Origin of the sequence: Paracoccus sp. Ld10, from assembly GCF_045064235.1 — a bacterium.
In the GTDB taxonomy this organism is placed as follows: domain Bacteria; phylum Pseudomonadota; class Alphaproteobacteria; order Rhodobacterales; family Rhodobacteraceae; genus Paracoccus.
Map to the genome: position 1 here is coordinate 110,815 of NZ_JBISHD010000003.1, position 47,958 is coordinate 158,772.

General features: G+C 65.6%; 40 protein-coding genes, 1 tRNA gene and 2 pseudogenes (1 of these 43 only partly in view). 24 read left to right on the forward strand and 19 right to left on the reverse strand.

Features of this window, described 5'->3' with window-relative positions:
- From ACJJVR_RS01135 to ACJJVR_RS01160, 6 genes are all read left to right on the forward strand, one after another.
- A protein-coding gene (locus ACJJVR_RS01135; protein ID WP_405401554.1) for a 3-hydroxyacyl-CoA dehydrogenase NAD-binding domain-containing protein crosses the window boundary here: on the forward strand, positions 1 to 1,419 show its 3' portion. Its footprint begins 753 nt before the window's first position; the window shows 1,419 of its 2,172 coding nt (coding positions 754-2,172); its start codon lies off the left edge, out of view; it ends in the stop codon at positions 1,417 to 1,419.
- Positions 1,420 to 1,587: 168 nt separating this feature from the next.
- Complete coding sequence (locus ACJJVR_RS01140; protein ID WP_405401556.1) at positions 1,588 to 2,772, forward strand: toxic anion resistance protein; 1,185 nt, start codon at positions 1,588 to 1,590, stop codon at positions 2,770 to 2,772.
- Entirely contained in the window at positions 2,772 to 3,788 is a 1,017-nt protein-coding gene (locus ACJJVR_RS01145; RefSeq protein WP_405401557.1) for a DUF2927 domain-containing protein, read from the forward strand. The genes ACJJVR_RS01140 and ACJJVR_RS01145 overlap by 1 nt, the downstream gene beginning before the upstream one ends.
- 51 nt (positions 3,789 to 3,839) lie before the next feature.
- Positions 3,840 to 4,940: an SPFH domain-containing protein gene (locus tag ACJJVR_RS01150; RefSeq protein WP_405401559.1), complete on the forward strand. Its 1,101-nt coding sequence runs from the start codon at positions 3,840 to 3,842 to the stop codon at positions 4,938 to 4,940.
- A 2-nt stretch (positions 4,941 to 4,942) separates the two neighbouring features.
- Complete coding sequence (locus tag ACJJVR_RS01155) at positions 4,943 to 6,094, forward strand: zinc ribbon domain-containing protein (RefSeq protein ID WP_405401561.1); 1,152 nt, start codon at positions 4,943 to 4,945, stop codon at positions 6,092 to 6,094.
- A gap of 23 nt (positions 6,095 to 6,117) precedes the next feature.
- Positions 6,118 to 7,029, forward strand: a complete 912-nt coding sequence (locus ACJJVR_RS01160) for a carbohydrate kinase (protein ID WP_405401562.1) — start codon at positions 6,118 to 6,120, stop codon at positions 7,027 to 7,029.
- Between the two features lie 89 nt (positions 7,030 to 7,118).
- Here ACJJVR_RS01160 and hflX read toward each other — a convergent pair whose 3' ends face one another.
- The 9 genes from hflX to dusB form a co-directional block, all read right to left on the reverse strand.
- Positions 7,119 to 8,510 (reverse strand): GTPase HflX, encoded by a 1,392-nt coding sequence (gene hflX, locus ACJJVR_RS01165; protein WP_405401564.1) that lies wholly within the window; start codon positions 8,508 to 8,510, stop codon positions 7,119 to 7,121.
- Positions 8,511 to 8,744: an RNA chaperone Hfq gene (gene hfq, locus ACJJVR_RS01170; RefSeq protein WP_042250201.1), complete on the reverse strand. Its 234-nt coding sequence runs from the start codon at positions 8,742 to 8,744 to the stop codon at positions 8,511 to 8,513. It lies immediately after the preceding gene.
- 114 nt (positions 8,745 to 8,858) lie between these two features.
- Positions 8,859 to 10,490: a TrkH family potassium uptake protein gene (locus ACJJVR_RS01175; RefSeq protein ID WP_405401566.1), complete on the reverse strand. Its 1,632-nt coding sequence runs from the start codon at positions 10,488 to 10,490 to the stop codon at positions 8,859 to 8,861.
- A gap of 10 nt (positions 10,491 to 10,500) precedes the next feature.
- Positions 10,501 to 11,877 (reverse strand): Trk system potassium transporter TrkA, encoded by a 1,377-nt coding sequence (gene trkA, locus ACJJVR_RS01180; RefSeq protein WP_405401568.1) that lies wholly within the window; start codon positions 11,875 to 11,877, stop codon positions 10,501 to 10,503.
- A 65-nt stretch (positions 11,878 to 11,942) separates the two neighbouring features.
- Positions 11,943 to 13,334 (reverse strand): sigma-54-dependent transcriptional regulator, encoded by a 1,392-nt coding sequence (locus ACJJVR_RS01185; protein WP_405401570.1) that lies wholly within the window; start codon positions 13,332 to 13,334, stop codon positions 11,943 to 11,945.
- Complete coding sequence (locus ACJJVR_RS01190) at positions 13,331 to 15,592, reverse strand: ATP-binding protein (protein WP_405401572.1); 2,262 nt, start codon at positions 15,590 to 15,592, stop codon at positions 13,331 to 13,333. Before ACJJVR_RS01190 ends, ACJJVR_RS01185 begins: the two co-directional genes overlap by 4 nt.
- Positions 15,593 to 15,665: 73 nt before the next feature.
- On the reverse strand, positions 15,666 to 17,111 hold the full coding sequence (locus ACJJVR_RS01195) for a response regulator (RefSeq protein ID WP_405401574.1): 1,446 nt from the start codon (positions 17,109 to 17,111) through the stop codon (positions 15,666 to 15,668).
- A 12-nt stretch (positions 17,112 to 17,123) separates the two neighbouring features.
- Positions 17,124 to 18,236 carry a nitrogen regulation protein NR(II) gene (locus tag ACJJVR_RS01200; RefSeq protein ID WP_405401576.1) on the reverse strand — a complete coding sequence of 371 codons (1,113 nt, stop codon included), beginning with the start codon at positions 18,234 to 18,236 and terminating at the stop codon, positions 17,124 to 17,126.
- Positions 18,233 to 19,234: a tRNA dihydrouridine synthase DusB gene (gene dusB, locus ACJJVR_RS01205; RefSeq protein ID WP_405401620.1), complete on the reverse strand. Its 1,002-nt coding sequence runs from the start codon at positions 19,232 to 19,234 to the stop codon at positions 18,233 to 18,235. Before dusB ends, ACJJVR_RS01200 begins: the two co-directional genes overlap by 4 nt.
- A 241-nt stretch (positions 19,235 to 19,475) precedes the next feature.
- Here dusB and ACJJVR_RS01210 point away from each other — a divergent pair, with 241 nt between their 5' ends.
- On the forward strand, positions 19,476 to 20,858 hold the full coding sequence (locus ACJJVR_RS01210; RefSeq protein ID WP_405401578.1) for an L-serine ammonia-lyase: 1,383 nt from the start codon (positions 19,476 to 19,478) through the stop codon (positions 20,856 to 20,858).
- Here ACJJVR_RS01210 and ACJJVR_RS01215 read toward each other — a convergent pair.
- Positions 20,855 to 21,946 (reverse strand): sensor histidine kinase, encoded by a 1,092-nt coding sequence (locus ACJJVR_RS01215; protein ID WP_405401580.1) that lies wholly within the window; start codon positions 21,944 to 21,946, stop codon positions 20,855 to 20,857. The genes ACJJVR_RS01210 and ACJJVR_RS01215 overlap by 4 nt on opposite strands.
- Positions 21,947 to 22,205: 259 nt before the next feature.
- Between ACJJVR_RS01215 and ACJJVR_RS01220 the strand changes: the two genes are divergently transcribed.
- The 3 genes from ACJJVR_RS01220 (at position 22,206) to ACJJVR_RS01230 (ending at position 25,728) form a co-directional block, all read left to right on the forward strand.
- Positions 22,206 to 22,775, forward strand: a complete 570-nt coding sequence (locus ACJJVR_RS01220) for a COG3650 family protein (RefSeq protein WP_405401581.1) — start codon at positions 22,206 to 22,208, stop codon at positions 22,773 to 22,775.
- Between the two features lie 107 nt (positions 22,776 to 22,882).
- The gene (locus ACJJVR_RS01225; RefSeq protein WP_405401583.1) at positions 22,883 to 25,069 is read left to right on the forward strand and encodes a YjbH domain-containing protein; all 2,187 of its coding nucleotides are present in this window, start codon (positions 22,883 to 22,885) and stop codon (positions 25,067 to 25,069) included.
- Positions 25,066 to 25,728 (forward strand): YjbF family lipoprotein, encoded by a 663-nt coding sequence (locus ACJJVR_RS01230; RefSeq protein WP_405401585.1) that lies wholly within the window; start codon positions 25,066 to 25,068, stop codon positions 25,726 to 25,728. The genes ACJJVR_RS01225 and ACJJVR_RS01230 overlap by 4 nt, the downstream gene beginning before the upstream one ends.
- 151 nt (positions 25,729 to 25,879) lie before the next feature.
- Here the strand turns inward: ACJJVR_RS01230 and ACJJVR_RS01235 are convergent, their stop codons facing one another.
- From ACJJVR_RS01235 to ACJJVR_RS01250, 4 genes are all read right to left on the reverse strand, one after another.
- Positions 25,880 to 26,083 carry a hypothetical protein gene (locus ACJJVR_RS01235; RefSeq protein ID WP_370453559.1) on the reverse strand — a complete coding sequence of 68 codons (204 nt, stop codon included), beginning with the start codon at positions 26,081 to 26,083 and terminating at the stop codon, positions 25,880 to 25,882.
- A 198-nt stretch (positions 26,084 to 26,281) separates the two neighbouring features.
- On the reverse strand, positions 26,282 to 27,064 hold the full coding sequence (locus tag ACJJVR_RS01240; RefSeq protein WP_405401586.1) for a metal ABC transporter permease: 783 nt from the start codon (positions 27,062 to 27,064) through the stop codon (positions 26,282 to 26,284).
- Between the two features lie 6 nt (positions 27,065 to 27,070).
- On the reverse strand, positions 27,071 to 27,805 hold the full coding sequence (locus ACJJVR_RS01245; protein ID WP_405401588.1) for a metal ABC transporter ATP-binding protein: 735 nt from the start codon (positions 27,803 to 27,805) through the stop codon (positions 27,071 to 27,073).
- Positions 27,802 to 28,308: a Fur family transcriptional regulator gene (locus ACJJVR_RS01250; RefSeq protein WP_405401590.1), complete on the reverse strand. Its 507-nt coding sequence runs from the start codon at positions 28,306 to 28,308 to the stop codon at positions 27,802 to 27,804. Before ACJJVR_RS01250 ends, ACJJVR_RS01245 begins: the two co-directional genes overlap by 4 nt.
- Positions 28,309 to 28,419: 111 nt before the next feature.
- On the opposite strand from ACJJVR_RS01250, the gene ACJJVR_RS01255 reads away from it, so the two are divergent.
- The gene (locus ACJJVR_RS01255; RefSeq protein ID WP_405401591.1) at positions 28,420 to 29,367 is read left to right on the forward strand and encodes a zinc ABC transporter substrate-binding protein; all 948 of its coding nucleotides are present in this window, start codon (positions 28,420 to 28,422) and stop codon (positions 29,365 to 29,367) included.
- A gap of 147 nt (positions 29,368 to 29,514) precedes the next feature.
- On the forward strand, positions 29,515 to 29,691 hold the full coding sequence (hemP, locus tag ACJJVR_RS01260) for a hemin uptake protein HemP (protein WP_405401593.1): 177 nt from the start codon (positions 29,515 to 29,517) through the stop codon (positions 29,689 to 29,691).
- Between the two features lie 71 nt (positions 29,692 to 29,762).
- Here the strand turns inward: hemP and ACJJVR_RS01265 are convergent, their stop codons facing one another.
- Entirely contained in the window at positions 29,763 to 31,601 is a 1,839-nt protein-coding gene (locus tag ACJJVR_RS01265) for a pseudouridine synthase (RefSeq protein WP_405401594.1), read from the reverse strand.
- Positions 31,602 to 31,719: 118 nt separating this feature from the next.
- Here ACJJVR_RS01265 and ACJJVR_RS01270 point away from each other — a divergent pair, with 118 nt between their 5' ends.
- The 9 genes from ACJJVR_RS01270 (at position 31,720) to ACJJVR_RS01310 (ending at position 38,941) form a co-directional block, all read left to right on the forward strand.
- Positions 31,720 to 32,172 (forward strand): nucleoside deaminase, encoded by a 453-nt coding sequence (locus ACJJVR_RS01270; RefSeq protein ID WP_405401597.1) that lies wholly within the window; start codon positions 31,720 to 31,722, stop codon positions 32,170 to 32,172.
- 47 nt (positions 32,173 to 32,219) lie between these two features.
- Positions 32,220 to 32,293: transfer RNA gene (locus ACJJVR_RS01275), tRNA-Gly, on the forward strand.
- A gap of 127 nt (positions 32,294 to 32,420) precedes the next feature.
- Positions 32,421 to 33,587 (forward strand): DUF6538 domain-containing protein, encoded by a 1,167-nt coding sequence (locus tag ACJJVR_RS01280; protein ID WP_405401599.1) that lies wholly within the window; start codon positions 32,421 to 32,423, stop codon positions 33,585 to 33,587.
- Positions 33,588 to 34,293: 706 nt separating this feature from the next.
- Positions 34,294 to 34,539 (forward strand): helix-turn-helix domain-containing protein, encoded by a 246-nt coding sequence (locus ACJJVR_RS01285; RefSeq protein WP_405401621.1) that lies wholly within the window; start codon positions 34,294 to 34,296, stop codon positions 34,537 to 34,539.
- Positions 34,433 to 34,810: a hypothetical protein gene (locus ACJJVR_RS01290; RefSeq protein WP_405401624.1), complete on the forward strand. Its 378-nt coding sequence runs from the start codon at positions 34,433 to 34,435 to the stop codon at positions 34,808 to 34,810. The genes ACJJVR_RS01285 and ACJJVR_RS01290 overlap by 107 nt, the downstream gene beginning before the upstream one ends.
- Positions 34,811 to 35,213: 403 nt before the next feature.
- Positions 35,214 to 36,293 carry an MlaE family ABC transporter permease gene (locus ACJJVR_RS01295; RefSeq protein WP_405401601.1) on the forward strand — a complete coding sequence of 360 codons (1,080 nt, stop codon included), beginning with the start codon at positions 35,214 to 35,216 and terminating at the stop codon, positions 36,291 to 36,293.
- Positions 36,290 to 37,054, forward strand: a complete 765-nt coding sequence (locus ACJJVR_RS01300; protein ID WP_405401603.1) for an ABC transporter ATP-binding protein — start codon at positions 36,290 to 36,292, stop codon at positions 37,052 to 37,054. The genes ACJJVR_RS01295 and ACJJVR_RS01300 overlap by 4 nt, the downstream gene beginning before the upstream one ends.
- Before the next feature lie 4 nt (positions 37,055 to 37,058).
- Positions 37,059 to 38,282, forward strand: a complete 1,224-nt coding sequence (locus tag ACJJVR_RS01305; RefSeq protein WP_405401604.1) for an MlaD family protein — start codon at positions 37,059 to 37,061, stop codon at positions 38,280 to 38,282.
- Positions 38,279 to 38,941, forward strand: coding sequence for an ABC-type transport auxiliary lipoprotein family protein (locus tag ACJJVR_RS01310; protein ID WP_405401605.1), 663 nt, complete (start codon positions 38,279 to 38,281; stop codon positions 38,939 to 38,941). Before ACJJVR_RS01305 ends, ACJJVR_RS01310 begins: the two co-directional genes overlap by 4 nt.
- Positions 38,942 to 39,122: 181 nt before the next feature.
- Here ACJJVR_RS01310 and ACJJVR_RS01315 read toward each other — a convergent pair whose 3' ends face one another.
- Positions 39,123 to 40,838 carry a BCCT family transporter gene (locus ACJJVR_RS01315; RefSeq protein WP_405401606.1) on the reverse strand — a complete coding sequence of 572 codons (1,716 nt, stop codon included), beginning with the start codon at positions 40,836 to 40,838 and terminating at the stop codon, positions 39,123 to 39,125.
- A gap of 374 nt (positions 40,839 to 41,212) precedes the next feature.
- Between ACJJVR_RS01315 and ACJJVR_RS01320 the strand changes: the two genes are divergently transcribed.
- From ACJJVR_RS01320 to ACJJVR_RS01330, 3 genes and pseudogenes are all read left to right on the forward strand, one after another.
- Entirely contained in the window at positions 41,213 to 41,398 is a 186-nt protein-coding gene (locus ACJJVR_RS01320; protein ID WP_405401609.1) for an aldehyde dehydrogenase, read from the forward strand.
- A 10-nt stretch (positions 41,399 to 41,408) separates the two neighbouring features.
- On the forward strand, positions 41,409 to 42,440 hold the full coding sequence (locus ACJJVR_RS01325; RefSeq protein WP_405401611.1) for a tartrate dehydrogenase: 1,032 nt from the start codon (positions 41,409 to 41,411) through the stop codon (positions 42,438 to 42,440).
- Between the two features lie 233 nt (positions 42,441 to 42,673).
- Positions 42,674 to 43,750: pseudogene (locus ACJJVR_RS01330) on the forward strand (IS5 family transposase).
- A 385-nt stretch (positions 43,751 to 44,135) separates the two neighbouring features.
- On the opposite strand, the pseudogene ACJJVR_RS01335 reads toward ACJJVR_RS01330, so the two are convergent.
- From ACJJVR_RS01335 to ACJJVR_RS01345, 3 genes and pseudogenes are all read right to left on the reverse strand, one after another.
- Positions 44,136 to 44,366 (reverse strand): annotated as a pseudogene (locus ACJJVR_RS01335) (transposase); the annotation flags it as partial.
- Between the two features lie 133 nt (positions 44,367 to 44,499).
- A complete protein-coding gene (locus tag ACJJVR_RS01340) occupies positions 44,500 to 47,301 on the reverse strand; it encodes a putative Ig domain-containing protein (RefSeq protein ID WP_405401612.1) in 2,802 nt (933 codons plus the stop codon).
- Positions 47,302 to 47,704: 403 nt separating this feature from the next.
- A partial coding sequence (locus tag ACJJVR_RS01345) for a transposase (RefSeq protein WP_405401613.1) occupies positions 47,705 to 47,958 on the reverse strand: 254 nt, incomplete at its 5' end.

The window sequence follows — 47,958 nt, forward strand, 5'->3', positions numbered from 1 at the left end:
ACCATGGGCGTCTATCCGGCGGCCAAGGCGCTGCTGTCGGCGGTCTATGAGGGGTCGATGGTGCCGTTCGATCAGGCGCTGAAGATCGAGGCGCGCTGGTTCACCAACGTGCTGATGAACCCGTCCAGCACCGCGATGATCCGCAGCCTGTTCATCAACAAGGAAGCCCTGGAAAAGGGTGCGAACCGCCCCAATGCGCCGGACCAGACCGTGCGCAAGGTCGGCATCCTGGGCGCGGGCATGATGGGCGCGGGTATCGCCTATGTCAGCGCGATGGCGGGGATCGAGGTCGTGCTGATCGACGCCGCACAGGACAGCGCCGACCGTGGCAAGGCCTATTCCACGGGTCTGCTCGACAAGGCCATCAGCCGCAAGAAATCGACCGAGGAGAAAAAGGCCGAGGTGCTGGCCCGCATCACCGCCACGACGGATTACGCGGCCCTTGAGGGCTGCGACCTGATCGTCGAGGCGGTGTTCGAGGACCCGTCCATCAAGGCCGAGGTCACCAAGAAGGCCGAAGCCGTGATCCCCACGGACGCGATCTTTGCCACCAACACCTCGACCCTGCCGATCAGCGATCTCGCCCGGGCCAGCGCGCGCCCCGAGCAGTTCATCGGCATCCACTTCTTCAGCCCCGTCGACAAGATGCTGCTGGTCGAGATCATCAAGGGCAAACAGACCGGCCCCGTCGCGGTCGCCAAGGCGCTGGATTTCGTGCGCCAGATCCGCAAGACCCCGATCGTCGTCAACGACGAGCGGTTCTTCTACGCCAACCGCTGCATCATCCCCTATATCAACGAAGGCATCCGCATGGTGGCCGAGGGCGTGAACCCCACGCTGGTGGAAAATGCCGCCAAGATGATGGGCATGCCTCTGGGTCCGCTGCAGCTGGTCGATGAGACCAGCATCGATCTGGGCGTCAAAATCGCCAAAGCCACCAAGGCTGCGATGGGCGATGCCTATCCCGACGGCGCGGTCGACGACGTGTTGTTCTGGATGGCCGATCAGGACCGGATGGGCCGCAAGGGCGGCGCGGGCTTTTACGCCTATGAGGACGGCAAGCGGCAAGGCCTGTGGGAGGGTCTGGACACGCAATATCCGCGTGCGGCGGACCAGCTGCAATTGCAGGACATCCAGCACCGCCTGATGTTCGCGCAGACGCTTGAGGCCGTGCGCGCGCTGGAGGACGGCGTGCTGGAGGACATCCGCGAGGGTGATGTGGGCGCCATTCTGGGCTGGGGCTTTGCGCCGTGGTCGGGCGGTCCGTTCGGCTGGCTGGACATTCTGGGCGCCGAACGCGCAGTGCAGATCTGCGACCGTCTGGAGGCCAATCACGGCCCCCGTTTCGCGGCGCCGCAGATGCTGCGCGACATGGCGGCCAAGGGCGACAGCTTTTACGGGATCAAGGCCGCGGCCTGACGCCCCCCGGATGGGCCGCTCCTGTGGCCCATCCGCATCAACCGCTGTGTCCCCCCTGCCATGTCGCGAAACTTTCCGGTATGGCTGTCGTTGATGCGACTGGATTTCGCCATATGCTGAGACACCGGAGCCACCCGATGGGTGGATGGCCGACAAGGGGACATGCCGATGAGTGACGAGACGAAACGCCGCGCCGCAGCCGCTCAGGCGCAGATCGAGGCGCTGACCTCTGCACCGCTGCCCGAGCCTGCGCCCGCGGCCAGCTCCCTGTCCGATGCCGACCCCGCCGTCCAGGCACAGATCCGCGCCCGCATGGCCGAGATCGACCTGAAGGACAGCAATTCGATCCTGCGCTTTGGCACCCGCGCGCAGGCCGACCTGCAGCAGATCAGTCAGTCCATGCTGGCCGATGTCAAGACCAAGGAGGTCGGTCCCGCAGGTGATACCCTGCGCGAGGTCGTGACCACGATCCGCGGGTTTTCGACATCCGAGCTGGACATGCGGCGTAGTCGCAGCTGGTGGGAAAAGCTGCTGGGGCGGTCCGCGCCCTTTGCCAAGTTCGTGGCGAATTACGAACAGGTCCAGACCCAGATCGACCGCATCACGGCCGAACTGGAAGGGCACGAACAGAAGCTGCTCAAGGACGTCAAGTCGCTGGACATCCTGTATGACCGCACGCTGACATTTTATGACGAACTGGCGCTGTATATTGCTGCAGGCACCGAAAAGCTGGCCGAACTGGACAGCGTGACGATTCCCGCCAAGGAGGCCGAACTGGCCACCAAGGCGCAGCCCGACCAGGTGATCGAGGCACAGGAGTTGCGCGACCTGCGCACCCTGCGCGACGATCTGGAACGCCGCGTCCACGACCTGAAGCTGACGCGGCAGGTGACGATGCAGTCGCTGCCCTCGATCCGGTTGGTGCAGGAAAACGACAAGTCGCTGGTGACCAAGATCAACTCGACCCTGGTCAACACGGTGCCCCTTTGGGAGACCCAACTGGCACAGGCGGTCACCATCCAGCGCAGCGCCGAGGCCGCCCGCGCGGTCAAGGAGGCCAGTGACCTGACCAACGAACTGCTGACCCGCAACGCCGACAACCTGCGTCAGGCCAATGCCCAGATCCGCACGGAAACCGAACGCGGCGTCTTTGACATCAAGGCGGTGCAGACCGCCAACGCCCAGCTGATCGCCACGATCGAGGACAGCCTGCGCATCGCCGACGAGGGCCGTTCGCGTCGGGCTTCGGCCGAAACGGAACTGGTGCGGATGGAGGCAGAGCTGCGTGACGCGCTGGCCGCGGCATCATCGCGCCAACCCACGGCTGTTGCCGGACCCGGCGGGCGGCGCTGATGATCCGCGCGGCCGTCCCCGCCGTCGGGTTGGCACTGCTGCTGGCAGGCTGCGCACCCGATCCGTTCACGGAGACCCCCGGATCTCCGCGTCCGCAGGCACGCCCCGAAGCCGCCGCCACCGCACAGAGCCAGGCCGACCTGCGCCGCGCGCGAGCCGAACGCAACCGCGCGGCGAACGCGATCGCCCAGCAGGCATCGGCCGCACCCAGCCCGGCCAGCCAGTCGCAGCGCGATTTCTATGGCGCCGCCGAACGACGGCTGGTGGCACAGGGACGTCTGCGCCGCGACCGTGCGCCGCTGGACGCCCCGATCGACGCCGAGATCCTGACCCGCAATTTCATCGACATCGCGCTGCGCGACGAATACAGCCAGACCGCCGGGGGGCTGGTGTCGCAAGCGCGCGCCGCGCCCGTGCGCCGCTGGCAGGGTCCGGTCCAGATGCAACTGGAATTCGGCGCGTCGACCGACATGGCCGCCCGCCCCGCATGGCGATCCGAGGTTGCCGATTTTGCCGCCCGCCTGTCGGACGCCGCGCGCCATCCCGTATCGCTGACCGCGGATAATGGCAATTTCACCGTCCTGGTCCTGACCGAGGACGAACGGCGCGCCATCGGTCCACGCCTGTCCCAGTTGGTGCCCGGCATCCCGTCGCAGGACGTGTCCATCGTGACCGACCTGCCCGCATCGATCAGCTGCGCGGTGTTTGCCTATTCGCAGGGGGCGGCGCCCGATTACGCCCGTGCGGTGGCGGTGATCCGCGCCGAACTGCCGCCCCTGATGCGGACGTCGTGCATCCACGAGGAACTGGCACAGGGGATGGGGCTGGCCAATGACAGCCCAGGCGCGCGCCCGTCGATCTTCAACGACGATGAGGAATTCGCCCTGCTGACGCGCCATGACGAGTTGCTGCTGCGGATCCTGTACGATCCGCGCCTGCGCCCCGGCATGTCCGAGGCCGAGGCCGCACCCATCGTCCGCCGCATCGCCACCGAACTGTTGGGCGAGAACGCTTGATCCTGCCCCCGGCCCGCCCCTAGAAAGGGGCGAGGTCAGCAGGAGGTACCCATGTCCATCTTCGACATCCTTGGCGGCGAGTTCATCGAGGTCATCGAGTGGACGGCAGACAGCCGTGACACGATGGTCTGGCGGTTCGACACCGTCGGCCGCGCGATCAAGTACGGCGCCAAGCTGACCGTCCGCGAGGGGCAGGCCGCCGTCTTTGTCCACGAGGGACAGTTGGCCGACGTGTTCGGCCCCGGCCTGTACCTGCTGGAGACGAACAACCTGCCGGTGATGACCCGTCTGCAGCATTGGGACCACGGCTTTCGCAGCCCGTTCAAGTCAGAGGTCTATTTCGTCGACAAGACCCGCTTCAACGATCTGAAATGGGGCACCAAGAACCCGATCATCGCGCGCGACCCTGAATTCGGCCCCGTGCGCCTGCGCGCGTTCGGGACCTATGCGATGCGGGTCAGCGACCCGGCACGCTTCATGTCCGAAATCGTCGGCACCGACGGCGATTTCACCCGCGACGAGATCACCTTCCAGATCCGCAACGTGATCGTGCAGGAGTTTTCCCGCGCCATCGCCGCGTCGAACATCCCGGTTCTGGACATGGCCGCCAACACAGATCAGCTGGGCGCACTGGTCGCCAAGGCGATCGCGCCGGTGATCGAGGCCTATGGCCTGGTCCTGCCCGAATTCTATGTCGAGAACATCAGCCTGCCCGCCGAGGTCGAGGCGATGCTAGACAAGCGTACCAGCATGGGGATCATCGGCGATCTGGACCGTTTCGGCCAATACGCCGCGTCCGAGGCGATGCTGGCGGCGGCCCGGAACGAAGGCGGTGCCGGTGCCGGCATGGGCGCCGCGATGGGGGCCGCCATGGGGGCCACGATGCGCGGGCCGTGGGGCGCGGCTCCCGCAGCCGCCGCGCCTGCACCCCCGCCGCTGCCCCGCACGGTCGAGACGGTGTGGCACGTGGCCCGGGACGGCGCACCGCAAGGCCCGTTCGGGCGCGGCCATCTGGGCCGCATGGTCGCGGACGGCACGCTGGCCCGCGACACGCTGGTCTGGACGCCGGGTCAGGACGGCTGGCTGGCCGCGCAGGATGTGCCGGAACTGGCCCAGCTGTTCACCACTCAACCCCCGCCGCTGCCGGGTTAGGGATGGCGGCCCAGGAACACCGTTTTCCCTGCACGCAATGCGGCGCCAGCCTGCGGTTCCAACCGGGCCAGCGCAGCCTTGTCTGCGATTGGTGCGGGCATGAACAGCAGATCGGCCCCGGTCCTGCCCGCGCGCCGGGGCTGAACCGCGACGGCACGCCACCACCCCTGCAATGGGACGCAGCCCACAAGGCCCCCGACCTGGCCGAAATCCCGCTGGACCAGGGCCTGCACCTGGACGCGGGGTCGATGATCGCGGAAACCGTGCGCACCCTGTCCTGTCCGCAATGCGGGGCGCAGGTGCAACTGGACGATACCCACCACGCCAGTGCCTGCCCGTTCTGCGCATCGCCCGTCGTCACCGACACCGGTGCCACCCGACGCATCAAACCCCAGGGCGTCCTGCCCTTCGCGCTGAGCGAAACCCAGGCCCGCGACGCCATGAAGACCTGGCTGGGCAGCCTGTGGTTCGCGCCATCCGGTCTGGTGGCCTATGCCCGCAAGGACCGGCGGCTGACGGGCATCTATTCGCCGTTCTGGACGTTCGATGCGGCCAGCCGCACCCGGTTTCGCGGCCAGCGCGGCGATACGTATTTCGAGACGCGATGGGTCACCCAGACCGTCAACGGCCGCAGCCGGCGCGTGGCACAACAGGTGCCCCGCATCCGCTGGCGGCCCGCATCGGGGACAGTCGCGCGCGATTTCAACGACGTGCTGGTGCTGGCCTCCACCGCCCTGCCCGCGCGGATCACCGATACGCTGGTGCCGTGGGACCTGTCCCACCTGGCGACCTATGACCCGGCCTTTTTGTCCGGCTTCGAGGCCGAGGGCTATACCGTGCCGCTGGCCGACGGCCACCACGCGGCCCGGGCCCAGATGGCGCAGGTCATCAGCGCCGACATCCGCCGCGCCATCGGCGGCGACCACCAACGCATCGATGCACAGGACAGCACCTTTGCCGCCGAGACGTTCAAGCATATCCTGCTGCCGGTCTGGACCGCGGCCTATCGATACAACGGCAAAAGCTTTCGTTTCGTGGTGAACGGTCAGTCGGGCCGGGTCATGGGCGAACGCCCGTATTCCGCGTGGAAAATCGCCGGGGCGGTGACCGTGGCACTGGTAGCGTTAGCAGCCATCCTGTATCTGACGCAATAACACCGAACCAAGGGGGACCGACCATGATCCTGTGCGCAGGCGAATCGCTGATCGACATGGTGCCAGCCGACGGCACCTTTCGTCCGCTGGCCGGGGGTGCGGTCTACAACACCGCCATCGCGCTTGGCCGGTTGGGCCGGGATACCGGCTATCTGTGGCCGATCAGCCGTGACCCCTTCGGGCCCCAGATCCTGCAGCCGCTGACCGAGGCCGGGGTGAACACCGACCTGTGTCCGCGCACCGACCGCCTGACCACGCTGGCGCTGGTCACCCTGACGAACGGAGAGGCGCAGTATTCGTTCTATGACGAAGGCTCGGCCGGTCGGATGCTGCTGCCGGACGACATCGGGCCGCTGCCGGACACCGTGACCGCGCTGTTCGCCGGCGGCATCAGCCTGGTCCCCGACCCCTGCGGCGGCACCATAGAGGCGCTGATCGCACAGCATCACAACCGCCTGCCGGTGATGATCGACCCGAACATCCGCCCGTTCTTCATCGCCGATGCGGGTGCCTATCGCGCGCGCCTGGCGCGGCTGCTGCCCATGGCGGACATCGTGAAACTGTCGGCGGACGACCTGGAATGGCTGTATCCCGACCTGTCGCCGGAAGACGCGGCGCGTGCGGTGCTGGAGACCGGCCCCAAGCTGGTCCTGCAGACCGGAGGAGAGGCCGGAGCCAAGGCGATCTGGGCGGGCGAAACCATCCACGCTCCTGCCGTCCGTACCACGGTCGCCGACACGATCGGCGCGGGCGACACGTTCAACGCGGGCGTGCTGGCCTCGCTGGACCGTCAGGGCCTGCTGTCAAAAGACGCCATCGCCGCGATCACCCCCGACCAGATCCACGCGGCCCTGACCCTCGGCGCGCAGGCCGCCGCCATTACCGTATCACGCCCCGGCGCGAACCCGCCTTGGTCACACGAAATGCCTGCCTGATTCAGGGGAGGGTCCGGGAGGGGCGCAGCCCTGCCCGGCGGGGGGTGCGGGGGGCTGGCCCCCCGCACCCCCCGCGGGACGCAAAAGGCTCAGTCGGCCGGATGCCACCCGCCGCTGCGCGGCTCTTCGGGTTCGTCATCCTCATCCACCTCGGTCGCCGTCCCGGTGAACGCCTCGAATGCCCCCTTCTGCCGCGCCGTCCAGCGCAGATCCAGATGCAGGCCGTCCTCGCCCGCGTCCTCCCGCTCGACCACGCCCGCTTCGTGCAACCAGGCACGGCTGCGGCCGTCGGCGAAATCCAGAACCACCTGCCCCTCCAGACGCGGCTCGTCCAGCACATCGCCCAGCTGACGGTCGATCGCGCCGATCAGGTCGTCCAGCCCCTCGCCCGACAGAGCGCTGACGGCCTGCACGCCCTCGGTGCGTGCATCGGTGCGACGCAACGCGGCGCGGGTATCGTCGCCCAAGGCGTCGATCTTGTTCCAGACCTCGATCGCGGCCACGTCCTCATCGACGCCCAGACTGTCCAGAATCGCGGCCACATCATGGGCCTGCTCTTCGGTCTCGGGGTGGCTGATGTCGCGCACGTGCAGGATCAGATCGGCCTCCAGAACCTCTTCCAGCGTGGCGCGAAAGGCCGCGACCAACTCGGTCGGCAACTCGCTGATGAAACCCACCGTGTCCGACAGGATCACCTTGCGCCCCGAACTCGCACCCTGTGCATCCGGCAGGCGAATGGCGCGCATGGTGGGGTCGAGCGTGGCGAACAGCATGTCCTTGACGAACACGTCCGCGCCGGTCAGCCGGTTGAACAGCGTCGATTTTCCGGCATTGGTGTACCCCACCAGCGCCACGATCGGATAGGGCACCTTGGCCCGCGACGCGCGATGCAGGCTGCGGGTCTTGACCACCCGCTCCAGCTGGCGGCGCAGTCGGGTCATCTGGTCGTCGATCGCGCGGCGGTCGGCCTCAATCTGCGTCTCGCCGGGACCACCGACAAAGCCCAGGCCACCGCGCTGACGCTCAAGGTGGGTCCAGGCGCGCACCAGACGCGTGCGCTGATAGGACAGCGCCGCCAGTTCGACCTGCAGCACGCCCTCACGGGTGCGGGCGCGGTCGGCGAAAATCTCCAGGATCAGCCCGGTCCGGTCCAGCAGCTTGACGCCCCAGTCCTTTTCCAGGTTACGCTGCTGCACCGGGGTCACGGGCCCGTCGACCAGCACCAGCTCGACCTCCAGCGCCTCCAGGCGCTCCTTGATCTCGGCCAGCTTGCCCTTGCCGAACAGCTTGCCGGCATTGGGTTCGCGCAGGTTCGCGACCTCGGATCCGACCATCGCGATGCCCGGCAGCGCCAGCGCCAATGCCACGGCCTCGGCCAGCGAATGCTCAGGCTCGCGCCGCTGCGTACGGGCGCGGCCCAGATCGGGGTGGATCACATAGGCGCGTGTCGGCTTGGCTGCGGTTTCCGTCAGTTCGGCCAATCAATCCTCGCCTTCGTACAGTGTGATGGGCTGGCCCGGCATGATCGTGCTGATCGCATGCTTGTAGACCAACTGCGACTGCCCGTCACGGCGCAGCAGGACGCAGAAATTGTCGAACCAGGTGATGACACCCTGCAGCTTGACGCCATTGATCAGAAAGATGGTGACCGGAACCTTTGCCTTGCGGACATGGTTCAGGAACGCATCCTGCAGGTTCTGCTTGTCGCCAGCCATTTGTTTATCGTCCGTTTTTCTCTATCCCTGTTGCTTCAACATCTAAGCCGATGCCCCCCCCCATGCAAGCATGGGGGATTTCGCGGAAACCAGAAGGCAACATTTGGGCCACACCTAGCGGCGCCAGAACTCCGGCGAAAACAGTGCCAACACCGCCAGCATCTCGATCCGGCCCAGGACCATCGCGCCGGCCAGCACCGCCTTGGTGAAATCGGGCAGGCCGGACCACCCCTCCCACGGGGCGGACGCGATGCCCGCCGTTCCCTCAAAAGCTGGGGTCAGGGGAATGGCACTGGCCAACGGGCCCGCATTGGTCAGCGCCGCGATGGACAGAATGGTTGCGGTCTCGAATTCGATGGCGTGGACAGAAACCAGACTGACGACCAGCGCGATGGAAATTGCGAACAGCATGAAAAAGATGAATGCCAGATAGGCACCTTCGCGGCGCAACCTTCGGGCGATTCGCCCGCCACCGGACACGGAATGGGGGTGGATGATCCGCTCCATCTCTCGTTGCCCATGGCGGGCCAGGGCATAGACGCGCAGCAGCTTTACGCCTCCTGCGGTGGTGGCGATCCCGCCGCCCATCAGCGCCAACCCCGCCAGCACCAGCCCCGGCGCGTCCAGCCCCGACCATGACCGCGCGCCCGCCCATGCGACCGACGTCCAACCCGTCGTGGTCAGATAGCTGAGCGCGCTGAACAAGCTGCCCCACAGGGCCGACAACGCGCGCCCTATTTCGGCCAGGCCGGTCGGATCGGGGGCCGGCGGGCGCACGATCTCGATCGCGCCCAGGAAATGGCGCAGGAACAGCATCGCCCCGACCCCAAGCACCAGTCCCAGCGCCATGCGCAATTCGGGATCCTGAACCAGCCGCTCGGTGGCGCGCAATTCCGCGCCACCGGGCCAGAACCGCCGCGACAATGCCGGGATCAGAAAGACAAAGACCAGCATCTCTCCGGGGATCCCCGACGCCTCTCCCGAGGGTCCGATCACCGGAGAGATGCCCGATGTCGACAGCGTCCCCATGGCCCGCGTCAGCGCCACGAATGACGGGTCGCCCAACATCAGCAATCCGACCCACAGAACCAGGGTGAATGTCGCATACAGCGGCCCGACCTGCAGCGCGGCGCGGCCAAGGCGGCTGGCGGGATCGGCCAGTTGCGTGTCAAAGCTGGGATCCGACAGGTGAAGGACGGGGCGACGGGGCTGGTCCGACCGGGGCAGATGCTCGCGGTATTCCTCGCGGCCGTATGGGTTCGACATGATCTCGAACCCGCCGACGCGCAGGGGCGCCAGGATCGCCACTGCCGCGACCAGCACGAAAAAGCCCCCCATCCATCCCACAATCGATCGCCAGAGATGCAGTGGCGGCGGCAGCAGGTCGGCCGAATAAAGCGACGCCCCCGTGGTTGTCAGCGATGACACCATTTCCCACCAGGCGTTGAAAAAACCGGTGTCCGACTGGCTTTCCGCGAACGGCACGGCCAACAGCAACGGCATCAGCCCATAGACGCCCAGCATCAGCAGCAACACCTCGCGCGCGGTCTGCCCGGCGGGATTGGCCTGCGCCGCAAGGCCGATCAGCCCGCAAAAGGTGAATGTCAGCAATGCCGCATAAAAGAAATTTCGCGCGATGGCGTCGTAACCGGTGACTGACGCGAAGGCCGCGGGTGCCAGCATCAGCACCGCGGCCAGTCCCGCCAGCAGCACCAGTACCGGCATACGCAGAAGAAAGCCTGTCATCGCCGGTCCCTCAGAAGAAGTCGATCGAGACCTGCAACAGGCGCTCGACTTCGGGGACGTCCTTGGTCAGGGCAAAGATCAGCACGATGTCGCCTTCGTCGATCCGGGTGTCCGCCGCCAGCTTGATTACCCGGTCGCCCTTGCGCACCGCGCCCAACAGCGCGCCTTCGGGGAAATCGATGTCGCGGATCGCGCGTCCCGCCATGGGGCTGGTCGACAGGACCTGCGCCTCCATCACCTCGGCCTCGGCATCGCCGATGGAATAGATGTCGCGCACCCGCCCGTGGCGGATGTGGCGCAGGATCGTCGACACCGTGGTGGCGCGCGGGTTGATGTAGGCGTCGATGTCCAGCGCCCCCATCAGTGGCACCAGCGTGGGATCGTTGATCAGCGCGATGGCCATCTTGGCCCCCGCCTGCTTGGCGCGAACGGATGCCAGGATGTTCGTCTTGTCGTCGTCGGTAACCGCCAGGACGGCATCGGCCTGAGGCACGGCGGCCTCGTCCAGGATCTCGGCCGACAGGCCGTCGCCGTTCAGCACGATGGTGCGTTCCAGCCGGTCGGCGGCGAATTCCGCGCGGGCACGGTCACGTTCGATCAGCTTTGCGCGGACGCGGTCGGGACGCGCCTCCAGCGCCAGCGCCACGGACAGGCCCACATTGCCCGCCCCGATGATGGTCACGCGCTCCTGCTTGCGCGCGGGCTTGCCAAAAATGTCCAGCGTGCGCGCCACGTCGTCGATATGGCTGAAGACATAGATCTGGTCCCCCGCGAACAGCTGATCGCCGGGTTCGGGGGCGAACAGCCGCCCCTTGCGGCGCACCCCCGCGACGATCGCCCGCAGGCTGGAAAACAGTTCTGTCAGCTGCCGCAGCGGCGTGTTCAGCGCCGGACAGTCGGGTTCCAGATCGATCCCCAGTAGCTGGATCTTGCCGTCCATGAACGTCTCGACGTCAAAGGTCGACGGCGCCGACAACCGCTGCAGCGCGGCCAGCGCGACCTCGCGTTCGGGACTGATGACCACGTCGATGGGCAGGTGTTCGGTGCGGTACAGGTCGGAATAGATCGCGTCCAGATAGGCGCCCGACCGCAGGCGCGCGATCTTGCGCGGCACCTGAAAGATCGAATGCGCGACCTGGCAGGTGACCATGTTCACCTCGTCCGAATGGGTTGCGGCGATGATCAGGTCGGCGTCGCGCGCGCCTGCACTGTCCAGAATGTCGGGATGGCTGGCAAAGCCCGTCACCCCCTGCACGTCCAGCGATTCCGTCGCGCGACGCACAAGGTCGGGGTTGTTGTCGATGACGGTGACATCGTTGCGTTCGCCCGACAGATGGCGCGCGATCTGCCAGCCGACCTGCCCTGCCCCGCAGATGATGATCTTCATGCGTCACCCTTCTTGTCCCGCGCCCCCTTGCCTAAGCCGGGCGCGCGGTCCGCGCAAGCGGCAGGCTATTTGCCCATCACCAACTCGTCCTCACCACGCATGCCGCCGACGACGCCCAGGGATTTCAGCTTGCGGTGCAGCGCGCTGCGTTCCATGCCGACGAACTGGGCCGTGCGGCTGATATTGCCGCCGAAGCGGTTGATCTGGGCGACCAGGTATTCGCGCTCGAACAACTCGCGCGCCTCGCGCAGCGCCATGGCCGTGACCGACGGCCCCAGGCTCAGCGTGTCACTGTTGTCCGGCGTGGCCCCCTGGGGTTCCAGTTCGGACGGCAGGATCGGCCCGTGGCTTTCCGCCAGGATCAGCACGCGTTCGATCACATTGCGCAGCTGACGGATGTTGCCGGGCCAGCGCATGGATTGCAGGGCGGCCACGGTTTCCTCGGGCAGGTCGCGGGGCGTCAGGCCCTGATTCCTGTGGAACTGCTCGATGAAATGGCGCGCAAGGGCCGCGATGTCGTCGCGCCGGTCGGCCAGCGACGGCACGGCGATGGGCACCACGTTCAGCCGGTCGAACAGCTCCTGCCGGAACCGTCCGGCGGCAATTTCCGCCACCAGATCGCGGTTCGTGGACGACAGCACGCGCAGATCGACCCGCACCTTGTCCGCACCGCCCGCGCGCACGAACTGCTGTTCGGTCAGCACGCGCAGGATCTTGGGCTGGGTGCCCATGGGCATGTCGCCCACCTCGTCGAAATAGATGATGCCGCCATGCGCCTGTTCCAGCAGGCCCGGCTCGATCCCGCGTTCGGGGGATTCGCGACCGAACAGAACCTCTTCCATCCGCTCGGGCTCGATCGTGGCACAGGGGACGGTGACAAAGGGCGCCGACGCGCGGGGCGAGTGCGCGTGAATGTACCGCGCGGCGCTCTCCTTGCCGGTGCCCGGCTCTCCGGCCAGCATCACCCGTCCGTTGGACCGCGCCACCTTGTCCAGCCCGTCGCGCAGCCGCTTGAAGGCCGCGGACTGGCCCAGCATGTCGGCCACGCGGTCGCCGCCGCGCCGCAGGCTGCTGTTCTCGCGGCGCAGGCGGGCGGTTTCCATCGCGCGGTTGATGACCACCATCAGCTGGTCGATGTTGAAGGGCTTTTCGATGAAATCGTATGCGCCCTGCTTGATCGCCGCGACCGCGATCTCGATGTTGCCGTGGCCGGAGATGATGATCACCGGCACCTCGGGATTGTTGCGCTTGACCTGTTTCAGGATGTCGATCCCGTCCATGCGGCTGTCCTTCAGCCAGATGTCCAGGATCATCAGGGACGGCTCGCGGTCGTTCAGGGCCGCGACGGCCTCGTCCGAATTCGCGGCCATGCGGGTGTCGAAGCCTTCGTCGCGCAGGATGTCCGCGATCAGTTCGCGGATGTCGCGTTCATCATCGACGATCAGAATGTCGTTCATGGTGTCGCCTCGTCTTTTTCTTGTCTGCTCTTGGTCTTAGGGGCCCGGACGGGGTGGCGTTCGCGGGGCAGCCGGATCTCGGCCATGGCACCCGGCGGATCGGGCGCATCGGTCAGGGACAGGCTGCCGCCATGTTCCTCGACGATCTTCTTGACGATGGGCAGGCCCAGCCCGGTGCCGTGGCTTTTCAGCGTCACATAGGGCTCGAACAGCCGCGACCGGTCTGCGGGCAGGCCGGGGCCGGTATCGGTGATGCGGATGCAGACGGCTTCGGGCTGAACCTCCAGCGCGACGGCAATGCGCGGCGTCCAGCCGGGAACAGCCTGTGCTGCCTGCTCGTCGATGGCCTCTCCGGCGTTCTTCAGCAGGTTGGTCAGCGCCTGGCGCATCATGCCCGCGTCGCAATCGACGACCACCGGATCGTCGGGAATGTCGCGGATGACGGTCGCGTGCAGCGCGTCCTGCTGCAACAGCAACACTTGGCGTATCAGCGCGGCCAAATCGGTCTCGGCCCGGTCGGGTTCGGGCATCCGGGCAAAGCGGCTGAATTCGTCCACGATCCGGCGCAGGTCGTTGGTCTGGCGGATGATCACGTCGGTATATTGTTCCAGCGCGGCGCGGTCGCCCTCGGCGGCCAGCGGGCCGAACTTGCGGCGCAGGCGTTCCGCGGACAACTGGATGGGGGTCAGGGGGTTCTTGATCTCGTGCGCAACGCGACGCGCCACGTCGCCCCAGGCGGCCATCCGCTGTGCACCGACCAGCTCGGTCACGTCGTCGAATGCGACCACGTACCCCTCCAGCGCGCCATCGGTGCCGCGGCGCACGGCCATGCGCACCAGCAGGCTTTCGACGCGCCCCTCGCGCATCAGGCGGATCTCATCCTGGATGGTTTCCGCGACCGATGCCGACAGGCGCGCGAACAGCGGCGCGAATTCGGGAACAACCTCGGACAGCAGCGCGTCGATGTCGCGTTTCGCATCCAGCCCCAGCAGCCGGCTGGCAGATCGGTTGACGAAATCGATTTCGCCCGCCGCGTCCAGACCGATCACTCCCGACGTCACCGAGGTCAGCACGTTGTCGAACAGCCGCCGCTGATCGTCCGACAGGCGATAGCTTTCGACCAGTTCGGCGCGCTGCGTCTTCAGCTGGCGGGTCATGCGGTTGAAGGCCTCGCCCAGGGTCTGGATCTCGTCGCCGGTGCGGACCTCGGGGACCTGCACGTCCAGATCGCCGCGCCCCACCCGGTCGGTCGCCTGTGCCAAGAGGCCGATGGGCCGCGACAGGCGGGACGCGAACCACAGCCCCAGCCAGATCGCCGCCGCCACCAGCAACAGCGCAAAGCCCAGATAGACCAGTGAAAACTCCAGCAGGACCTGGCTGCGCATCGCCTCCAGCTGGCGGTAATCGCCCGCGGTCGCACGGGTGTCGTCGACCAGCCCCAGCAGGTCGCCGTCCACGTCGCGTGTCACGTACAAGTATCGGTCGGCCAGCGGAGGCAGCGCCACAAGGGCGCGAAACTCGTCATTCGCCCAATCCTCGATTAGGGCGATGCCGTCGGCCTGCGCGCGGTCCAGCTGGTCGCTGGACGGGGTCTCGTACCAGAACAGATAGCTGCGTTCGCCGCGGGCACGGATCTCTCCGGCGCCGTTGATGATATAGGCCTCGCGCAGACCGCGCTGGATCAGGGACTGGCCTTGCGCCAGCAGCTGGCGCATCTCTGCGTCCTCGATCAGGGGATTGGCGCGCCCGGCCTGGGTCAGGACGCTGGCCAGCGCGCGCGCGTCCTCGGTCAGGTCGCTGCGGTGTTCGGCGTGATAGGCCTCGGCCGCGGCCTGGGATGTGGTCACGACCTGCTGGACGCGGTCCGAAAACCAACCCTCCAGCCCGATATTGACCAGAAATCCCGCAAACAGCGCGACCAGCACCGTGGGCACCAGCGCCAGCCCGCCAAAGATCGCCACCAGCCGCGCATGCAGGCGCGACGCGGGCGCAGTGCTGCGCCGGGCCGAGATCAGGCGCGCCATGCGCGCGACGATGAACCCGATCAACACGATCAGAAAGGCCAGGTCCGCCAGCAGGACCAACCGCAGGGTCGCCCCCTGCATGCCCCGCCCGAACGGTCCCATCACCGCAAGGGTCGCCACGGCCAGCGCGGCGCCCGACAACACGATCCCCCAGGTCAGCGCTCCGCGCCACGGCCGGGGCAATCGGATACGGGCCAGCCTGTCCCAGCTGAGCCCCGATGCCAAACCTGCCATATCCCCCACTTGCCGTCTTTCGCGGCTTTTGCTGCAGGCACGCGTGTCCTTCGCGCTGTGCCCTGTGGCGGTTTTACATCAGTTTGCGCCTCCGTGTCACCTCGATATTCAGCTCTGTCAGTTTCTTGCGCAGCGTATTGCGGTTGATCCCCAGCAGGTCGGCGCAGCGCAGCTGGTTTCCGCCCGTGGCATCCAGCGCCACCTGCAACAGCGGGCGTTCGATCTCGCGCAGGATGCGGTCGTACAGGCCCGGCGGCGGCAGCGCGTCGCCATGCAGGTCGAAATACCGCTGCAGATGCGCCTCGACCGAATCCGACAGGCGCGATCCGACCTGCGGCAGGGTGACGACACCCGCGGGTTCGGGCGCAGGGGCCATGGCCGATACGGGCGCCGACGGGGCCGTGCGATGGCCCGACTGCTGGGACAGCGCCTCGCGCATCTCGGCGGTGCTGATCGCGGGGCCGCTGGCGGTCAGGGCCAGGCGGCGCATCATGTTTTCCAGCTCGCGAACGTTGCCCGGGAACGGATGCGCGCGCAGCATGGCCGCCGCATCGTCCGACAACAGCCGTTCGGGCAGACCCTGTGCAGCGGCGCGCGCCAACAGGTGGGCCGCCAGCGGCAGAATGTCGTCAACCCGCGCGCGCAGGGGCGGCACGCTGACGGTGACCCCCGCAAGACGGTAATACAGGTCCGACCGCAGCCGCCCTGCGGCCACGTCGGCCTGCGGGTCGGACCCGGTGGTGGCGACGATCCGGGGCGCATGGGCGCGGTCGGGCCCAGCCTCCATCGTCTCGATCAGGCCGATCAGGCGCGCCTGTGCGCCCGTGTCGAAACCGGCCGGGTTCTCGATGATGATCGTGCCGCCGCGGGCCTTGCCGGCGGCGCGCGCAATCGCGTCCTCGGTCGCGTCGGACGATGTCAGGATCGCCAGCCCCCGGTCGCGCCGGTCCGACAGTTCGTGAAAGCTGCGCGCGATGGTGGTCTTGCCCACGCCCGCCTCTCCGGCGATGATCACGGGCAGGTCGGCGTTCAGGACGCGGGCGACCATGCGGAACAACGCCTGCATCGACGGCGCATGCCCGATCAGCGGCATGGCGGGGTCCGCGGCCTCGCGCGGCGCGGGCAGCGGTTCGGGAATCGGGTCGGACTTGCGCGGGCGGCGCGACAGTGCCTGGTTCGCCTTGGACATCAGATCCGGCAGATCGAACGGCTTTGGCAGGTATTCGAACGCCTCGGCCTCAGTTGCGCGAATTGCCGTTACGATGGTGTTCTGGGCCGAGATCACGATCACCGGCAGGTCGGGGCGCGCCTCGCGGATGGCGGGGATGCGGTCGATGCCGTTGCCGTCGGGCATCATCACGTCGGTGATGACCAGATCGCCGCGCCCTTCCTCGACCCATTTCAGCAGCTGCGCCAGGCTGCCCGTCGCGTGAACCCGGCAACCCGCGCGGGTCAGCGCCTGCGTCAGCACGGTGCGGATGGTGCGATCGTCGTCAGCAATCAGAACGGTGCCGTCCATGGGTTCAGGTCCTTATGCCTTGGGCAGGGAAATGCGGAACACGGTGCGACCGGGGCGGCTGTCCACCCGGATCAACGCGCCGTGGTCGGTGATGATCTTGCTGACCAGCGCCAGGCCCAGCCCGGTGCCGTTTTCGCGGCCCGAGACGAATGGCTCGAACACCTGGTCGGCAATGGCGGCAGGGAAGCCCGGGCCGTTGTCCTCGATCTCGATCTGCAGGGGCAGCGGGCGGCCGGTCGGATCGGTGTCGTCAGGCGGACGGCGCAGCGTGTGGTCGTAATGGGTGCGCAGGCGGATCGTGCCGCCGGCCTTGCCGTCCAGTGCCTCGGACGCGTTCTTGACCAGGTTCAGACAGACCTGCACCAACTGGTCCGCATCGGCCAACGCCATCGGCAGCGACGGGTCGTAATCGGTCGCAATCTGCACATTGCGGGCAAAACCAGCCTTGGCCGACCGACGCACCTGTTCCAGAACATCGTGCACGTTCAGCGCCGACAGGCGCGGGGCGGATGTGTCCCCGAACCGTTCCACCTGATCCAGCAGCGCCACGATGCGGCGCGATTCCGCGACGATCATCTCTGCCATCTCGCGGTCCTCGGGGGTGGCGTTCATCGCCATCAGCTGGGCCGCACCGCGGATACCGGCCAGGGGGTTCTTGATTTCATGCGCCAGCATCTCGGACATGCCGATGGCACTGCGTGCGGCGCTGCGGACGTGGCGGGCCTGATGCACGTTGTCATCATCCTGCGGGACGATCAACAGCGACACGGCGCCGGCGGCGTGACTGGCGGGCCCCGCATGGACCGCGCCGCGCCGCGCCTGATGGCCGCCCGCACGGTCGCCGATCTCGAACTTCACGGCGGCCTGGTACAGCGCCTCGTCGCTGGCCCGCACACGGGCCAGCAGCGGCGCAAGGCTGGGCTGCAGGCGCAGGCGGATCGACATGTCGTCCCCCTCCAGCGGCTTGCCCAGGGTCGAGTTGCGCGACAGGTTCAACCAGATCTCGGCCGCGTCGTTCATCGCGGCGACACGCCCCTCGACGTCCAGGATCAGCGCGGGCAGCGGCAGCGCCTCCCACCCCGGCCCGGGGGCAGCCTCGTGAAAGTTGCGCGGCCGGGGCGTCATGCAGCCACTCCTGCGGCGTCGCCAAAGGCACGCATGATCAGGTCCAGCGTGGCGCGGGGGGTAACAGCACGCATCATCTGGTCGCGCAGCGGCGCGCCGTTCGCACCGGCATACCAGCCCAGATGCTTGCGCGCGACGCGCAGGCCCAGCTCTGCCCCATGGAAATCAAGAATATCTTCGTAATGCTCGGCCACCAGATCGGCCAGCGCGGCCCCATTGGGCACATTCGGCGCAGGCGTCCCCCACAGGTCATGGGCGATCTGCGCCAGGATCCACGGCCGCCCCTGCGCGCCGCGTCCGACCATGACCGCATCGGCCCCCGACGCCGCCAATGCCGCACGGGCGCTGTGGGCATCGACCACGTCGCCATTGGCCACCAGCGGCGGGCGGCCCGGCAGATCGGCCACCGCGCGGATCGCGGACCAGTCGGCCTGCCCCTTGTAGAATTGCGCCCTTGTGCGGCCATGCACGGTCAGCATCGCCACCCCTGCATCGCGTGCACGTGCGGCCAGATCGGCGGCGTTCAGACAGTCGTCGTCCCAGCCCAGCCGCATCTTCAGCGTGACGGGCACGCCGACCGCGCCCACGACCGCATCGACCAGTGTCATCGCGTGATCCAGATCGCGCATCAGCGCCGCCCCGGACAGACCGCCTGTGACCTTTTTCGCGGGGCAGCCCATGTTGATGTCGATCACGCGGGCGCCCATGTCGGCCACGATACGGGCGGTTTCGGCCATCGGCGCGGCCTCGCGGCCCGCGATCTGCACGCTGACGGGCAACGCGCCCTCGGTCAGGGCCTTGGCGCGCACGGCGGCGCGGGTGGACGGGCGCGGCGTCACCATCTCGGTCGAGGCGACCATCTCGGACACCATCAGGCCCGCCCCGAACCGCGCGACGGCGCGGCGGCAGGGGACATCGGTGATCCCGGCCATCGGCGCCAGAAACACCGGCGGGCCGAGGGGTATGTCACCAAGCATGATCGGGTCGGGCAATCGCATGTTCTGTTCCTTCACCCCGGGGCAGACCGCCCGCAAGAACGGCAGGGGGCGGCTGGCCTGCCCAAATCGCAGGCGCGTCCCGGTTGCCTTAAAATCGGGCATGTTGCAATCATCTTAAGCAGACCGCGCGCCAAGGACGCAAGCAGGCCGATGTCGCAACCAGACCCGGAAGCGGCGTGGACGGTGGTGGCGGCGGGGCCTGCGTCGTGCTTGGATAGGCGCGAATATGCAAGGGGGTGCCATGTTTCTGTCGGTGTTCGATCTGTTCAAGCTGGGGGTCGGGCCCTCGTCGTCGCACACGATGGGGCCGATGGTCGCCGGACAGCGGTTTCTGGACGCGCTGCGCCTGCAGCCGTTCCAGGCCCATGGGCTGCGCGCCAGCCTGCATGGCAGCCTGGCCTTTACCGGCAAGGGGCACGCCACCGACCGCGCCACGATCCTGGGCCTGGCAGGGTTCACCCCCGCCAGCATGGACATGGAGGCCGCCGAGGCCGCGCTGGCCGACAATCGCGAAACGCACCTGCTGCATCCGCAGGGGTTGGGGTCGCTGGTCTTTGATCCTGACCGCGACCTGCGGTTCGATTACGACACCACCCTGCCCGGCCATGCCAATGGCATGACCCTGTCCGCGACCGACGCGCAGGGCGACGTGATCTATCACCAGATCTACTATTCGATCGGCGGCGGTTTCGTGATGACCGATCAGGAACTGGCCGACAAGGCGGGCGCGGTGCGCACCGATGCCGCGTCCAGTGTCCCGTATCCCTTTGCCAGCGCCGCCGCGATGCTGGAGATGGCCCAGGCCTCGGGCAAATCCATCGCCCGGATGAAAGAGGCCAACGAGCTGTGTTTCCGGTCGCGGACCGACATGCTGGCGGGGCTGGACCGCATCTGGGGCGCGATGCGCGACTGCATGGATCGCGGTTTGGCGACGGACGGCATCCTGCCCGGCGGGCTGCATGTGCGCAGGCGGGCCAAGGGGATTCACGCCAAGCTGATCGAGGAACGCGGCCTGAACATGACCGCGCCCCACGTCATCAACGACTGGATGTCGGCCTATGCGATGGCCGTGAACGAGGAGAACGCCGCAGGCGGCCAGGTCGTCACCGCTCCTACGAACGGCGCGGCAGGCACGGTGCCCGCGGTGATCCGCTATTGGCTGGACCACGTCCCGGGGGCGTCGGAACGTCTGCTGCCAGACTTTCTGCTGACCGCGGCGGCGGTGGGCGGGCTGATCAAGCACAACGCCTCGATTTCCGGCGCGGAATGCGGCTGTCAGGCAGAGGTCGGGTCGGCCGCCGCGATGGCCGCCGCGGGGTTGGCGGCCGTTCTGGGCGGCACCCCCCAGCAGGTCGAAAACGCAGCAGAGATCGCGTTGGAACACCATCTGGGCATGACCTGTGATCCGGTGCGGGGGCTGGTTCAGGTGCCTTGCATCGAACGCAACGGTTTGGGTGCGATCAAGGCGGTGGCGGCCGCCAGCCTGGCGTTGCGCGGCGATGGCAGCCATATCGTGCCACTGGATGCCGCGATCGAGACGATGCGCCAGACCGGCCGCGACATGTCGGAAAAGTACAAGGAGACATCCCTGGGCGGCCTGGCCGTCAACGTCCCCAACTGTTAAGGGGTCAGCTGGCCGCGCAACGTATAATGCAGGCCCTGGGGCAGGAATTCGGCCTGCCCCTCGCCGTTGAAATAGGCGGGCACGATCATGTTGACCAGGCGCGTGCCGAACCCCTCGCGGGTGGGTGGAGCCACGGGTTGGCCACCACGTTCCTGCCAGTCCAACGCAAAATCGTCCCCCAGGACCGACCAGGACAGATCGACGACGCCCTGCGGACTGGAAAGCGCGCCGTATTTTGCGGCATTCGTCGCCAGTTCGTAAAGCGCCAGCGACAGGCCGACTGCCTGCTGACTGCTCAGGGGAACGGACGGACCTGACAGGCGGATGCGGTCGTTGCCGACCAGGTGCGCGCCGATGGACCGGGCCATCACTTCGGTGATGTCGGCGCTTTCGCCAAGACCGCTGAACAGACCCTGCGCCTTGGCCAGTGCCATGATCCGCGCGCCCACGGTGTCACGGGCCTCCTGGATGCTGGTGGCGCTCCGCAGGCTGGAGGATACCACCGTGGACGTCACCGACAGGATGTTCTTGATGCGGTGCAACAGCTCTTCCTGCATGACCTGCTGGTTGCGGCGCGCCTGCACCGTCCCGGTCATATCCACCGTGATGTTCAACAACCCGGCCACGCTGCCGTCGTCGTCGTAGAGCGGGCTGTAGCTGAAGGTCCAGAACGTCTCTTCGTCGAACCCGTTGCGGGTCATGACAAGGCGCATCTCTTCGGAATAGGTCCCGCGACCGGACAGGGTCTGGTCGACCAGCGGCTTGACGTCGTCCCACACGTCCGCCCAGATCCGTTGAAACGGCTGGCCCAGGGCGCGCGGTTCTTTTTGCCCAAGAACGGGGGCATACGCATCGTTGTACAACATGATCAGGTCCGGACCCCAGAACATGCTGACTGCGTGCTGCTGTCCCAGCATCAACCGTACCGACGCCATCAGCGCCGCCGACCATCCCGAAATCGGACCCAGGGCGGTCGACTCCCACGGGAAACTTCCGACGGCGCGCGCCATAGGCCCATCATCCCACGAAAATCGTGGCGCACCGGGTTGCGTCATCGTGGCCTGATCGTGATGTGCCGCGCGCGTCATGTGGGTATCGTCACTGAGAACATCAGCGAAACATATGCCGGTTTTCCCCTGCTGATCAACGAATAACCCGTCCCGTTGCCGGCGCACGTCCGATAATGATCATTTATCAACAGTGTGAACCGAACGGTATGGTTGTTCGTCATGGCGGCAGCCTGCCGTGTATCGGGCGTGACGCTTGCCCCCTGTGGCTGCGGTTGGTAACGCTTGGTTGATAGTGATCCCGTGACCAAGCCGTCCAGAACCAGAAGGCCAAAGCCCCATGTTCCCCCGCCTTGCCATCCTCGCCCTGATGACCCTGCCCCTGGCCGCCTGCGACAGCCAGATGATGACCGACCTGCGAAGCGGGGTCGGCCTGACCGAAGCCGAGGCCCAGCCCGAAGAGCCGGCAGGCCCGCGCCCGCCCGCCGTCTCTCCGCTGGAACAGCCGATCGAGACGGGCACCGTCGGGCGCGTCGTGCCCACCGCGGAACCGATGACCTATCGCACCACCGCCTTTGTGGCCGGTGGTAACGAGCCGTTCTGGACGGTCGAGGTCAGCGGCAACACCGCCGTCTATCGCACCGCCGACGACCAGTCGGGCCGCCAGATCCAGGTGAACCGCCTGGTCTTCAACGAGGGCGTCGAATATATCGGCGTGCTCGGCGGACGGCCGTTCGTGCTGAACCTGCGCGCGGCGGAATGCCAGGACAACATGGCCGACAAACGCTATCCGCTGACCGCGCGCCTGACGGTGAGCGGTCAGGGTCGGCCCGGCTGCGCCTCTGCCGCCCAGACCCCCGCCCCGGCGGCAGGCGCCGCGACCGATACCGCACCGGCAGCCGCCGGATGACATGCGGGCACGGGTCACGCATTCGTGTGTCGATCCGTGCCGCAAAGCCTGCCACTGCGCCTGACATCCCTGCCCGCCCCGATCCTGCCGCCGAAAGGAAGCCGCCGATGCGCCGCTCGCGTCTGATCCGCCAGCTGATGGCCACCACACTGCCCCTGGCCCTGATCACGGGGTCGGGCGTCGGCGTCGCGACAGCCGACCCGATGCTGGGGCGCAACATGTCGACCTATGGCCTGCCGGGCGGCATCGACACGCCCACCGCCGAGACCCTGCCCGACGGCAGCCTGGGCGCGACCTTGTCGCTGTCGGACTATGCCCGGCGCGGCAACGTCTTTTTCCAGGCGCTGCCGGGGCTGACGACGGTCCTGCGCTATGGCCGCGTCGACGGGATCGACGACTATCGGCAGGAGGGGTTCATTTCCGACCGCTCGCTGGATCTGCGCTATCAGATCGTGGACGAGGACGGCTGGCGCCCCGCGGTCGCCGTCGGCCTGCAGGATTTCCTGGGGACCGGCGTCTATTCGGGCGAATACATCGTGGCCACGCGCAACGTGACGCCGACGGTGCGCGCATCGGTCGGTCTGGGATGGGGGACGCTGGCGGGCAAGCCGCGCATCATCGACGTCGGTGACGAGGGCGGCACCCCCAATGTCGACGAATGGTTCAGCGGCGGGGCCAAGCCCTTTGCCTCGGTCAGCTGGCAGGTCAATGACCGCCTGAACCTGGTCGCGGAATATTCGAACGACATCTATCTTGCCCGCTACAACAACGGCAACGAATTCCAGCAGGGCGACGAGCCCGGCAGCAACGTCAACCTTGCCGCCAACTATCGCTTTGGCCGCAACTACGAGGCCGGGATCTATACCATCGGTGGAGAGACCATCGGCGCACAGTTCACCATCGCGCTGAACCCGCGCGACTCGACCTATCCGTCGGGACTGGAAAGCGCGCCTGCGCCGGTGCGTCCGCGCCCCGCCCCCGCACAGGATCCCGACGGCTGGTCGGGCACCTGGTCGCAGGACCCGACGGCCCAGCCCGCCATCCAGCGGGCCCTGCGCGACGGCATGGCCGATGAGGGGATGCTGCTGGAAAGCATGGCCCTGGCGCCGACCCGTGCCGAGGTTCGCCTGCGCAACCAGCGCTATATCAATCAGGCCGAGGCCGTCGGCCGCACCGCGCGCCTGATGACCCGTGCCCTGCCCCCGTCGGTGGAAACCTTCGTGATCACTTCGACCAGCGACGGGATGCCGACGTCATCGGTGACCCTGCGCCGCAGCGATGTCGAGCGGCTGGAGAACACCGAGGCTGGCCAGATCGCCGCCGCGTCGACCCTGACGGACGCCGGTCCCGCCGCGCCCGGGCTGATCGCAAGCCAGGGCCTGTACCCGCGGTTCCGCTGGTCGATAAAACCCTATCTGGATCTGGGCATCTTCAGCGCCGAGGACGGCCTGACCCACGAGGTCGGCGCCGAGGCGCGCGCCAGCTATGAGCTGATGCCCGGCCTGATCGCCACCGGCGCCCTGCGCCAGCGCGTCTTTGGCGATATCGGCCAGCGCGGTCCAGGCATCCCGGGGGAGCGCGGCGAATATTACACGCCCGACGAATATGAATCGGACCCCGACCTGGAAACCACGCCCGAAGGGGTGCCGCGGGTCCGGTCGGACACGCGGATGTACACGGGCAATTCCAGCCCGGTGATCCCGGAACTGACGCTGGCGTGGTACGCCAAGCCGTCGGACGCGATCTATACCCGCGTGACCGTGGGCCTGTTGGAACGCGCCTATGGCGGCGTCTCCGCCGAGGCGCTGTGGAAGCCCGCCAATTCGCCCCTGGGCTTTGGCGCCGAGATCAACCGCGTCCGCAAGCGCGATTTTGATCAGCTGTTCGATTTCCGCGACTATGAGGTCACGACCGGCCATGTGTCGGCGTACTATGAATTCACCCAAGGATTCACAGCTCAGCTGGATGTCGGACAGTACCTGGCCGGCGACGTGGGTGCCACCGTGACGCTGGCGCGCGAATTCGCGAATGGCTGGCAGATCGGCGCCTATGCCACCAAGACCGACCTGTCGGCCGAGGAGTTCGGCGAGGGCAGCTTTGACAAGGGCGTGACGCTGTCGATCCCGCTTGGCTGGGCCACGGGACAGGCCAGCCGCGACCGCGTGTCGACCAACATCCGGTCGCTGTCGCGCGATGGCGGATCGCGGGTCACTGTCGACGGACGCCTGTACGACCGTGTTCGCGAAAGCCACACCGTCGATCTTTACGAAGGCTGGGGGAGGTTCTGGCGATGAACGGACCGATGCAGATGCGCGCAATCCTGGCCGGGGCTGCTGTGGCCGCCTTGTCGGCCTGTGGCAATACCGGTGCGGACGAAACCGGGGCCAGCCCGCTGTCGGTCCTGGCGCAGACCGCCACTCAGGCCATCACGGCCCGCGGAACCGCCGGGCCCACGACCCCTGCGCCCAGCCCCCAGCAGGCCGCGGCCGAGGCACTGCGCGTCAATCAAGGCCCGCTGATCCAGGCGACCTTCGAAAGCCCGGCGCGCACGCAGGTTCTGGCGTTGACGGGGACGAACGGCGCCATGCGCACCTATATGACGCCCGACGAACAGGCCGTCATCCTGCGCGGCGGCATGCTGATCGGCACACGTGGCCTGGGCCGCGACCTGTCGGTGGCGGAACCCGGCACCGAAAGTCTGATCCGTGCAGGTCAGTCCGGACGCGGAACACGCGTCATGCGCTATCTGTCGGGTGATGGATTGGAACGGCCATTGCAGTTCTCCTGCACGACCGCGCCGGGACCCAATCCCGGCGTGATCCTGGAAAGCTGCGAAGGCCATGGAACGACGTTCCAGAACAACTATCTGGTCCAGAACGGCCAGATCCCCGTATCGCGCCAGTGGATCGGCCCGGGTATGGGCTATGTGACCATCCAGACGCTGCGTCCCTGACACGGGCCATCGGAACGAAAAAACCGGCCCTTTGCGGGGCCGGTTTTTTCATGCGAGGGTGTCGGGCAGACAGGCCTGCGCGCTATAAAAAAGGGGCCGGCCAAAGGCCAGCCCCTTGTGGCTCGGATCGTGTAACCGATCCGATCCGATATCAGCTGTCGTCGTCGTCCGAAGCGACTGCGGCGATGACGCCCAGCAGCAGCAGGGCGGGGACAACCAGGCCAGCGTTCGAAGAAGCAGCCTGCTCCTCGACGATGACGGGCTCGACTTCCACGACGGGGGCGACATAGCCACCGGCCAGAGCCGAAGTTGCGGTCAGGCCGAGAGCGGCCGCGAAAGTAGCGAATTTGGTCATGATCATGCTCCGTTTCGATTGACGGCTGCCATTTCTGGCAACATCGAGGCGACAGTTACACAAACCCGAACAGTTGAAAAGCAGCATTGAATTGATTCCACCGTGGGCCTGCAAGCACTGTTGCATATTGGCCAACACCGGTTTCAGCGCTTTGTTCCGCCCCCCGCAAACCCCCGGAAAAACTGTGACAATTCGGCACTAGGCCCTACGAAGTGCCTGCGCAGCGACGAAAAAGATCGCCGCCGCGGTCACGATTGAGGGACCCGCCGGCGTGTCCAGTCGCAAACTGGCCCACAACCCAAGGATGACGGATGCCGCGGCGATCGCGGCCGCACCGGCGGCCATCCGCTCGGGGGTGCGCGCCCATGTGCGGGCTGCCGCCGCCGGGACGATCAGCATCGCCGAGATAAGCAACGACCCCACCACTCGAATCGCCAGGGCAACCACCACCGCCAGCGCCAGGGACAGGACCAGGCGTTCGACGCGCGGGTCGATTCCCGCGGCCATGGCCAGTTCCTCGTTCAGGCTGCTGGTCACAAGCCGTTGCCACCGCAGAATCAGAACCGCCAGAACCAGCGCCGCCCCGGTCCAGATCAGGACCAGATCAGCCCGGCCCACCGCCAGAATGTCGCCGAACAGATAGCTGGACAGGTCGGACCGTGCGGACGGAACAAAGCTGATCGCGACCAGACCGACGGCCAGCGCGGAATGTGACAGCACGCCCAGGATCGTGTCCATCGCCTGTCCTCTTGTGACCAGCGCGGACACCAGACAGGCCATCGCCACCGCAACCGCCAGCGTGCCGGCATAGATCGACACCTCGAAGGCCAGGGCCATCGCCACGCCCAGGATCGCGGCGTGGGCCGTCGAATCACCAAAATACGCCATCCGCCGCCAGACCACGAAACTGCCCAGCGGCCCCGCCACCAGCGCCAGCCCCAACCCCGCCAGAACGGCGCGCACAAAGAAATCGTCAAGCATCGGTCGTCACCCCTGCGCCCGGTCGGCGTGGTCATGGTCGTGGCGGTGCTGGTACAACGCCAGCGTTCCCTCGGCCCCGGCGCCGAACAGCGCGCGGTATTCGGGGGCGGTGCTGACATGCTGTGGCGTACCCTCGCAACAGACATGGCCATTCAGACAGACCACCCGGTCCGACGACCGCATTACCACCAGCAGGTCGTGGCTGACCATCAGCACGGCCGCACCGGTCTGGCGGCGCACCTCCTCGATCAGCTGATAGAACGCCACGATGCCGGGCTGGTCCAAGCCCTGCGTCGGTTCATCCAGCACCAGCAGATGGGGGTCCGCCAACAACGCACGCGCCAGCAGCACCCGCTGAAATTGACCGCCCGACAGCTGGGTCAGCTGGCGCGCGCCAAGGCCCGGGACGCCCGTGCGGATCAGCGCATCCTCGGCTTGATCGTTGGACACGCGGACGGGCAGCGACAGGAACCGGCGCACGGTCATCGGGATGGCCGTGTCCAGCTGCACACGCTGCGGGACATAGCCGATGCGCAACCCCTGCCGACGCGTCACCGCCCCCGATGCCAGCGGCATGTGCCCCAGCAGCGCCCTGATCAGTGACGACTTGCCCGACCCGTTCGGGCCGACGACGGTCACGATTTCGGCGGGACAGATGCGAAAATCGACCTGCGCCAGCACCGGTTCGGTGGTACCGGGCCGATGGATGGTCAGCGCGCGAGATTCGATCAGCGGCGTCATGCGACGCCCTCGGCGGCACAGGTGGCGCATAGGCCCAGCGCCTCGATCGTGGCACGTTCGACGCGGAAACCGCCCTGCGCCGCAACGGCGGTCAGCGCATCGCGGATCGGGACGGCCGAGGCCTCTGCGACCTTGTCGCAGCTGCGACAGATCAGAAAGGCGGGGTGATGGTCGTGACCGGGGTGCAGGCACGCCGCGAACGCGTTCAGCCGCTGCAGCCGGTGGGCCAGCCCGTGGGTGACCAGAAACTCCAACGCGCGATAGGCGACGGGTGGCTGACGGCCGAACCCTTCGGTCGCCAGACGGTCCAGCACCTCATAGGCGCCCATCGCCCGGTGGCTTTCCAACAGGATCTCCAGCGTGCGGCGTCGGACGGGGGTCAGGCGGGCGCCCTGCTCGGCCAGCCGGGCCGCAGCCTCGTCCAGCGCGCGGTGGGCGCATTCGCGATGGTCATGCGGCGCAAAGGTCGCGGCGATGACATGGTCCTGATCATGGTCTGGCACGGGAATCCTTCACGCAGCAATGCGTTACTTTATTACATTATGGTTGACTTGTTACCCTGTAACACACAGAACCCCGCCATCGCAACAAACCCGCCTCTGAAGGAGAATCCGATGCGCAGCCCAGCATCCCTTGCCGCCATCCTGTCGCTGACCGCCGTCCCCGCCCTGGCCGCCCCACAGGTCGTCACCGACCTGGTCCCCACCGGGGCGCTGGTCCAGGAGGTCATGGGCGACTTGGCCGAGGTGCGCGTCTTGCTGCCCCAGGGGGCCAGCGCGCATCATTACCAGATGCGCCCATCGGACGCGCAGGCGCTGCAGGGGGCCGATCTGGTAATCTGGATGGGGCCGGACCTGACGCCATGGCTGTCACGAGCCTCTGATACGCTGTCGGGCGCCACCCAGCTGCGCCTGCTGGAGGTCGAGGGCGTTGCCCTGCGCGACTATGCCGCCGACGGGGCGGAGGACCACACTGACCACGATGATCACGATGATCACGATGATCACGATGATCACGCCGGTCATGACCACAACCATACCGGCACCGACCCTCACGCCTGGCTGAACATTGCCAATGCTGGCCCATGGCTGGAGGCCATCGCGACCACCTTGTCGGAACAGGATCCCGACAACGCCGCAACCTATCGCGCAAATGCCGAAGCAGCGGCGGACCGCATTGGCGCGCTTGATGATCGGCTGCGCGATCGGCTGGCTCCGCATTCACAGGACCGATTTGTCGTCTTTCATGATGCATACGGTCACTTTACCGACCATTTCGGCCTGCAGCCCGCGATCGCGGTTTCTCTGGGCGACGCATCGACCCCATCCGCGGCGCGGATCGATCAGATCCGCACCCGGATCACCGAAACAGGCGCGGTTTGTGCCTTTCCGGAACAGGCTCATGATGCAAGCCTGATCCAGACCGTGACCGAAGGCAGCGACATCCGCATCGGCGGAGAGCTGAGCCCCGAAGGGGGAATGCTGTCGCCCGGAGCCGGTCAGTACGAGGCCCTGATGACCCAGATGACCGATACGATCATCGACTGCCTCGCCGCAGAGTAACAGATCAGCGGGTCGCTGATCGGCGGCCCGGACCACCCCACCGGCCCAATCAGGACATCGCCACAAAACCCGACTATTTTACTTTGACAAACCTGAACGAATTTGTCAGCATTGGGTCATACCCATTGATCCAGCATGAGGCTGACCATGACCGCAACGCGCCCCGCCGATTTCTCCCGCCCCTGCACCGCAGTTCTGGCACGGATGCCACAGCATGATGCCACTGCCCTGACCCAGGGCGGGAACCAGGCGCTGATCGTTCTGGATGAGCAGGTCTATCAACTGCGGATCACCCGTGCGGGCAAACTGATCCTGACCAAGTAGCCACAGGCCGGCCGGCAGCAAAAAGGGCCGTCCCATACGGGGCGGCCCTCTTGCGTCGTCATGTGTGGCCTTCAGCCGCGGGGTTTGCCGCCGGGGCGTCCGCCTCCCTGCGGGCGATCGCCGCGAGGAGCACCGGACGGCTTGGCGCCACCCGGGCGGGGCTTGCCCTGAAACTTGCCGCCCGCGCCACCGAACGGTTTGCGGCCTTCGGCGCCTTCACCACGCGGTGCGCCATAGGGTTTGCGGTCGCCATCGGCGCGCGGTTTGCCAAACGGCTTTCCTTCGGGGCGCGGACCGCCGAAAGGCTTGCGGCCCTCGGCCCCTTCGCCGCGCGGTGCGCCATAGGGTTTGCGGTCGCCGTCGGCGCGCGGTTTGCCAAACGGCTTGCCCTCGGGGCGCGGACCGCCGAACGGCTTGCGGCCCTCGACCCCTTCGCCGCGCGGTGCACCATAGGGTTTGCGATCGCCGTCGGCGCGCGGTTTGCCAAACGGCTTACCCTCGGGGCGTGGACCGCCGAACGGCTTGCGGCCTTCGGACCCCTCGCCACGCGGTGCGCCATAAGGTTTGCGGTCGCCGTCGGCGCGCGGTTTGCCAAACGGCTTGCCCTCGGGGCGCGGACCGCCGAACGGCTTGCGGCCTTCGGCCCCCTCGCCACGCGGTGCACCATAGGGTTTGCGATCGCCGTCGGCGCGCGGTTTGCCAAACGGCTTACCCTCGGGGCGTGGACCGCCGAACGGCTTGCGCGCCTCGCCGGGCTTGCCAGCAAAGCGTGCCGGACGGGCATCGTCTCCGGGACCGGATTTGCGGGCGCCACCTTCGCCGGGGCCTGATTTCTTCCACCGCGGCTTGTCGCCCGCTGGCCGCGGACGGTCGCCGAAACCACCTGCCGAATCGTCACGCCCAGCAAAGCGCGGGCGCGCGCCGTCGGTACCGGCAGGCTTGGCACCCCAGCTGCGGGCCGGGCGGTCGCCCTGTCCGTCACGCGGGCGATCGCCAAAGCCACGGCCTGCGGGCTTGCCGTCAAAGCCGGGCTTGGGGCCGAAACGGCGCGGACCGCCATCACCACCCTCGGACCGGGCGGCGCGTTCGCCGGCGGCACCACGGGGGCGCATCTCGCGCGGCTTGTCCTCGACCTCTCCGGTCAGCAGACCGCCCAACTGGTCGCGCAGAACCTTGCGCTTGACCTCGGTCACCTGGTTCTTGTCCATGCCGGTCAGCTTGAAGGGGCCGTATCCGATGCGGATCAGGCGGTTCACCTGCAGGCCGACATGGGCCATCGCGCGGCGAATCTCGCGGTTCTTGCCCTCGCGGATGCCAACGCTGATCCAGGCGTTCGCGCCCTGTTGGCTGTCCAACTTGATCTCCATCGGGGAAAAATCCTCTCCCTCGATGGTGACGCCACGGCGCAGCGGATCAAAGGTCATGTCCGACGGCGTGCCGTTGACCCGCACGCGATAGCGACGCAACCAGCCCGTCGCGGGCAGCTCCAGCCGACGCTTCAGCTCTCCATCGTTGGTCAACAGCAGCAAACCCTCGGAGTTCAGGTCAAGACGGCCGATGGTCATCACCCGCGGCATGTCGCGCGGCAGGGCGTCGAACACCGTCTGCCGGCCCAGTTCGTCGTTTTCCGACGTGATCAGGCCCAGCGGCTTATAGTACAACCACAGACGGGTCTCCTGCGGCTCCTCCAGCTTCTTGCCGTCAACGGTGATGCGGTCGCCCGGCGCCACGTCCAGGGCGGGGCTGTCGATCTTTTTGCCGTTCACGCTGACGCGGCCCTCGATGATCATCCGCTCCGCCTCGCGCCTGCTGGCGACACCGGCGCGGGCCATCACCTTGGCGATGCGGTCGGCCTCGGTGCGCGGCGCGATCTGGGGGGCTTTGCGGTCGGGAATATGGTCGTCGGTCATGCGCGTCTCCTTCGCATCTCTGCGGGGCAAAGAGGGGTGCATACGCCCAAGCAGGCCTTGTGGAAAGCATTTCTTTCCACCGCTTGCGCGCCGCGCGCGCGATTGCGACAAGGCAGTCATGGCCTCCTTTACCACCCATATGGCACTTGCCCTGTCCCAGGCCCGCGACGCCGCCCTGCGCGGAGAGGTGCCGGTGGGTGCCGTCGTGACCGACCCGATGGGCCGCGTGGTGGCCGCCGAGGGCAACCGGACACGCGAACTGTCCGACCCCACCGCCCATGCCGAGATTCTGGCCATCCGCGCCGCGTGTGCGGCCTTGGGGTCCGAACGCCTGCCCGGCCACGACCTGTGGGTCACGCTGGAACCCTGCCCCATGTGCGCCGCAGCCATTTCGGCCGCGCGGATCGCCCGGCTGTATTACGGCGCGTCCGACCCGCGCATGGGGGGCGTTGCACACGGCGCGCAGGTGTTCCGGCACGCGCAGTGCCATCACCGCCCCGAGGTCTATGACGGATTGGCCGCGCCCGAATCGCGCGACCTGCTGCGGCGGTTCTTTGCGCAACGCCGGTGACACGACCGCTTGAACCCGCCGCGCGGGCGGACTATACAATCTCACGCGCGGGTGTTGTGTAATGGTAAGACCCTAGCCTTCCAAGCTAGAGACACGGGTTCGATTCCCGTCACCCGCTCCACAATCACCCAAAGACGAGATCAAATTGCAGCGTAAATTTGAGGTCTTGCGGCCCAACTTTGGGTCACGATAGATTAATCAGCCAATTTTGTGCACCAAATTGGGCATCATCTGGTGCATCAAGTTCATTGCACGCATGGAGCGGGTCACACATTGTCCAGCCCAAGACCCTCATTCTCCGCGGCACTACCTATTACCTGAACCGGCGCGTTCCTCCTGGATATCAAGGCGTCGAGTCGCGGCCTTGGCTGGTGGTGTCGCTCAAGACGGATTCGCGCGTCGAGGCCGAAGCCAAGGCCCGTGCCGTGTCGGATCAGACCTGTCTTGGATGGGAAGCGCGGCTGAAAGGCCAGACCGATGATGCCATGGTTAGATTCGAGGCCGCTCGAGACTTGGCCCAGGCCCATGGCTTCCGCTTTGCCAAGGCCCCGCAGGTGGCGCGGCAGCCGCTGACAGAGATCCTTGACCGGGTGGATGCCGCCCGCGATCCGGCAGGCGGGCTGATGAAGGCCGACGCGATTGCTGTCTTGGGTCAGACCGACCCACCACATATTACCGTCACCGAGGCACTCAGCATTTTCTGGGTGCTGACCGAGGAACGGACCCACGGCAAAGACGCAGACCAGCTTCGGATATGGCGCAACCAGCGTAAGCGCGCCGTAGCCAACTTCATTGATATCGCGGGCGACCTGCCGATCGAGACGATCACCCGTGACCACATGCTAGATTATCGCCAGTGGTGGTGGGAGCGCATTCGTGACGAGGCCATGACAGCCAACAGTGCAAACAAGGACATCTTGGCCCTTATGAAGATCCTTCGGACAGTCAACGAAATGAAGCGGCTGCGCCTGGACCTACCTGTCGGCAAGCTCGCCTTTTCCGAGGGCGAGCAGATCACGCACCTACCGTTCTCAAACGAATGGACCAGGACCGTCCTTTTCAAGCCCGGTGTTCGAGGAGGGCTGAACGATCAGGCGCGGGACATCCTGCTGGCGCTGGTTAACACCGGTTGCCGCCCGGCCGAAATCGCAGGCCTGAGGCCGCATCACATCCTGCTGGACCACAAGGTCCCGCATATCTCGATCGCGCCCGATGGGCGGACCCTCAAGACGATCTATTCCCACCGGAAGATCCCGCTGGTGGGCATCAGCCTGGATGCGATGCGGCGGAACCCTAACGGTTCTCCGCGATATCAGGCCAGCGGATCGCTGAGCGCCGTGGTTAACAAGTTCCTGAGACTTTGTTGCAAAAATGGCCTGCCGGTTGTGCAACAAAGCCTTAAAAAGGAGAAATAATTTCGATTTGTGCAACAGAGCCGTGTGCAGGCGACCGAGCGGCACCGGGAACGCGGCAGCCTACCGGTGACGGTCAAAGTCGCCGAGGCGGCGCGCGCTGCCAAAGAACTTCGTGTCATTTAACTGGATCGGATATCCGCTGTACCGGCCGGACGATTCCAAAAACGACTTTGACGCGGCACAATACGCCTTTTGGACCGCGGCGCCGACGCAGACGCCAGAGCAGGCGGCTGCGGACAATGACCTCGTGGAATAGCTCCGCGCACTTGTGCACCTCAGCGACAACGACCTCAGCACGGTTGTGTTGCAGTCGGCGTGGTTCGGAACTCCTCTGCCGCTTGAACTGACACGCAAGCGGGTGCTGACGGGCATTCGCCTCGATCGGTGTATTAAGAGCAATGCCCGCATCGCGCGCGACAATGGGTATCTAGCCATTGTCATCGGGGATGCCTCTGGCTGGGCGCGACCAGATTAGAAAGCGGCGGCGATGGATCGTATTAACGCCTTTTTCGTGCCGGTGATCTCGCCCGAAGAATTTTTGCGCTTGGTTCTTTGATCTTAGCGGTTGGCGAAGCTGCCCCGGGTTCGGGACATCGGGTAGACAGACAAAGGCTCGAACGCAACGACCTATCCCGCGACCCACGATGCCCCCGCGGCCCAGACGCCCGTTACCGTTCTGCAGAGCTTGGCGGAACGGTTTTTCGAGGTGCACAAGGGCCTCGGTTGGAGCCGCCAGCAGTTGGCGCGCCGGGCGGGCACCTCGCAGGGCATGATCAACAAGCCCGAACGCGGACAGAGCAGCCCGACGATCGAGATGGTGGGCAAGCTTCTCGGCTGCCTTCGGCATGAGGGAGTCCGAGATCGTCGCCCAGTCGGCGGCGATCGAGTTGCGCGTTGCCCGGCAGGCGACGCGTTTGACCTTCTTCGACCCGAAGACGCGGCTGTCGGGTGAGAGTGTCTCGCCTGACGGTGCGAATACCGGCATGAATGTCACCAAGGTCGTGCTCCCGCCCGAAGCCGAGGCCCCGTTTCCCGCTGAAGCTTATATATCTATGAGCCAGTCGATCTGGGTACTCGACGGCCAGTTGACGACTCTTTGCGGGCCGGAGACCGAGATCCTGGGCGCGGGCGACTGCATGTCGCTCGGCCCGCCGACCGCGGTCACGTTCAAGAATGCGACAGAGCGTTACGCAACTCATGTCATGATCGTTCGACGACACTGACCAGCGCCACTGTAATTACCTGTCGCAATCCTGTTTGCGCAGTGCCTCAAAGCGCGAGAGTCTCAAACGGGCTCGAAGGCCCAAATTTGCCGCGTTTGGTTCGTACGCCTGCTGTTTGCCGCTAAATTTTTATGCCGACCTGCCGCGCCAACCTAACTAAAACACAACAAGAGCTGCATATCGGCGCGGAACAATCAGAACCTCGGCATTATGAACCGGCTCGTGTAACGAAAGTTATTGTACTGTAAAAACGATACCACGCCGCATCCGGGCCCCTATCGGCCGGCTGGCTGATCTGGATCAAGGCATGTCTTGGCCGAATGCGTCATCGTTCGGACCACACATGTCATTCCGGAATGCGCATTATGATCCCTGTCCCTCCATCCCGTTTCTCAAGGTCCCCATGATCCGCCTTACCCCGACCCTGACGGTTCGTCGACAGAATGCCCGTCTGGTCTTGTCGGGCGATCTTGTCGTCTGGACCCTGTGCCAGTTGGACGCGCCAGACAGGACCGGGATCGATCTGGCCGCCGTTGCCCGACTGGACACCGCAGGCGCGTGGGAACTGAACAGACGCCGTGCGGCCGGGGCGGCGTTGACCGGCCTGTCTGCACAGCATACCGACCTGCTGGCCACGGTGGACGCCGCGCGGCCCGTCGCGGACCCATCGCCCCCCGCCGTCCCTGCTTGGCGCCGGATGCTGCAGGCGACGGGACAGCGGGTTTCGGGCGCAGCCCTGTACATGGTACAGCTGGCGGAATACCTGGGGCGGACCTTGGCCGCGATGGGGCGTGCGCTGCGCGCGCCAACGCAGTTCCCGCTGACTGCGCTGGTCCATCACGCACAGGAAAGCTGCCTGCGCGCCGTGCCCATCGTGACGGTGATGTCTTTTCTGATCGGTGTGGTTCTGGCCTTTCAGGGGTCGGACCAGTTGCGCCAGTTCGGGGCCGAGGTGTTTGTCGTCGACCTGATCGCGATCTCCATCCTGCGAGAACTGGGCATTCTGTTGACCGCGATCGTGGTGGCCGGGCGCACGGCCTCGGCACTGACCGCGTCCATCGGGTCGATGAAGATGCGCGAGGAAATCGATGCGATGCGGACCCTGGGGCTGGACCCGGACACGGTGTTGATCCTGCCGCGCGTGTTGGCGCTGGTGATCGTGCTGCCGATCCTGGGGCTGATTTCGGCGATGGCCGGGTTGCTGGGCGGGGCCATGATGTCGTGGGTCGAACTTGGCATATCGCCCGCCGTGTTCCTGGCGCGGCTGGCCGATATCAGTGTGGCCCATGTGGCCGTGGGGTTGATCAAGGCGCCGGCGTTTGCGCTGATCATCGGGGTGATCGGCTGTCACGCAGGGATGCAGGTGGGCAAGAATGCGGAATCGTTGGGGCGGATGACCTCGGCTGCCGTGGTCAGCGCCATCTTTGCGGTCATCATCGCGGATGCGGCTTTTTCAATCTTTTTTGCGCGGGTGGGGCTGTGAACGACGCCGTCGTCCGGGTGCGGGGCCTGCGCACGCAATTCGGCACCCATGTCGTCCATGACGGCCTGGATCTGGACCTTTACCGAGGAGAGATCATGGGCGTGGTTGGCGGGTCGGGGACGGGCAAGTCCGTTCTGCTGCGGGCCATCGTGGGGCTGGATACGGTCCGGGCCGGGACCATCGACGTCCTGGACAATCGCATCGGCGCGCTGTCCGGCCCTGACCGTCGCGCGCTGGAACAGCGGTGGGGCGTCATGTTTCAGGATGGCGCGCTGTTCTCTTCGCTGACCGTGCGCGAGAATGTCGAGGTGCCGCTGCGCGCCGTCCCGGGCCTGTCCGACGCACAGCGGCGCGGTCTGGCCGAACTGAAGATCGGCATGGCGGGCCTGTCGTGGAAGGCCAATGACAACATGCCGGCCGACCTGTCCGGCGGCATGCGCAAGCGCGCCGGCCTGGCCCGCGCGCTGGCGCTGGACCCGGAGATCCTGTTTCTGGACGAACCCACGGCCGGGCTGGACCCGATCGGGGCATCGGCGTTCGACAGGCTGATCGTGACGCTGCGTGACGCGCTGAACCTGTCGGTCTTTCTGGTCACCCATGATCTGGACACGCTGCACGCCTGCTGTGACCGGGTCGCGGTTCTGGCCGAACGCCGCGTGCTGACGACGGGCACGATGGCTCAGATGAAAGACGTCGATGACCCCTGGGTCCACGAATATTTCCACGGACCGCGTGCGCGCGCAGTGACCCAAAAGGACTAGCAGCATGGAAACCAAGGCCAATTATGTCCTGATCGGCGCCTTTACCATCGCGGGCTTTCTGGGGATTCTAGGTTTCGTCTTGTGGTTCGCGCAGCTGCAGCTGGACCGGCAATTCGCCTATTACGACGTCTATTTCCCCGAGGTGTCCGGCCTTGGGACCGCGTCCGAGGTCCGGTTTGCGGGCCTTCCGGTCGGACGGGTCGTGGAGATGCGTCTGGCACCGGACAATCCGCTGCCGGTGCGCGTCCGCATAGAGGTTGCCCTGGACACCCCGATCCGCAGCGACAGCATGGCGGCCCTGGAGGTGCAGGGCGTCACCGGCGTGGCGCTGGTCGCGGTCAGCGCGGGGTCGGGCGGCGCGAGCCTGCTGCGCGACATGAACGGCTCCGACGTGCCCGTAATCACCTCCAGCCGGTCGGCCCTGCAGACATTGACGGACGAAGGCCCGCTGATCATTGCCCGCCTCAGCCTGGTGGCCGAACAGCTGACCCAGATCCTGGGGCCACAGAACCAGGGCCGGGTCGCGGCGATACTGGACAATATCGAACGTTCCAGCGGAAATCTGGATCAGGCGTTGTCGGATGTCGCGTCGGCAACCGATGCGATTTCACAGGCCGCAACCGGCATCGCGGCCTTTGGCGATCAGATGGACAGTCTGGGCGGCGCGGCGGTGACGACGCTGGACCGCTTTGCCGACGCCGCTGCGCAGGCACAGACGACGCTGGACGGGGTGGAAAGCTATGTCAAGAGCGACCTGGCCGCGCTGACGCAAGAGCTGCAGCGCGGCGCGGCGGGTCTTGGGGATCTGGCCCAACAGGGCCGATCCAGCCTGGACGGGCTTGATATTGCGCTGGCCTCCGGGACGGCGGCCTTTGACACAGCACAACGCGTGATGGGCGACCTGACACCCGTCGCCGCAGAGCTGCGCACGACCCTGGCTGCGGCAACCAATGCCCTGGCGTCCGTTCCAGAGGACCTGCCACGCATCAGCGCCAGCCTGCGCGCGGCGTCGGACAATGCCGCGGCGGCATTCGCCTCGCTGCGCGTGATGCTGGACGGCGCACGGGGACCTGTCCAGGCCTTTACCGGGGACACGCTGCCCCAGATCACCCGGCTGTCGCAGGACATGCGCACGTTGGTCCAGAACATGGATCAGCTTGTCTCGACCCTGCGCCGCAACCCGGCGCAATTGCTGTCCGGTCCACGCACTCCTGAATTCCGCAGATGAGGTTTCCCATGCGCCTGCCAACGGCCCTGCTGATCGTCACCATCGCCACCCTGCCCGGCTGCGGCGCCCTGTCCGCCCTGCAGGGCGAACCCGAGCGTGACCTGTTCGAATTGCGCGCGCCCGTGGCACTGTCCTGTCCACGCTCACGCATCGGCGAATTGGTGATCGAGCCGCCAAAGACACGCGGCACGTTGGACAGCAACCGGATCATGATCCGCCCATCGGCGTTGCAGACCCAATACCTGCCGGATGCGGAATGGGGTGATACCGTGCCAGCCACGCTGCAGCGCCTGCTGGTCGAAACCCTCAGTGCGACCGGCAGCTTTGATCAGGTCGGTCGCGCGCCGTTGGGCCTGTCGGGGGATGTCGCGATGATCAGCGAAATCCGGGATTTCAACGTCGAACTGTCTGCCGATGGCACGCTGATCCGCCTGAGCGTACAGGCCCAACTGGTCGATGAAATGGATGCGAGGATCATTGCACGCGGTGATTTTGCCGCCACCGCACCGGCCTCTGGTACCCGCACCGCAGAGCTGATCCCGGCCTTTGATGCCGCAACGCGGGAACTGGTCGGACAGATGACCGCATGGACCCTGACTGCGGCGGGCGTCAACCCCGACATGTGCCGTCAGACGAGATCCGCACCGGTTCCTGACTGATCACCGGCGTTCCATGGTCCGGCGTTCTGTGCGGGACAGGGGGGCCCTGGATCGCACGACGGGCGGGGCCCATGGCATCGGGCGGGTGATCATGACCGCAACAGGATCGACCCGGACGCCGCACGCCCGGGCGAGATTGCCCAAGCGTGTGCACCAACCGTCCGACATGCGCCACCTGGCGTCAGGACGCGCCCAGACCCGGGGTCAGGTTGTTCGGCGTCGCGCCGTCGATCTTGTCGTGGGTTGACGGAACGCCCGCCCTCTCCCGGCGGGTATCGTTATAGATCGCCTTGAGCAGCGCCACCGCCATAAGCGCCATGACCAGCGAAAAAGGCAGTGCCCCGATGACCATTGCGGTCTGGATGGCTGTGGTTCCCCCTGAAATCAACAGCCCCGCCACGACCATAGCCAGTGCGACACCCCAGAACACGACATGCGGACGCGATTTCGGCCCCTCGTCGCCGGCGGCGTTGATCGTGTTCACGATCAGAACCGCGGAATCGGCCGAGGTCACCAGAAAGGTCAGCAACAGCACGACGATCAGCAAGGCCATTCCCCATGCCAGCCAGCCCGCGATGGGGGCCAGCATGAATTCCGTCATGGCAAAGATCATGTCGCCATTCGCGGCATCAAAGATCACCCCGTTGGCGCCGCCGTTCAGCTCCAGATCGATCGCAGTTCCGCCGGCCCAGGCGAACCAGACAAAGCACATCAGCGCGGGCACGATCAGCGCGCCCAGAACAAATTCGCGGATCGTGCGTCCGCGGGAGATGCGGGCAAGAAACAGGCCGACAAAGGGTGCAAACGCGATCCACCACGCCCAGTAGAACACAGGCCACCATCCCTGCCATTGCGCCAGAAGGAACGCCTCCGACCCCTCGACCCCGTCCGAACGAAAGACGTTCAGGCTCATCTGGGGAAGGCTGGTGACATAGTGCCAAAGCCCCACGAAAAGCGCGTTGAAGCCGAACCACGTGGCCCCGAACGCGATGAAGAATCCAAGCAGGATGAATGACAGGACCATGTTCAGATTCGAGAGCCATTTGATCCCGCGACCGACGCCGGACAGCGCCGACAGGGTGGACAGCCCCATGATCACCGCCAACGCAATGATGATGCCCGTCATGGTCGCCGCGCCCTCGGCATCCACAAGACCAGCGATGCCGATCCGGGTCAGGCCCGCCACCAACTGATCAACGCCAAAGCCCAGCGTCTGCGCGACGCCAAGGATCGTGGCGACGACGGCCACGACATCAACGACATGTCCCAGCGGTCCGGACAGGCGTTGGCCGAACAGGGGCGTCAGCCCGGACCGGATCGTCAGCGGCAGACCGCGGCGATAGCTGAAATAGGCCAGCGACAGGCCGCAGATCGCGTAACAGGCCCATGCGCTGAACCCCCAGTGCAGGAATGACCACTTGTAGGCCATCGCGACATTGTCGGCCTGTCCCGCAGCGGTGATGCCCATGATCGTTTCCGGGTTGCTCTGCAGGTGGGATACGGGTTCTGCCACGGCCCAGGTCAGCATGCCGACGCCGATGCCCGCCCCGAACATCATCGAGAACCAAGAGAACCGGGTGAATTCGGGCTTTTCCCCGTCGATGCCCAGGTTCAGCCTGGCCGCCGCAGGCCAGACGGCCAGCGAAAAACACACCAGAATGAAGAACGCGACGATCCACGTGTACCACGCGGCGAAATACTGAAGGATGATGCCGTTCAGGCCCGTCAGGATCTCGCCCGACTGAAGGGGCCAGAAGATGGCCCAGACCACGATGACCGATATGATGATCTTGGCGGGCACGGCGACGGCGACCGAAAATCCGTTGTAGAACCCACCGTCGGTCGTATTGATCTCCAACTCCGTCAGGGGAGGGCTGATTTTCTCACTGCTCGGCATCGTATTGTCCTTTGATCTGCGGGGTCCCCGTCCGTCCGGAATTCCCGGCCCACCGTCGTCTTGCAACGCCAGCCACCGAAGATCAGGCAACGAAAAAACGACATGCACCCATGCCCGCCATGATGGGTAAAGGGTTCGCACCGTCCAGGAAGATGATGCGCCCGATTTTAACGGCACTCGGGGCAGCGTCCAGCGCCAATTGTACAGACCATGTGTTCCCCCGGGCATGACGATCGACGACAAACGGGTCACGACTGAACGAGCCATCGTGACGATCCCACCATCGGCCCCCTTGCCCCTGGCAAGACCGCCCAGCGCGGCTTTTGTCTGGCGCCGCGACCCATCCGCATGGCGCAGGCATCTTTACATGGACCATGGCACAGGCCATGCGGGTCGTGCGGCACATTCAGGCAGGCACGGCCTGGATCAACCGCGATGACCGCTCGCGCGATTATATCCTGGGCAGCCTGGGCTATGGCCGGTTCCACACCGACACCGATCGGGACCGCACGGCCTGTCGCGCGAACCGCCCGTCCAAGACCGTGCTGATCGATATCTGAGGAGCCTTCCATGACCAACCGCATCGCACTGATCCCAGGGGACGGCATCGGCATTCCCGTGACCCATGCCGCCATGAAGGTCGTGACCGCCAGCGGCGCCAGCGTCGAGACGCAAAGCTTTCCCTGGTCCTGTGACCATTACCTCCAGCATGGTCGCATGATGCCGGATGACGGGATCGAAACGCTGCGCGGCTTTGACGCGATCTTTCTGGGTGCGGTCGGTTGGCCCGCGCGCGTGCCCGACAGCGTGTCTCTGCACGGGCTGCTGCTGCCGATCCGCAAGGCGTTTGTGCAATACGCCAATATCCGCCCACACCGCCTGCTGACCGGAGTCGAGGGGCCGTTGAAAACCCGCGACTTTGATATCCTGTGCATCCGCGAGAACACCGAAGGCGAATATTCCGGCGCCGGCGGCCGCGTCCATCAAGGCACCGCCGACGAGGTCGCGGTAGAGACCTCTATCTTTACCCGCGCGGGGGTGGAACGCATCCTGCGCTTTGGCTTTGAACAGGCGCAGGCCCGGCGCGGCAAGCTGGCCTCGGTCACCAAATCCAATGCACAGCGCCACAGCATGGTGTTTTGGGACGAGGTCACCGAAGAACTGGCCCCCGAATACCCGGACGTGCAGGTTACCCGCTACCATATCGACGCGATGTGCGCGCGCATGGTCATGGCGCCCGAGACCCTGGACGTGGTCGTGGCATCGAACCTGTTCGGCGACATCCTGACGGATCTTGGGGCTGCGATCCAGGGAGGCCTGGGTTTTGCGGCATCGGCAAACATCGACCCGACGCGCCGGAACCCGTCGATGTTCGAACCGGTGCATGGATCGGCACCCGACATCGCGGACAAGGGCACCGCCAACCCGATGGCGGCTTTTTGGTCGGCAGCGATGATGCTGGACCATCTGGCCCAGACCGCCCCCGCCGCGCGGATCATGGCCGCCATCGAGGCCACCACCGCCCAAGGAATCGGCACCCATCCGGGACGCGACACCACCGATGCCATCACAGACGCCGTCCTGGCGCATCTGTGGGACTGATCCCCAGCCAGCGCTCGCCCCATCATCCGGTTGACAAGCCGGATGATGGACGTCGCCGCGGACCTTGGTATCGAAAGACGACGTCGCCTGACCGGGTCAAGTTCAGGTCGCGCGTTCCATCACGGCAGTACTGGACCTGTCGCGGTTTGGTGCCGCTCCTTTGATGGGCATTGTTGCACAACTCTCCCTAACGAGGATTGCCGCGGGGGCTGCTGTAGGTTCAGCGTCTAGGCATGACGAAGCCCGAGCCTGCCCGCTCCCGCACGACGAACTTCAAGCCCTGCAATGACGCCCTCAAGCAGCGCGGCTCGCTGCTGATCGGGCTGGAGAAGGACATGGCGTGGATGGCGATCAGGGAGGGGCGACCGCCCGTGTTCTTCGACGCTGCGGTCCAGTTCTGCTTGATGGTGAAGGTCCTCTTCAGCCTGCCGCTTCGGCAAATCGAGCCATGAGGACGGTTGCCCATCGCGGCGCCATCGGTTCAAGCCCGATGGGCGACGGTCCGAGTGACCATGGCGAGATGGCATGGTGACCAGCATCGGCGATGGCAGGGCGCGACTGGCCGGTGCCGGACTTCTCCACCTTGAGCCGCAGGCAGTAGACCCTTGCTGTGCAGATCACCCACCGTCGCAGAGCGGGGTCGCTGAACCTGCTGGTCGACAGCACGGGGATCAGGTTCCCGGGGTGAAGAGGGACCGTAACCCCGATGGGGCCGCGAAGCCCGATGAACGAGAGTGGCTGGCGCGCAAGCACGCCACCCACCGCAGGCGCCAGTATCGGCAGCGGTTCACCTGGCCATGGATACTGCCACCGGCGACATTCGGGCGGTGGAGTTCACCTCAAGCCGCGATTGTGACAGCCCTGTGTTGCCTGACCGGCTGGATCAGATCCCGCCGGATGAACAGATCGGCACCGTGACCGGCGACGGTGCTTTCGACACCCGGCGATGCCACACCGCAATCGTGGATCGCGGCGGCATTGCCGTCATCCCCATCCGCAGGAACGGCCGCCTGTGGAAGGAGGACTGCCCCGCTGCGCCCGCCATTGTCCTCGGACCGATGGCGGACATTGTCTCGCCCCGCACCGACATCGTGCGTGCGAGCAAACGCTTTGGACGAGCCAACTGGAGGCACTGGTCCGGCCATCACGTCCGAAGTCGGATCGCGGCAAAGATGCGCTGCCTCAAATCCTTCGGCGAGCGCATCGCCTCGCGCGACCCAGACAGGCAAGCCGCCGAGGTCCACATCCGCGTCGCACTCATGAACCGCTTCAACGCACTCGGCACCGCCGAGATCAGGCGCGTGGCATGAGATCAGCGGGGTAAGGGGAGCTCACCTCGAAACGTGAATCCTGTAACAACGCCCGTCTGGTGCGGCCATGTGCATGGTCGACCCGATGTCGATCGCCGCCCCGCTAGGGTTCATCGTCTTCATGTCAGAATCGTCGCCGGTTATCGTGTTGCAGATAAAATCACCCGCATTCAGGCGGGAGGGCGCGGACAGTGCAAGTTCGTCATCTTCCGAACCGGGATCACCGCGATAGCGGCGTCACCACTCTGAACTGTGCATCAGCCCATGTGCCGCTTTTTTAAACGGGGTCAGTTCTTCCGATAGGTGATCGGCAATTTCCCTCCGCAGACGACCAAAGCACAGACTGCTTCTACCGCGCACAGGCGGGCCAAGGCCCAAGACCGTTTTTTAAGATGTCTCGCTCTTCTTGAGGATGCGGTTCTCACGCCCCAGCCGTTCGCGCGAAAACCGACTCTTCGGGCGATACCACATCCGTGTCGCGGTGCGCTGCCGCCCACTTGTTCAGCGTCGAATGCCCAACGCCCTGGTCATCCGCAACGTGCCGCCGTGTCAGGCCGTTGGTCCGCAAACTTCGCAATGCTTGCTTGCGAAGTTCATCCGTTCTCCCGGTGCCCATAGTCCGTTTCGTTTGTTGCAGCAAGTGCGTTTAAAGGAACAGCATCAAACCGCGACAGATCCAGAGCCAGCCGTGATGAGCCGGTGTACCCAGAAAATCACCGGCAAGAGCAGATGCCCTTGCTCGTGCTCTGTCAGAACTGCTTTGCGATACTAGCCCGTGCACCCGCGGATCTGGCGCCGTCGCCCTCAATGTTGACAAGAAGCGAAAGACCGATGTTCCACTGATCTGGCGTTCGGGCGCTGACCCCGCCACTGATCGAGCCAAACCCGCCCGCCCCGTCCAGGCCAGAGAAACCGCCAGTAAAGCCTAGCGTTGGCGCGAGCATTGTTCCGTCCCTCAGCGTCAGCTGCTGAACGATTTCGGCACCAAAGCTAACACGCAGCTGTTCCTCGGTGAAACCACCAACGTCAATTTTTTCGTCAGCACCGTTGTTGACGACGTAATCGTCTACGCTTTCCTTGAAGTAAACCGCGCGCAGCTTTGGCGTTAAAGTGGTCGTTTCATCAAGCGTCCACTGACCTTTGACAGAGGTGTCGAACATTCGGCGCGAGGTGTGGAAAGTCCCGTCCCAAAATTCAGTATCGATATCGTTCGAAGAGCCGCCATAGAACAGGCTGGTGTCCCAGAACACACCGTTCCCAACTTCAAAAGACGCGGACGGTCCGGCCATCCAGCCGTTCCCCGTCAGTTCGGCATCTTCATCCGATGGATCCGTCATGCGATCGTAGTGGAGGCTGAAGCCGACAAGCGCCTTGTCGTTGAGCAGGTAGTCCGTCCCACCCGAGATCATACCGAAGCGGCCCCATTTGCCGCCGCCCTCACCATTGCCAGCGTCGCGCTTGTGCAGCAGAAATGTGCCATCCATCCACATGTTGAACGGAGGAATGGTGGCGTCGTGGACCCCGTTGGCATGGTTTTTCGCCGCTTCCATCTGTGCCAGGCTGGTTGAGAAGCTGAGCTTTACGCCCTGCCCCGACGGACTGACATGAGCCGTGACGCGCTCGGTCGCTTGATTCATGCGCCGACGATCCAGCAGGCCGGGAACATTGATCGTCGAGGCGATCATGCTCTGACGATTCCTGACGAAGCCATGTACAAGGCCGTCGATATCTGCTGCGACCTCTGCTGCGTTGTAATTGATTTCGTAGGTGACGGTTCCCGTGTTGGAAACGCCAAGCGCGCTGGTAAGGCTGAAGTCCACCGTCACCGTGCCGGAATAGGCCGGATCAGGAATGAACTTCAGATACCACCCAAGAGGACCGGACAGACCAGCCTGCGCAAATTCACCACGTACGATGGATACCTTGCCGGCATTCTCTGGTGCCACGGCGACAACCTCTGCCCACATGAAAGGACCACCGGTCGCTCCTCTGGTCAGATCGACGTTCAACGGCGACGATCCCGGAGCAACCTGGATCCGCTTGTCAGTCACCGTCACTTCCCGCTCCCCGACCTTCAGGGTGTAGGCTGCTGCATCGGTGGCACCGTTACTGTCGCGGGCCTCCACACTGAATGCGTATCCGTCCTCTGTGTTTGACGCCAGCGTTCCCTTCAGTTCACCGGTCGCAGCCACGAGAACCAGTCCCTCCGGCAAGGCCCCGGACGAAACGCTATAGGTCAACGCCCCGGTCCCGCCCGTGGCAGTGATCATCTGGCTGTAGTCTTCGCCAGCCATGGCTGCGCCCAGAGCGCCCGGGGCGGGTGTGAAACTGAAACCAACAGGAGCGGCGTCGATGGTCATGCTGTAGCTGACTGATCCCGTCAACTCATGGGCGTCTGTTGCAGTGACGGTGAACGCGTGCTCGCCCGCCGCGGTTGGCGTGCCCGCGAGGCTGCCCGAGGCGTTGAGCGACAATCCTGCCGGCAGAGCACCGGCGGTGACCGCATAGCTGTAGGGAGCAGCGCCCTGCGAGGCAGAAATGGTCCCGCGGTAGGCAGTACCCACAGTACCGGCCGGCAGCGCACCGGCCGCTGGTGCAAAGGCCAGGGTCGGCGCGCTGACGGTGAGGGTCACGATGGCCGAGTCGGACGTGCCGGATGCGTTGGTGGCGGTGTAGGTGAAACTATCGGAGCCGGAATAGCCGGCGGCCGGGGTATAGGTGATCGTCGTGCCCGACACCGTCGCTATGCCATGCGCAGGACCGGCAAGCACTGCAACCGAGGTTGCCGCGCCGCCCGACAGGTCCAGCGTGATGGCGTTGTCCGCTGAGTTCGCGTCAACCACGGCGGTGACGTTGCGCGCCACCGGCGCCTGGACGGCCACGGCGATGCTGTAGCTGACGGATCCGGTCAACTCATGGGCATCAGTTGCGGTGACGGTGAACGCGTGCTCACCCGCCGCGGTTGGCGTGCCCGCGAGGCTGCCCGAGGCGTCGAGCGACAATCCTGCCGGCAGAGCACCGGCGGTGACCGCATAGCTGTAGGGAGCAGCGCCCTGCGATGCAGAAACAGTCCCGCTGTAGGCAGTGCCCACCGTACCGGCCGGCAGCGCGCCGGCCGCTGGTTCAAAGGCCAGGGTGACAGACGGCGGTACGGTATTACCGCCGACAAAGCTGGTAATCTGATAACCGCCGTGAAAATCCCATACGGGGTCGGACGACATGGTGTCCTGTTTGGCAACAGTGTTTGGACTGACACCCCGCCATACTCCATCATCCGAATGGAAGTTCAAGTCGCTTAGAAGACCGACCTCTTCGCCAGACCCAGAGAGCCTGCCCGAAACGTCGAAGAAAAATATATCGACATCTTGTAGGTCATAGGTCTTCACACCATCGCTGAAAGAGAAGCTAACAATGGAGCCATGTGGATTATCGAGATCTGTAAATGCAATTGATCCACTTCGGCTATCAGAGGAATCCGCCGTATTTGTCCAAGTGATGCTATAAGCATACGTGGGAGTCTGCGCTTGCGCAGCGGGGGCCAGAAGAGCCAAGCATGCAAGTAATGCTACCGCCACCCTTGCTCGAAGTCCGAAACTGGTGATTTTCTCGAGAATGCGAGGGAGGATGCGGAATGCGAACACGGTTAGATTCCTACTGTTGTACCCGACGCAAATGCGTACGCATCACAGATTAAAATCTCATAAACAGAACCCGATGGAACTGAGCCTTATCAGCAGGCTGCGCCTGGCCGCACTCGCCATGGCGCAGTCTGGAAGCTATGTGCCCTGTCCCCCAAGAACCGTACCGTTTGACACTGGCGTTTTCGACCAACCTTCCTTGGCTGGGAGAGGCGTTGAAATCGATGAATGCATCGCCGTTCACGGAAACAAGGGTGACCTGCCCCCCGTTGGTCCCTCGATCATAACGAGAGTCTGCCGGTTTGTGCGCTGCTCCCTAACCTTGGACCGCCGGATGCTGGAGTTTTCCGGCTTGGTCCGGCGACGGGCTGGCTGCGCCGCCGGGATAATGCAGGGCGATCGGGACGTTATGTCCGATGGCGCTGTGGGGTCGGTCCTCGTTATAGTGCCTACGCCAAGTCTCCAGTTTTTCCTGTGCGTCCGCAAGGCTCATGAACCAGTGCGCGTTCAGGCATTCCGACCTGAGCTTGCTGTTGAACGCCTCGATAAAGCCATTGTCGGTGGGCTTGC

Bases quoted from the DNA above. Each gene is read 5' to 3' on its own strand.
- ACJJVR_RS01140 (WP_405401556.1), top strand. From the start codon at position 1,588: ATGAGTGACGAGACGAAACGCCGCGCCGCAGCCGCTCAGGCGCAGATC.
- ACJJVR_RS01145 (WP_405401557.1), top strand. From the start codon at position 2,772: ATGATCCGCGCGGCCGTCCCCGCCGTCGGGTTGGCACTGCTGCTGGCA.
- ACJJVR_RS01150 (WP_405401559.1), top strand. From the start codon at position 3,840: ATGTCCATCTTCGACATCCTTGGCGGCGAGTTCATCGAGGTCATCGAG.
- ACJJVR_RS01155 (WP_405401561.1), top strand. From the start codon at position 4,943: ATGGCGGCCCAGGAACACCGTTTTCCCTGCACGCAATGCGGCGCCAGC.
- ACJJVR_RS01160 (WP_405401562.1), top strand. From the start codon at position 6,118: ATGATCCTGTGCGCAGGCGAATCGCTGATCGACATGGTGCCAGCCGAC.
- hfq (WP_042250201.1), bottom strand. From the start codon at position 8,744: ATGGCTGGCGACAAGCAGAACCTGCAGGATGCGTTCCTGAACCATGTC.
- ACJJVR_RS01175 (WP_405401566.1), bottom strand. From the start codon at position 10,490: ATGACAGGCTTTCTTCTGCGTATGCCGGTACTGGTGCTGCTGGCGGGA.
- trkA (WP_405401568.1), bottom strand. From the start codon at position 11,877: ATGAAGATCATCATCTGCGGGGCAGGGCAGGTCGGCTGGCAGATCGCG.
- ACJJVR_RS01185 (WP_405401570.1), bottom strand. From the start codon at position 13,334: ATGAACGACATTCTGATCGTCGATGATGAACGCGACATCCGCGAACTG.
- ACJJVR_RS01190 (WP_405401572.1), bottom strand. From the start codon at position 15,592: ATGGCAGGTTTGGCATCGGGGCTCAGCTGGGACAGGCTGGCCCGTATC.
- ACJJVR_RS01195 (WP_405401574.1), bottom strand. From the start codon at position 17,111: ATGGACGGCACCGTTCTGATTGCTGACGACGATCGCACCATCCGCACC.
- ACJJVR_RS01200 (WP_405401576.1), bottom strand. From the start codon at position 18,236: ATGACGCCCCGGCCGCGCAACTTTCACGAGGCTGCCCCCGGGCCGGGG.
- dusB (WP_405401620.1), bottom strand. From the start codon at position 19,234: ATGCGATTGCCCGACCCGATCATGCTTGGTGACATACCCCTCGGCCCG.
- ACJJVR_RS01210 (WP_405401578.1), top strand. From the start codon at position 19,476: ATGTTTCTGTCGGTGTTCGATCTGTTCAAGCTGGGGGTCGGGCCCTCG.
- ACJJVR_RS01215 (WP_405401580.1), bottom strand. From the start codon at position 21,946: ATGACGCGCGCGGCACATCACGATCAGGCCACGATGACGCAACCCGGT.
- ACJJVR_RS01220 (WP_405401581.1), top strand. From the start codon at position 22,206: ATGTTCCCCCGCCTTGCCATCCTCGCCCTGATGACCCTGCCCCTGGCC.
- ACJJVR_RS01225 (WP_405401583.1), top strand. From the start codon at position 22,883: ATGCGCCGCTCGCGTCTGATCCGCCAGCTGATGGCCACCACACTGCCC.
- ACJJVR_RS01230 (WP_405401585.1), top strand. From the start codon at position 25,066: ATGAACGGACCGATGCAGATGCGCGCAATCCTGGCCGGGGCTGCTGTG.
- ACJJVR_RS01235 (WP_370453559.1), bottom strand. From the start codon at position 26,083: ATGACCAAATTCGCTACTTTCGCGGCCGCTCTCGGCCTGACCGCAACT.
- ACJJVR_RS01240 (WP_405401586.1), bottom strand. From the start codon at position 27,064: ATGCTTGACGATTTCTTTGTGCGCGCCGTTCTGGCGGGGTTGGGGCTG.
- ACJJVR_RS01245 (WP_405401588.1), bottom strand. From the start codon at position 27,805: ATGACGCCGCTGATCGAATCTCGCGCGCTGACCATCCATCGGCCCGGT.
- ACJJVR_RS01255 (WP_405401591.1), top strand. From the start codon at position 28,420: ATGCGCAGCCCAGCATCCCTTGCCGCCATCCTGTCGCTGACCGCCGTC.
- hemP (WP_405401593.1), top strand. From the start codon at position 29,515: ATGACCGCAACGCGCCCCGCCGATTTCTCCCGCCCCTGCACCGCAGTT.
- ACJJVR_RS01265 (WP_405401594.1), bottom strand. From the start codon at position 31,601: ATGACCGACGACCATATTCCCGACCGCAAAGCCCCCCAGATCGCGCCG.
- ACJJVR_RS01270 (WP_405401597.1), top strand. From the start codon at position 31,720: ATGGCCTCCTTTACCACCCATATGGCACTTGCCCTGTCCCAGGCCCGC.
- ACJJVR_RS01290 (WP_405401624.1), top strand. From the start codon at position 34,433: ATGAGGGAGTCCGAGATCGTCGCCCAGTCGGCGGCGATCGAGTTGCGC.
- ACJJVR_RS01295 (WP_405401601.1), top strand. From the start codon at position 35,214: ATGATCCGCCTTACCCCGACCCTGACGGTTCGTCGACAGAATGCCCGT.
- ACJJVR_RS01305 (WP_405401604.1), top strand. From the start codon at position 37,059: ATGGAAACCAAGGCCAATTATGTCCTGATCGGCGCCTTTACCATCGCG.
- ACJJVR_RS01310 (WP_405401605.1), top strand. From the start codon at position 38,279: ATGAGGTTTCCCATGCGCCTGCCAACGGCCCTGCTGATCGTCACCATC.
- ACJJVR_RS01315 (WP_405401606.1), bottom strand. From the start codon at position 40,838: ATGCCGAGCAGTGAGAAAATCAGCCCTCCCCTGACGGAGTTGGAGATC.
- ACJJVR_RS01320 (WP_405401609.1), top strand. From the start codon at position 41,213: ATGGCACAGGCCATGCGGGTCGTGCGGCACATTCAGGCAGGCACGGCC.
- ACJJVR_RS01325 (WP_405401611.1), top strand. From the start codon at position 41,409: ATGACCAACCGCATCGCACTGATCCCAGGGGACGGCATCGGCATTCCC.